The following is a 51,225-nucleotide window of genomic DNA, read 5'->3' as shown; positions in this document are numbered from 1 at the left end:
CTAAATTCGAAACCGGCTAAAAAAACCGTCCCATACCCACGGGGTGGGCGGAAACGGCCTGTTCAACCAATCAAAATAAATTGGTATCAATAAACTTGGCACACTATTGAGTTCTCAAACAACAGACGCAATCCGAAAATACTCGGGAAAACAATGTTTTCCTTTTCTTCTTCGCTGCAATGTTTTACAGGAAAGCGTTTCCGCCGTCCCGGACCCATCAACAACCGGAGTCTTTCCCACCGGCCCCGCGAAGGGCACGCACTGGTTGGACTCTGTTTTTTGTTGGGGTTTGGCCGCCATGCTCGGGCGCTTTTCCAGCGTCCCGGCCGCGGCGACTTCTAAAACTTTACACACATTTACCCGGAGCCGCAAATCGGATTCCAGTGACGCCGGACACCCACCTCGGGCCGGATCTTGATGGTGTTTCCGGGCGGGATTCGGGTGCTTCCCTGGGTGCGTTACAGCGCTTACTGCAGACCGCCGTCGTCGTTCAGTGGATCATTGGGCGGACGCCGTCCGCCGGCCGGCCAGTGTTGCCGCGACGACCCCTTATTCGGTCGGCAGCAGGATTTCTTCCCGGCCCTCCACCCCGGAGGCAGCTGCCTCGTCAGCGATCACGGTGACCCTAGGGTGCAGCTGGAGGATGGAGGCCGGGCAGTCCGTATCCACCGGGCCGGTCAGTGCCCGTTCCAGGATCCCGGCCTTGCCTTCCCCCCGCACAAGCAGCAGCAGATGCCGTGCGCGCCGGATAGTCCCCAGCCCCTGCGTGATGCAGAACCGCGGAACCTCCCCAATAGAGGGGAAGAAGCGGGCATTGGCCCGCCGCGTGGTTTCGGACAGACGCTGCACCCGGGTACGGGAGTCCAAGGGTGAGCCTGGCTCGTTGAAGGCCAGGTGTCCGTTGTGGCCGATTCCCAGCAGCTGAAGGTCGACTCCCCCGGACTGCTCTAGCCGGCGTTCGAATGCTTCGGCCGCTTGGGCCGGATCCTCCGCACCTCCGTCCGGCACCGCGACACGGTCGGGATCCAGCCCGAGCGGGCGGACGACTTCCCGCTCGATGACGGCAGCATAGGACTGTTCACTACCCGCAGGCAGTCCTACATATTCGTCCAGGGCGAATGCCCGGACCCGGGACAGGTCCAGTCCGCGGGTCGCCAGGTACCGGTAGACGGGCAGCGGTGAGGAACCTGTCGCCAACCCGAGCACGGCATCCGGCCGGTCCCGAACCAGCACCTCTATAAAGGAGGCGCCAAGCGCGCCCAGCCCGGCGGCGTCGGGCACCGTATATAGGGCGAGAGTCACCGGGGTGCTCCGACGCCGGGGAACGCCCTGTTGCGGACCCTATATAGGGCGGCATTCTCCGGGGCAGAGAGGGACGGATTCATCGGGCCTCCTTTCGCGATACGAACGGGAGCGGACGGAGCGTCGTGTGCTCCCGTTCCAGCGGGTTTTCCAGTATGCCCCGCACCTCGGGGAATGGCTCCCTATCCCCCAAAGGTGCCCGGAATCCGCTGCGGAACGTGGCCTGAAATTTTCGGGTAGACTGGTTCCCGGCCCCTCATGTGGTGTCATCCTGTGAACTCCCCCAGGACCGGAAGGTAGCAAGGGTAAGCGGGCTCTGGCAGGTGCATGGGGGGTCTTTAATTTTTTTGAGGAAGTGGAGTTTCCGCCGTGCCTGCCGCCGGAGGAAAAACCGTCAGTGCCAACCGATAGGCTTCTATCTGTGAGTACAGCCCTTTACCGCCGCTACCGTCCCGAGAGTTTCGCAGACGTGATCGGCCAGGAGCACGTCACGGAGCCGCTGATGGCGGCCCTGCAAAAGAACCGCGTGAACCACGCGTACCTCTTCTCCGGCCCGCGCGGCTGCGGCAAAACCACCTCTGCGCGCATTCTTGCCCGCTGCTTGAACTGCGCCGAGGGCCCCACCCCGGTCCCCTGCGGCAAGTGCGACAGCTGCGTTGAGTTGGCCCGCAACGGTTCCGGCAGCCTCGACGTCATCGAAATTGACGCAGCCAGCCACGGCGGTGTCGACGACGCCCGCGACCTCCGGGAGCGCGCCACCTTCGCCCCGGTCCGGGACCGCTACAAGATCTTCATCATCGACGAGGCCCACATGGTCACGTCCGCCGGCTTCAACGCCCTGCTGAAGATCGTGGAAGAGCCGCCGGAACACATCAAGTTCATCTTCGCCACCACGGAGCCGGACAAGGTTATTGGAACCATCCGGTCCCGCACGCACCACTACCCCTTCCGCCTGGTTCCGCCGGAGCCGCTGCTGGCTTATCTCGAGAAGCTCAGCGCGCAGGAGAATGTAGCGGTCGCCCCGGGCGTTCTCTCCCTGGTGATCCGAGCCGGCGGCGGGTCCGTGCGTGACACCCTTTCCGTCCTGGACCAGCTCATGGCCGGTGCCGGTCCCGACGGCCTGGACTACGAATTGGCCGTCTCGCTGCTGGGTTACACCCCTGTGTCACTGCTCGACGACGTCGTCGACGCAGTTGCCGCCGCAGACGCAGCTACCGTGTTCCGCGCCGTGGACCGCGTTATTCAGACCGGCCAGGATCCCCGCCGGTTCGTCGAAGACCTGCTGGAACGCTTCCGTGACCTGATTATTGTCAACGCCATGCCGGACAGCGCATCGACGGTGCTCCGCGGTATGCCGGAAGACCAGATCAACCGGATGCAGACCCAGGCCACGCAGCTGGGCAGCAGTGAGCTGTCCCGCGCCGCAGACATCACCAACACTGCCTTGACCGAGATGACCGGGGCCACCTCACCGCGGCTGCACCTCGAACTACTCTGCGCCCGCATCCTGCTTCCGGCCGCAGACCAGGCCGAACGCGGAACGGCCGCCCGGGTGGACCGCCTGGAGCGCCGGCTCAGCTATGCAGGCGATCCCACCGAGGCGATGGGCCGCGCCGCCGCTGCCGCGTCTCCGGTGAACACCATTCCCGCGGCCGCACCCACGGCTTCGCAGGCCGGTGCTTCCGCGCCTGCAGTGGACGAAGCTCCGGCATCTCCCCGCGGAATCGACTTTGCGGCAACACCCGCCCCGGATGTAGCAGCAGCAACCCCTGCCGCGCCGGCAGCCTCCAGCCAGGACAGCAAGCCCGCCGGAAGTTCCCTGGACTGGGGCGGCACGTGGTCCACCCCGGCGCAGGCGGCTTCCGCTGCGGATTCTCCGGCCGCTTCAAGCTCCGCGCCCGCAGCGGGATCCAACGGTTCCCGCCCTGCCGCCAGCGGACCGTCCCAGCCGGCGCAGTCGCAGCCTGCTGCGCAGCAGCCTGCACCGTCCCAACCTGCGCCGTCCCAGCCGGTGTCCCAGCCGACGCCGGCACAGCCGTCGCAGCAGGCGCAGCAGGCACCGACTCAGCCTGCACAGCCTCAGCAGCGGCAGGCTCCGGCCGGCGGCCCCGGTTCGGCTCCCGCCGGCGGAAGCGGCCAGATCGAAATGATCCGCCGAGCCTGGCCGGAAATCATGGATGCCCTGACCAGCATCCGCCGTGCCACCTGGCTGAACGTCAGCAAGAACTCCAGCCCGCGAGCCTTTGACGGCAAGGTACTTGAACTTGCCTTCACCAACCCCGGCGCTGCCACCAACTTCAACCGCCCCGACCATTTGGATAACCTACGCAAGGCGATCCATCAGGTCCTGGCGCTGGACTGCCAGATCAATCCGATCCATGACAGCTCGGCGTCAGCGGGTGAGTCGGGCCCAAAAGCCGATAGCCGGCAAGCGCCGGCATCCGCACCGGCCGCCAAGGCACCGGTAGTTCAGGCGCCTGCAGTCCCGGCACCGGCAGTCCAGGCACAACCGGCTCCGGCAAAGCCAGCTCAAGGACTGCCGGATGGTCGGAGCGCCGAGTCCACCGCGGCTCCAGCCACCGGGACCACCAAGGTGGCCGGACCGGCTTCGAATGCCCCGGATTCGCGCGCAGCCTCGGCGTCAGCCCCGGCGGCTGCTTCCACACCGGAGCCGGCAAAGCCAGCTAACCGGGAAGTTCCGACACCGCAGGCGCAGGCCGTTGCGGCGCCGGTCGCAGCACCCGCATCGGCTGCCCCGGCCGAAACGGCTTCCCCCAACGAAGCGACGGCACCAGACGCACAGGTGCCCGGACCGGCAGTCGGCGCACCGGTCAACGCGGCTGCGGTTGCCCTCCGGCGCCGCTCCGGCAGCTCGAACGCCGCAGGCAACGGAACTCCGTCCACCGGCCCGGGCCATGCCACCCGCGGAACCTCCGGCCGGAACGGCAGCGCCGGCGCCCCCACCGGCGCACGAACCGCAGGGCGGCCCGGCAGGAATAGTCCGTCGGATGAGCCCTGGCCGGACGAGCCCAGCGATCCATTCAACGATGCGCCGGAAAGCAATGCCTGGGAAACCGCAGAGGCACCTGCGGACGTTTATTCCGGCGGACACCTTTCGGACTCCGAGTGGGCAAGCACTGACTGGGCCGGCACCGGGTCCACCACCCGACCGGCAGGCGGAAACTCCGGACCCGGCACCCGGACCGGCAGCGGTCAGGCAGCACCGTCCGTACCCGCAGGCAGCCCACGGGCAGGGGTGCCGGCGTCGGCCGTACCCACCGGCTTGACCTCCCGGCCCGGAACCTCGACGACGCCGGGTCAAGATCGGGGCGCAGCGGCACCAGACGTCCGGACATCCGTTCCGGCGACACCGGCCCCCGCAGCCCCCTCCGCTCCCGCGGGCGGTGCTCCCAACCAGCCGCTGAGCCGCTATCAGAAGCTCCTCAATGAAGCCGCCCAGCGCGGCGGCGGATCCCCCGTCAGGGGGAGCCGCCCAGTAGACTCGACCTACGTCGAAGATGTTCCCAGCGCGGATGACATCACGCTTGAGGATTCCGGTCTGGTGGGGCGTAAGGCGATCGAACGGATTCTGGGCGGACGCCTGATCGAGGAACGCAGCCTGGACGGCCGCTGATCAGCGCCGGCTCCCGCCCCGCACGCCCGATCCGGGCCGCATCATGCGGGAAACCCCGGTAACACCCAGCTATAAACGCAGTTCAACCCAGCAGAGAAGGTTACGTGTACGAAGGTGCCGTTCAGGAACTCATCGATGAACTAGGCCGTCTTCCCGGCGTCGGGCCCAAGTCCGCCCAGCGCATCGCGTTCCACATCCTCGAGTCCGATCCCGATGACATGAAGAAGCTGGCCACCGCCATTGTCACGGTCAAGGACCGGGTGAAGTTCTGCAGTGTCTGCGGCAACGTCACAGAGCAGGAAACCTGCACCATCTGCAGGGACCCGCGGCGGGACCCGACCATGATCTGCGTGGTCGAAGAGTCCAAGGACGTGATTGCGGTGGAGCGGACGCGGTCCTTCCGCGGCCGTTACCACGTGCTGGGCGGCGCCATTAATCCGATTGCCGGCATCGGTCCGGACCAGCTGCGCATCCGGGAGCTGCTCAGCCGGCTGTCGGATGAGCAGATCTCCGAAATCATCATCGCCACCGACCCGAACCTCGAGGGTGAAGCCACTGCCACCTATCTGGTGCGGATGCTCAAGACTCTGGGGATCAAGGTCACGCGCCTGGCCTCCGGCCTGCCCGTGGGCGGAGACCTTGAATATGCGGACGAGATCACCCTCGGCCGTGCCTTTGAGGGCCGTCGGAGCATGTCCTAAGCTCGGGGTTCCCCAAGGCGCGGCGCCGTCCCCGACCCGCCTGTGGCAGCAGGTTACGGGTAGGTATTTCGGGTCTTCCCGACGGCGGCGATAGACTTTCCGGACCGACGAAAGCGGCTGGTACCATCCGCTTTCCGAGGGGAAAGAGTTCGAAGCCGCGTCGAAGATGCCGGGCGCCAGCACCCACAACGAAACTTGAGAAAGTGTACGCATGAGCCTGATAGTGCAGAAATTCGGCGGTTCCTCCGTAGCGGACGCCGAAGGCATCAAGCGCGTGGCCAAACGCGTGGTGGATACCCATGCCGCCGGCAACGAAGTGGTGGTTGTGGTCTCCGCCATGGGCGACAGCACCGACGAGCTGCTGGATCTGGCCGGCCAGATCACCACGCTGAACAACGCCCGGGAAATGGACATGCTGCTCAGCGCCGGGGAGCGCATCTCGATGGCACTGCTGGCCATGGCCATTAACCAGCTCGGCGGCTCCGCGCAGTCCTTCACCGGCAGCCAGGCCGGCATGATCACCGATGCGATCCACGGCAAGGCCCGGATCATCGATGTGTCCCCGCACCGCATCAAGACCGCCATCGAGCGCGGTGACATCGCCATCGTTGCCGGCTTCCAGGGCGTCAGCCAGGACAGCCACGACATCACAACCCTTGGCCGGGGCGGTTCGGACACCACGGCGGTGGCCCTGGCCGCGGCTCTCGAGGCCGATGTCTGCGAGATCTACACCGACGTCGACGGCGTGTACACCGCCGATCCCCGGGTGGTTTCAAGCGCCCAGAAGATCGAGAAGATTTCCAGCGAGGAAATGCTTGAGTTGGCCGCTTCCGGCGCCAAAATTCTGCACCTGCGCTGCGTGGAATACGCCCGGCGCTTCGGCGTTCCCCTGCACGTCCGCTCATCCTTCAGCTCACACGAGGGAACCTGGGTACTGCCCAGCCCCGATGACAAGATCAAGATTCAAGAGGGAGAACCCTTGGAACAGCCCATCATCTCCGGCGTTGCCCACGACCGTTCCGAAGCCAAGGTCACGGTGGTGGGTGTTCCGGACATCCCCGGCAAGGCCGCGGAAATCTTCGGCATCGTGGCGGGCGCGAACTCCAACATCGACATGATCGTGCAGAACGTTTCCACGCAGGGCTCGGGCCGGACGGACATCTCCTTCACGCTGCCCATCATTGACGGCAAGGAAGCCATCGATGCGCTGAACGCCGCGAAGGCCGAAGTCGGCTTCGACTCCATCGACTACGACGAGCAGATCGGCAAGCTCTCCCTCATCGGCGCCGGCATGCGGTCCAACCCGGGTGTCTCGCACCGCTTCTTCGAGGCCCTGCACCATGCCGGGGTGAACATCGACATGATCTCCACCTCCGAGATCCGCATCTCCGTGGTCACCAGCGCCAAGCTGCTGGACACCGCAGTACGCGCGGTGCACGCGGCCTTCGGGCTCGACGGCGACAGCGAGGCCACTGTGTACGGCGGCACCGGGCGCTAGGGCAGCTTAGGCAAAATCGGGCAGCAAAGAGGCCGGCACCCACAAGGGGGGGGCCGGCCTCTTGAGTATCCGGAGCCTATTCGGGCTTGCGCGAGACGATGTAGCTGCTGCCGTCGGCCCGGGTCACGGTTTCCCACATCGCCTTCTCCTGCGCCTGCTGCGCCTTGAGCAGGGCCTGGTTCTCCTCCGTCATCGGATGGTCCAGCGACCCCTGCTGCGCGGGTCCGAAGATCAGCCGCACCTTGCCCGTGGTCCGCATGAACCGGGTTACAAAGCTTTCCTTCTCAACCATGCTGCACCTTTCCGACGGGCATTGCCGCTCCTATCGTACTAATGATCAGTGCACCCACCGTTGGCGGCGTTGGCACAGGACGACGGCGGCACCGCCTAAGCGAACACCTCCCGTGCGGCGGCGATAACGGCGTCGGGCCGGTCGGCAGCCACAAAATGGTTGGCTCCGGACAGGTAGTCGACGTCCAGGAAGTTTCCCGGCTCCGACTCCTGACAACTCCTCCCCGGGGACTGTCATTGCGCGGCACCCGGAAAGATCGGAAAAACAGCTAGGGGACGTAGGCCAGGGCGTCGGCTGTCCGGGATAATGGGACGGTGATTGCTCCCGCCCACCCCACCATCCTCAGCGAGGACCAATGGCTGCCGCGGCAGTCCGCCCACGAAGAACGCGTCCGGCCCTTCACCGAAGGATTCCTCGCACGGCGTTCGGCCAGGTGGAAGCACCCGGTGGAGGACTTCCTCTTCACCTACTATTCCCAGAAACCCGGCCAGCTGCTGCGCTGGCACCCGGGCGCCGGCGTCGTTCTCACCGGTCCGTCCGCGCTCGAACGCACCGGGTGGAAGTTTTACCGGACGCTGACGGAAACGGAACGGGACGCGGCGGGGATCGGCGCCGGAACACCCGCCGTCACTGTGGATACCGAGGGATTCGCCGCGGTGCGCGGTGACGCCCTCGGGTTCACCACCATGCTGCTTTCCCGTACGGCCGCGCGGAAGCCGGTGCTGGGATGCTTCGGCATGCACGAGTGGGCCATGGCCTACAAGTCGGAGGACAACGGCATCCGGCACGATTACCTGCAGCTGCGGCTGGGTGCCAAAGGGACGGATGAGCTGGTGGAGCGCAGCCGGATCCGCTGCACCCACTTCGATGCCTTCCGGTTCTACACCCCGGAAGCGGTACCCCTGAACGAGCTCACACCCACCCGCGAGAACCAGCGGGACCTGGAACAGCCCGGCTGCCTGCACGCCAACATGGACCTGTACAAATGGGCCTACAAACTGGTGCCGCTGCTTCCCAGCGAGGTGGTTATGGACGCCTTCGAGCTGTCCTGGCGCATCCGCGAAATGGACATGTGTGCCTCCCCTTACGACCTGGCCGATTGGGGCTACACCCCGATTGCGGTGGAAACTCCGGCCGGCCGGGCGCAGTACGCAGCCGCACAACGCGGCTTCGCCGAGGAATCGCAGCAGTTGCGGGCGCACATCCTGAGCCTGCTGGAACCCTTTGGAGGACAGCTATGCAACCAGAACCGACCGGCCGGGTTATCCGCACAGGACCCGAGTCCTACGACCTGATTCTTCACCGCAGCTTTCCCGAACCGGCTGCGGCCGTGTGGCCCAGCTTTACCGACCCCGACCTGACAGCCCAGTGGTTCGGCCGCTGGGAAGGAACCCCGGGCAGGGGCGGCACCGTTGACCTGCAGCTGCTCTTCGAAGAGGGCCTGCCGTGGAGCCGGGTCCGGATAGCGGAGTGCGTCTCCCCGGAACTTCTGCGCCTGCTGGTCGAGGATGAATTCGGCAGCTGGGACCTGGAGATCCGCCTCCGGGACGAACCGGCCGGCACCGCACTGGATTTTATCCACCACCTGGAGGATCCGCAGGCCGCCTCAAGCATCGGGCCGGGCTGGGAATATTATCTGGACCACCTGATGGCCGCCCGCAGCGGCGGCCCGGCTCCGGACTTCGAGGACTACTTCCCAAGCCAGGGAGCCTACTTCGCGGCGCAGGCAGAGACTGCCGCGGATTCGCCCGACCGTGCTTGACAGCGTTGGCTAGGCTGGTGGCTCCGCTACCAATGGAGGCCGCACAGTGCGCAACATTCGAGGATCAGCGTTAGTCCCCATACTGCTGTGCACCGCCGTTCTGTTGGCAGCCTGCGGCGGGGACTCCGGCCGTTCCCCGGATTCCCCGGAATCAACCGACTCCCCCAATGAGTCAACGACGGCGCCGACCTCGCCCGTCGTTTCGCCCACACCGATCGGCTCCCCCACCCCGGCCCCCGGGACCACGGCGGAGGCACCGGTCTCGCTGACCGTGGAGTTCAGCGTGGACGGGACGACGCCGAGCAGCACGTGGACGCTGCAGTGCGACGGCGCCGAGCCGCGGGAAGGCTCGACCGTGCCGGATCCGGCCGGGGCCTGTGCCGTGCTTGCGGACCAGGGGGCAGCCGCCCTCGCGGAGCCGGCGGCGGGCTTGATGTGTACTCAGGAGATCCGCGGAATGCAGCGTGCGCACGTCACCGGCATGGTTCGCGGCGAGGCCGTGGACGCAAGCTTCTCACTGACGGACGGCTGCCAGATTTCGCGCTGGGAACGACTTACCGCCCTGCTGGGGCCTGCGGACGGTTCCCTCTAGCTACCGGCGCACGCTTTCCCGCCGGGCCAGGATCACCAATGTGCAGATGGGCCCCAGCACGGGGAATATCAGGCAGAAGAGAAGCAGCCCAAACCGCTCCCCGGCAGTGACTGCGCTCGAGCGGGCCAGGCGGATGACCGCCCACACCAGTAAAAGCAGCAGTGCTGCGGCGATGCCGGAGACCAGGACTGTGTCGACCGCCGGGATGGTCGGGTTGGCACCGTCATTCATGGGCCGCCGCCGTTCCGCTGGGCTCCGGCACGCCGGGCCGTTCCCGTTTGCGCCGCACATGAACCTGCTTCCGTATCCGGGCAACCACCTCGCCGCTGCTGTCGGTCACGTCCACCGAGAACCATTCAAGGACCTTCTCCCCGCCCGCAGCCAGCTTGCGCAGGCGTTCGACGTCGGCCGGATCCAGGACAAACTCGGCCCGCACCTCGCCCTTTCCCGGCTTCAGGAACTCGATCTCCGCTGCACGGTCCCAGACAACGTGGTCACTGCCGAGGTGGTGGAGCAGCATCATCATCCAGAACGGATCAGTCATGGCGAACAGTGAGCCGCCGAAATGAACCCCGGCCACGTTCTTGTTCCACCAGTAGGACCGCAGCCGCACGGAGACACCCAGATATTCAGGGTCCAGTCGGGTAATCCGAATGCCGGTAAAGGCAAAGGGCGGCCACACGTTCATTAGCCGGCGGACGGTGGCGGGGCTTGCTTGTAGGAGTCTCACGGCCCCACTCTAACCGGAAGGTAATCCACGCCACAGGAAGACCTGCGATAGCTAACCGGCACGTGATGGCCTATTATTGAATAAGCATGCTTAGTATTTTTCCGGACAACGGAGTTCCGGACCTGACTGAAAGCGTAAAAATGTCCATAGAAGCAAAGGACCAATACCTCTGGGCACGCGGGCTCCTGGAGTCCGATGACGCGGAATACATGCATTGCGGCGAACCAATGCAGCCCCGGGACAGCCGGCAGCGCTCCATCTTCGAACCGATCACCGTGGAATCCATGCCCGAGGAACCGGTGGATGTACAGCTGGAAACCACTGTGCTCCGCTGCGCCTGCGGCTTCCAGTTGGAGATTCCGGCCTAGGTCCTGCCAGTCACCGTAACGCAGGTAACGCCGCTAGAATGGCAAGTGCAAGCTCGCGGAGCGCTGAATCAGCGTGAGACGGCAAGGTCCGCGGCCACCCATCTCGTCTAGAGGAGCTGCCGGATGCCCCGGATCGTTGTTGATGTTATGCCCAAGCCTGAAATCCTCGATCCGCAGGGCAAGGCCATTGCAGGCGCGCTGCCCCGCCTCGGACTGACCGGCTTCGCCGGAGTCCGCCAGGGCAAGCGCTTCGAGCTCACCGTTGACGGGGACGTCACCCCGGAAATCCTGGAGCAGGCCCGCACCGCCGCCGCGACGCTGCTGTCCAATCCCGTGATCGAAGACGTCACCCGCGTTGAAGTAATCCCGGAGGCCTGATCTTGAGTACTCCCCTGATCGGCGACTTTTCCGTTGCTCCCGAAAACGACGCGCTCCGCGCCGTCCGGGTAGGTGTCATCACCTTCCCCGGCACCCTGGATGACCGCGACGCCGCCCGCGCCGTAACCATCGCCGGCGGCACCGCCGTCGGGCTCTGGCATGCCGAAGCCAATCTGCAGTCGGTGGACGCGGTAATCATCCCAGGCGGGTTCTCCTACGGGGACTACCTGCGCGCCGGCGCCATTGCCCGCTTCGCACCGCTCATGGAAAAGGTAGTGGACGCCGCCGCCGGCGGTATGCCCGTGCTGGGCATCTGCAACGGCTTCCAGATCCTCACCGAGGCACACCTGCTGCCCGGGTCCATGATCAAGAACAACCATTTGAAGTTTTCCTGCGCGGACCAGCTGCTGCGTGTGGAAAACAACGGCACCGCCTGGACCAACGCCTATGAACCCGGTGCGGGGATGGTCGTTCCGCTGAAGAACCAGGACGGGCAGTACGTCGCGGATGAGAAGACGCTGGACGAACTGGAGGGCGAAGGCCGGGTGGTCTTCCGCTACGACGGCGAGAACCCCAACGGGTCCCGCCGCGGCATCGCCGGCATTTCCAACGCCGCAGGAAACGTCGTCGGATTGATGCCGCACCCTGAACACGCCGTCGAACCCGGCTTCGGGCCGGATTCCTCCGCCTACGGCGAGGTCGGCCTGGGCTACGGCACCGACGGGCTGCGCATCTTCAGCTCTGTACTCAACTCGCTCGTTGCCGGAGGCAAGTCATGACCGTTTCGCCCAGTGCTGCCGCTGAGCAGAAGAAGTTCCGCATAGACACCGTTGAGCACGCCGCCGCCACCCCGGACACGGAACTGCCCTGGGCCGAGCTCGGCCTCAAGGAAGACGAGTTCAACCGGGTCGTGGAGATCCTGGGCCGCCGCCCCACCGCGGCGGAACTGGCCATGTACTCGGTGATGTGGTCCGAGCACTGCTCGTACAAGTCCTCCAAGGTGCATTTGAAGCAGTTCGGGGACAAGGTCACCGACAAAATGAAGGAACACCTGCTGGTGGGCATCGGCGAGAACGCCGGCGTGGTGGACATCGGCGAGGGCTGGGCCGTGACCTTCAAGGTCGAATCCCACAACCACCCGTCCTTCGTGGAGCCCTACCAGGGTGCCGCCACCGGCATCGGCGGCATTGTCCGCGACATCATCTCCATGGGCGCCCGCCCGGTGGCCGTGATGGATCCGCTGCGCTTCGGCGCCATCGACCACCCGGACACCGCCCGCCTGGTGCACGGCATCGTCTCCGGCATCGGCGGCTACGGCAACTCCCTCGGGCTGCCCAACATCGGCGGTGAACTGGTCTTCGACTCCGTGTACCAGGGCAACCCGCTGGTCAACGCCCTGGCCGTGGGCGTAATGCGCCACGAGGACATCCGCCTGGCCAACGCCTCCGGCGCCGGCAACAAGGTGGTGCTCTTCGGCGCCCGCACCGGCGGCGACGGCATCGGCGGCGCCTCCGTGCTGGCCTCCGAATCCTTCGACGCGGACAAGCCCTCCAAGCGCCCCGCCGTCCAGGTGGGCGATCCCTTCGCGGAGAAGGTGCTCATCGAGTGCTGCCTGGAACTGTTCAAGTCCTCCGTGGTGGAGGGCATCCAGGACCTGGGCGCGGCCGGCATTTCCTGCGCGACGTCGGAACTCGCCTCCAACGGCGACGGCGGCATGCACGTGGAACTGACCAATGTGCTGCTGCGCGACCCCACCCTTACCCCCGGCGAGATCCTGATGTCCGAGTCACAGGAACGCATGATGGCCGTGGTGACCCCGGAGAACGTGGAAGCGTTCGAGGCGATCATGGACAAGTGGAACGTGGAGTACTCCTGGCTCGGCGAGGTCACCGGCACGGGCCGGCTGATCATCGACTGGGACGGCGAAACCATTGTAGACGTGGATCCGCGCACGGTGGCGCATGAGGGACCGGTGTACCAGCGCCCCATGTCCCGGCCGGCCGCACAGGACAGCATCGAAGCCGACTCCTTCAATGCGGAACGGCCCTTCGGCAGCGCCGCGGTCAAGGACGCCATCCTGGAACTGATGGCCTCGCCGAACATGTGCGACAAGTCCTGGGTCACCAACCAGTACGACCGCTATGTGCAGGGCAACACCGCCCTGGCCATGCCGGACGACGCCGGTGTGGTCCGTGTGGATGAAACCACCGGCCTGGGCGTCGCCATTTCCACCGATGCCAACGGCCGCTACTCCTACCTCAATCCGTACGAGGGCGCGAAGCTGGCCCTGGCCGAGTCCTACCGCAACGTGTCCACCGCCGGGGCAAAGCCGCTGGCGGTCACCGACTGCCTGAACTTCGGTTCGCCGGAGGACCCGGAGGTCATGTGGCAGTTCGCCGAGTCCGTGCGCGGGCTGGCCGACGGCTGCCGCGAACTCGGCGTGCCCGTCACCGGCGGCAACGTCTCGCTCTACAACCAGACCGGCGGCGTCGCCATCCATCCCACCCCCGTGGTGGGCGTGCTGGGCGTGTTCGACGACGTCGCCCGGCGCACACCGTCGGGCTGGCGGCAGGACGGCCAGGCCATTTACCTGATGGGCACCACGCAGGACGAGCTGGACGGCTCCGAGTTCGCGAACCTGCGCGGACATCTGGGCGGGCAGCCGCCGAAGGTCGATCTGAAGGCGGAGAAGCTGCTCGGGGAACTGCTGGTCAATGCCTCCCGCGACGGCATGATCGACGCCGCGCATGACCTCTCCGAGGGCGGCCTTGCCGCCGCGTTGTCCGAGATGGCCCTGCGCTTCGGCGTCGGTGCGCGGATCGGCCTCGGCGAAGTCTGCGAACGCGACGGAGTGGACCTCTTCACCCTGCTGTTCTCCGAGTCCCAGGCCCGCGCCGTCGTCGCGGTGGCCCGCAGCGAGGAGGTCCGGTTCAAGGACATGTGCTCGGCCCGCGGCTTCGCTCATGCCCGGATCGGCGTGGTGGACACCGAGATCGGCGCCCTGGACTTCCAGAGCAACTTCACCCTGCCCTTGGATGAGCTGAAGGCTGCGTACGAAGGCACCCTGCCGAAGCACTTCGGCTAAGCCGGCAGCACCTGCACGGGCCCGCGGATACGGGCCCGTGTAGGCTCCTCAGGCATGGACAAGATCAACCGAACGCAGCAGGTCCGCCAGATTGGCGGAGTACTAAGCCTGGCGGCGGGCGCCGTCCCACTGATTTTGAACCTGCCGTATTTGTTCAGCGGGGATGACCGGCTGACGGCCGGTCTCACCGTCGCGGCCGGGCTGCTGGCAGCAGGCATCGGGGTGTGGTTGCTGGCGGGGGCCCGCAGCCGGGGCAAGGAACAAGTGCTGACTGCGGACCGGGGACGAGTGAAGTTCATGGCGGCGACCGCGGTGCTGTGCGCAGTACTGCTCATCATTTCGCTGCTGCTGCTCCAGCAGCCCACGACGTCCACCGGGCTGTTCGGACTCCTCCTGGCGAACTCGTTTCGGATGCTCTTCGTACCTGTTGGGCGCCAAACCAGGTAGTCCCCCGCGCGTCCGGACCGCCGAATGAAGCAAAACCCGAAAGTACGTGCAAAATTAGCTCGTGAGCATAATCCCCGAGAACCTGGCCGCGGAGGCCAGCATTCCCACGCAGCGCCTCTCGCTGGACCTGATGACCGTGGCCGAAGTGGACGCCCTCATCATCCAGACGCGACGCCCGGACTGGGCGGAGGACTTCCCCCAGCCCACCGACTACGACGCCGCCCGCCAGTTCTTCGAGGCCGGATTGCTCGGTCCCGCTGCGTCGTTCGGCACGCGCCTGATCCGGGAACTTTCCACCACGCTGGTGGTGGGAACCATCGGCTTTGCCGGCGTCCCCGATGAGGGCACCGTGGAAGTCAGCTACAGCGTGGTTCCCTCGAGCCAGGGGCAGGGCTACGCCACTGAAGCGTTGGTGGCCCTGGCACGGTTTGCGCTTACCCACCCGGAGGTGGACACCATCATCGCCTACACGGAACCGGGCAATGACGCGTCCCAATCCCTGCTGTTGAGCGCGGGCTTCATGCCGGTGGAGGAAAGCGAACTCACCCTGCAGTTCGCCCTCCGGCGGGATCAGCTCCCGGAGGCCAGCCGGTAGGCTGCGGCGAAATACCGGTTGGTGTAAAACTGCTGGACGCGGGTGTTGACCATGTTGACGGCACCCACCAGCCGGTTGCCCGGGCGGCTGTAGGCAGCAACCCGGAAGTACAGCCGGCCGTCTTCGTCGAGTTCGGCGTAAAAACCTTCTTCACCGCGCTCCGGGTGTCCGGGCAGGGTGCCGTAGCCAAAACCGCTGCGCTGTCCGCGGACCGGCGCGCCGTCGTCGTCCACCGCCGCTTCAGCAGCCCAGATCACTCGGCAGGGAGCGTAGTAGCGCACCCGCCAGACCCCCACGCCCGATGCCATGTCTACACCCGGGGCAGCGCAGGGCGTGCCTCGTGCCACGTACAGCCCCGCCCGGCGGTGCAGGCCCCAGTCCAGCAGCCCGTTGGTGAGGCGGAGGAACCCGGCCTGCGGATCGGCGACTTCCAGTTCTTCCTTGCGCAGCACCAGCCGGTAACCCGCCGGCCAGCGGTCCGTCATCGGTGCCGGATAGGGCCGCTCGGTTAGCCCCCGCTCAGCGTAGGTGAAGCCGGTGTGGCGCCTCATTCCTCCGCCAGGCCCTTCCAGGCAAGTGATTCCCGGTCCTTTCGGGGCAGCGAGGCCACCACCAGGTCATAGGAATCTTCCACCAAGTCCCGGATCATGTCCCGCGGCAGGCCGGAGGCAACTTCCACCTGGTTCCAGTGCGTTTTGTTCATGTGCCAGGCGCCGGTGATTTCCGGATGGGCGGCGCGCAGCTGGAGTGCCAGCTCCGGTTCGCACTTCAGGCTGATCATCAGGGGTTCACCGGCAAGGTCCGTCAGAGCGAACATCTTCGCTTTGCCAGCGGCGGCCCGCACTTTGAACACCGAGGACTCCGGCCCGAAGGGAAAATCTTCAAACGCTCCGGGCAGGGACAGGCACAACCGTCTAAGCTCACCCGCATCCATGGGAAAAGCCTATCGCTGCCGTCTGCGCAACGGCACTGCCACGGCCCCTGGGTGACAGGATGGGAGGAACAGGTAGATTACTGCGGGTGTGCCGGCAGCAGAGCGAAGGATAAAACGGTTTGAAGCAGAACAACCGCAGTAGCGGCCCCGTCAGCCAGGCTGCGGTGCGCGCGGCCGATTCCAGGACCTTCGAGCGGTTCGCCCGGGCGGGCTATGTGGCAAGCGGGATAGTGCACATTGTCATCGGTGTGATCGCCTTGCAGATCAACGCCGGAGGGTCCGGCAATGCGGACACCAGCGGTGCCGTAGCCGCTGTGGCCGAACAGCCCGCCGGGTACGCGCTGGTCTGGTTCTGCTTCCTCGGCTGCTACGCCCTGGCACTGTTCCAGCTCAGCCGCATCTTCTTTGCCGGACAACAGCTGCAGGACAAGGAGCTGTGGAAGGACCGGGCCAGCAACGCCGGGCAGGTGCTCGTTTACGGGGCCATCGGAACCGTTTTCGCTTCGTTTGCCCTGGGCCGCGGAAGCAATAACGGCAGCTCTTCCTCGGTCAGCTGGACCGCCCGCCTGCTGGCGGTACCCGCGGGCCAGTGGATTCTTGGACTCACCGGACTGGTGGTGGTGGGAATCGGCGGCTACTTCATTTTCAAGGGAGCCACCCGCCGCTTCCGCCGGAACCTCACCGGCGTTCCCGGCGGACTCTGGGCAAAGGCCGTGGACATCACCGGCGTGGCCGGCTTTATCGCCAAGGGAGTGTCGCTTGGCATCCTGGGGGTGCTGCTCACCCTGGCCGCCGTGCAGGCGGACCCGGAGGAGTCCACCGGCCTCGACGGCGCCCTGCGTACGCTGCGGGACCAGCCCTTCGGCGTGGTGGCACTGGCCGCGGTGGGGGTCGGTCTGATGCTCTACGGGCTGTACATGGGGATCATCCGCGCTCGGTTCGCCAAGCTTTAGAGCCCGAAGCGCGGTGCTTCGATGACCGGGCAGGCGTCCATCACGACGTCGAGCCCTGCCGCCGCCGCACGCGCGGCCGCCGCTTCGTCCACCACGCCGAGCTGCATCCAGACCGCCTTGGCGCCCACTTCGATGGCCTGGTCCACGACGTCGCCCACCCGGGTCGAATTCACGAAGCAATCCACCACGTCGATGCTTCCCGGGATTTCACTGAGCCGGCGGTAACCCTTGTTGCCGTGCACGTCATCGCCCTTCAGGCTCACCGGGATGATCTCCATGCCCAGATGGTCCTGGACAAAGCGTGAGACGCCGACGGCGGGGCGGAGCGGGTTATTGGACAAGCCCACGATCGCCCACCGGGCCCCCTTGTTCCGGAGCAGCCGTTCGATTGCCGCTGGGTCGTTAGCGTGTGCCACAGTTTCTTCCTTTGCCCCGGAGCCGGTGATAGGCATCCAGCTTAGGCCAGGAAGGACTCGATGGCGTCGGTCAGGGCCGCATCGGGAATGCCGCGGGTATCCGATTCCACCAGCAGGAACTCCCCGGAGTCCAAGGCCTCGGCGGTCTGCCGCGCCAGGTCCTGGGTATCCTCGCCGCTGCTGCTGCCGGCCATAACGAGAACGGGGATGGTGACGCCGCTGAGGCCCTCGATCTCGGTCTGCAGGACCATCAGTTCGTCCTCCCCGTCAGCGAGGGACAGGGTTGGCTCCAGGGCCACCACCCGGCTGACCACCGTGGATTCCTCCGCGGCCCTCAGGGCCAGGAACGCCCCCTCGTCAAAGCCGTAAAGGTCAGTTGATCCCCCGGCCACCTGAAGGACGGCCAGCAGGTCATCGACGTCCGATTCCGCGGTGTATTCCTCGCCCATGCCGCTTTCCCCGATACCCCGGCGGTCATAGGTGTAGACCGTGTGGTTTTCCGAGAGGGCATCCGCCAGGACCACCGTCGCGGGACTGCTGCGGTGCGCCAGCAGGGGCCCCACGATGGCCAGGGGAGGGCCGCTGCCCCGCCGCGACCACGCAATGGGCGTTCCATCGGCGGACAACACGATTCCGGAGGCACCCGAAGCTGATTCCATGGCCGGCTCCTGCTGGTTGGGGAGGTAGGAAGATGCTGGAGAGCTGAAGGGAACTCGCCGTAACCGCACCGTGTTCCAAAATTAGGAGCCGACGGCGCGCAAGGTCAATGCCCGCAGGCGGCAGGTGCATCGAAGTGCCGCAGACGACGGCCCAGCGACGCGGCGTCGAACATTTCTTTATGTGAACGCGGGCAGCCTGCCGGGACTTGTCGGATCCGCCGATCCGGCGTTTAGTAGTCCTTGACCATCCCGAGCGGCTGAGAGACCTGGATCGATGAAGCCGCAGCAACCCTGGTTGCCGCATTTCCTCCTTGAACTGCGGCAATAACGAGGCTGGTGTCGCAGGAAGCCGTTATCCCGGCTCAGGACACCTTCCGTAGGGTGCTACTGCCAGGAGCGATGGAGTGTTTTCTATGACTGCAGTACTGCCCTCTTCCACGTCCTCCCCCGCGTCACGCACAGGACCGGGTGCGGCCCTGCCGGTGAAGTTCGCCGGGCTCGGCCGCAGCTTCGGCTCCGGACCGAATGAACATGTAGTCCTTCGGGACATCACCTTCGAGGTCCGGCCCGGCGAGGTGCTGGCCATTCTGGGCCCGAGCGGCTGCGGCAAATCCACCCTGCTGCGGGCCGCCGCCGGCCTGGACCTGCCCACCGACGGCAGCATCCTGATCGACGGCAAGTCCGTCAGCGGGATAGACGACCGCTGCGCCGTCGCCTTCCAGGAACCACGGCTGCTGCCGTGGCAGACGCTGCAGGCCAATATTGCGATCGGGCTGCCCAAGTCCGCGAGCGCCAGCCGGGGGAAGGCCAAGGTGGCCGAACTCCTGGACCTGGTGGGACTGTCCGCCTTCGCCAAACACCGGCCCCGGGCGGTATCCGGGGGCATGGCCCAGCGGACCTCCCTGGCCCGGGCCCTGGCCCGGGAACCCGGTGTCCTGCTCCTGGATGAACCCTTTGGTGCCCTCGACGCACTGACCCGCCTGAAGATGCAGGACCTGCTGCTCACCCTGCACCGGGCAGCGCCCGCCACGGTACTGCTGGTGACCCACGACGTGGATGAAGCCCTGCAGCTGGCGGACCGCATCATTGTCCTCGGCAGCCAGGACGGCGTCCCCGGTGCCACCATCACCGAAGTTGTCACCGTTCCCGGCGCCCGGCCCCGTGACCGCGCCTCGGCGGAACTGGCCCGAATGCGCGGCGAGCTCCTCGCTCTTCTCGGCGTCGAGCGCCACTAGACCCCCACCCCCACCCCGGGACCTCTCCCGGCCCGCTCCTGCCCTTTTCCGGGGCGGAGCTATCCCGTGTTACCCGCTTACCGGCCACTGCCGACCGCTTTCGCGTACCCGGCGCAGGCCCCGCCTCCCTAAGGAATCGATTCCCATGAACAGCCGTTCTCCAATCCGATACCGCACGGCCCGCACGCTCGCCGCAGCCACCGCCGTCGCCGGCCTTGCCCTCACCGGGTGCGTTGCCGGAGAAGACTCCACCGGTGCGTCCGCCGTCCAAGACGCCGACGGAGGCACCCTGACCCTCGATTTCGCCACCTATAACCCGCTGAGCCTGATCATCAAGGACCAGGGCTGGCTGGAGGACTCCCTGGCCGACGAGGGAGTCACGGTGGAATGGGTCCAGTCCGCCGGATCCAACAAGGCCAATGAGAACCTCCGCTCCGGTGCCATCGACGTGGGTTCCACCGCAGGCTCCGCGGCTCTGCTCAACCGGGCCAACGGTTCCCCGATCAAGGCCATCGATGTGTTCTCCCAGCCGGAATGGGCCGCCCTGGTGGTCGGCGCCGACTCCGACATCACCTCGGTGGCGGATCTCGCTGGCAGGTCCGTAGCCGCAACAAAGGGTACGGACCCGTACTTCTTCCTGGTTCAGGCGTTGGAGGAAGCGGGCCTGAGCCTCTCGGATGTCACCGTGGAGCAGCTCCAGCACGCCGACGGCCGGACCGCATTGGACAACGGGTCCGTCGATGCCTGGGCCGGGCTGGATCCGATCATGGCCGACGCCGAGCAGAACGGCGCCCGGCTGGCCTACCGCAACCTGGACTTCAATACCTACGGACTCCTGGCCGCCAACGAATCCTTCCTGGAAGAGGACCCCGAGCAGGCGCAGGCCGTGGTCAACGCCTACGAAAAGGCGCGTGCCTGGGCGGCGGAAAACCCCGACGAAACCGCGCAGATCCTGGCCGACGTGGCCGGATTGGACCCCGCGGTCGCCAAAACGGTGATTCTGGAGCGCAGCAACCTGGACGTTGACCCGGCACCCGGCGAGGCCCAGCGCCGCGTCCTGGCGAAGATCGGCCCCACACTGGTGGAGACCGGCGACGTGGCCAGCCAGGAGCAGATCGATGACGCTCTGGACAGCCTCCTGGACGACACCTATGTGCAGAACGCGGATCCGGATGCCCTCGGAGCATCCTCATGAGCACCCCGGCACCTTCCGCCGCTGTAAGCCGGACCGGTGGGACCCCAGCCCGCGGCACCTCGAAGGCACCCGCCGGGAGAGCCGGCGGCCGGCTGGATCGGCGGCTTGCACGGCTCGGCCTGGGACTTCTCGTCCCCGTGCTGCTGCTCGCCGCCTGGCAGCTCACCTCCACTGCGGGGGTCTTCAGCGCAGTGCAGCTGCCCTCCCCCGGAGCGGTGTACAACGCCGCAGCGGATCTGGTGCAGCGCGGCCAGTTCGGCACCCATATCGCAATCTCCACCCAGCGGGTGCTCACCGGTTTCGCCATCGGATCGGCGCTGGGATTGGTTCTGGGCGCACTGCTCGGCCTGTCCCGGTTGGCCGATGCCCTGCTGGGACCGGTGATCGGAGCCCTGCGGGCGGTGCCGTCCCTGGCCTGGGTGCCCCTGCTGATCCTGTGGATGAAGATCGGCGAGGACTCCAAAATCACGCTGATCACCATCGGCGCGTTTTTCCCCGTTTTCACCACGGTTGCCCTGGCCCTGCGGCATGTGGACCGGAACCTGGTGGAGGCGGCCCGGGCCTTCGGGCTGCGCGGAGTGAAGCTGCTGACCACCGTCCAGCTGCCGGCCGTGGTGCCGGCGGTCTGCTCCGGCCTGCGGCTCGCGCTGGCCCAGTCCTGGCTGTTCCTGGTCGCGGCCGAACTGATTGCATCCTCGATGGGGCTGGGGTTCCTGCTGATGGATTCGCAGAACAACGGCCGGACGGACCGGATGTTCCTGGCCATCATCACCCTCGCCGTCTTCGGCAAGGCCACCGATGCCCTGCTGGGCATCGCGGAGAAATGGGCGGTGAAGAAATGGGCCTGACCGCACTCCCCGCCACATTGCCGGAGCCGGCCACGGAAAGCGAACGCATTGCGTTCTGGGAATCCGCTGCCCGCCGCCTCGAGTGGGAAACGCCGTGGTACACGGCGCACACCTTTGAAAAACCGCAGCGGCTCAGCGGGCCGGACATCCCGGAGGCGGACGCCGACTACACCGTTCCCGCCATCGAATGGTTCGCCGGCGGCCGGTTGAACGCGGCGGTGAACTGTGTGGACCGGCATGTGGCGGCCGGCCGCGGGAACCGGGTGGCCCTGCATTTCGAAGGCGAGCCCGGCGACCGGCGCACCCTCACCTACAACGATCTGCTCCGCGAGGTCAGCCGTGCCGCGAACGCCCTGCAGGACCTTGGCGTCGGGGCCGGTGACCGGGTGGTGATCTATCTGCCCGTACTGGTGGAAACCATCGTGATCACCCTGGCCTGCGCCCGGATCGGTGCCGTGCATTCGCTGGTGTTCGGCGGGTTCTCCGCCGAAGCGCTGAAGTTCCGCGTCCGGGACACCGGCGCCAAGCTGCTGGTCACCACGGACGGCCAGTACCGCCGCGGAAAGGCCGTGCCGGTCAAGGACAACGCGGATGCCGCCGTTGCCGGCGCGGACACCGTTGAACACGTGCTGGTGGTCCGCCGCACCGGCTCCCCGGTCACCTGGGTGGACGGCCGTGACGTGTGGTGGCACGAAACGGTGGAGACGGCGTCGGACGTCCATACCCCCGCCGCCTTCGACGCCGAGGCGCCGCTGTTCATCATGTACACCTCCGGCACCACCGGACGGCCGAAGGGCCTGGTCCACACCACCGGCGGGTACCTGACCCAGGCGGCGGAGAGCTACGCGTACCTCTTCGGCCATCCCGACCCCGCGCAGCGGGCCGCGGACGTGCACTGGTGCACCGCCGATCTGGCCTGGGTCACCGCCCACACCTATGAGATCTACGGACCGCTCGCGAACGGCGCCACGCAGGTGATCTTCGAAGGCACCCCGGACACCCCGCATCCGGGCCGGCACCTGGAGATCATCGAACGCTACGGCGTGACCAGCTACTACACCGCCCCCACCCTGGTGCGGTCCCTGATGGGCTGGTTTCCGAACGGCATCCCGGACGCCTATGACCTCTCCTCCATCCGCCTGCTCGGCACCGTGGGCGAGGCCGTCAACCCGGAGGCCTGGCGCTGGCTCCGCCGCGAGCTCGGCCGGGACGAGGTGCCGGTGCTCGATACCTGGTGGCAGTCCGAAACGGGTGCGGCCATCCTCTCCCCGCGGCCTACTGACACCGTGTTCAAGCCCGGCTGCGCCGCCCGGGCCCTGCCCGGCGTCGGCACCCGGATCGTGGACGCGGACGGTAACCCGGTCCCGCCGGACACCCAGGGCTACATAGTGGTGGACCGGCCCGGCCCGGCCATGGCCCGCACGGTCTGGGGCGACCCGCAGCGCTACCTCGACTCCTACTGGCGGCAGTACGCACAGCAGGGCTGGTTCCTGGCCGGTGACGGCGCGCGGTACGACGGCGACGGCGACACCTGGATCCTGGGCCGGGTGGACGACGTGCTGAACGTGTCCGGGCACCGGCTGTCCACCATCGAAATCGAATCGGCCCTGGTCTCGCATCCCTGGGTGGTGGAAGCCGGCGTCTGCGCTGTCGCCGATCCCCGCACCGGACATGCGGTCGTCGCGTTTGTGGTGCTCACCGCCGCCGCGGACGCTTTACGGGCCGGCGAGGACCTCCGGGCGCACGTCGGCCGGGAGATCGGACCAATCGCCCGGCCCGCCGCCGTCGTTGCTGTCCGCGACGTGCCCAAGACCCGGTCCGGGAAGATCCTCCGCCGCCTGCTGGCCCAGCTGTTCGAGGGGACCCCGCTGGGCGATACCAGCAGCCTGCAGAACGAACCCTGCATCGCGCAGATCCAGGCCGAACTGCGGCGCCGGCGGGAGGGCTAGTGTCTGCGCGTCAGCGTGACCCGATCCAGCACCACGGATCCGCCCATGGCCTGGTGGACCTGCAGGAATTCGGTGGGCGAAACCTCAAGGATGTAGCTGTCCGTCCGGGACGGCAGCAGGTCCTCGCGCCGACCCTCGATCAGGTCGAGGAACACCCCGGTGGCCTCCCGCCGGCCCATCGGTTCGGTGAAGGTCACCCGATGCGCGGCCGAGGCCATCTTGTAGCCCGTCTCGACAACAATCACGTATTCGTCCACTCCGGCCTCCTGAGTGCCCGCGGCGCACGCGCCCCTACCTGCAACCTAAGCCCACACCGGCACCAAACCACAACGGGAAGCTCCCCGATCCGCCCTGCATCACCCGAGGAAGGACCACTCTGCCCATGAGTGAACATCAGTTCGGTTTCCGCACGCGTGCCCTGCACGCCGGCGGCACCCCCGACGCCCTGCACGGCGCCCGCGCCGTGCCCATCTACCAGTCGACGTCCTTCGTCTTTAAGGACACCGCCGACGCCGCCAATCTGTTCTCCCTGCAGAAGTACGGCAACATCTACTCACGGATCGGCAACCCCACCGTCGCCGCGTTCGAAGAGCGCATTGCCGCGCTGGAGGGAGGCATCGGAGCGGTGGCGACGGCGTCGGGCATGTCCGCCGAGTTCATCACCTTCGCCGCCCTCTGCTCCGCCGGGGACCACATCGTGGCGTCCGCCCAGCTCTACGGCGGCACGCTCACGCAGCTGGACGTGACCCTGCGCCGGTTCGGGATCGACACCACGTTTGTCCCGGGCACCGATCCGGCGGACTATGCCGCAGCGGTGCAGGAGAACACCAAGGCCGTGTACGCCGAGGTCGTCGCCAATCCCAGCGGTGAAGTCACCGATATCGAGGCGTTGGCACGGGTGGCGCACGACGCCGGTGTGCCGCTGATCCTGGACGCCACCTTGAGCACCCCGTATCTTGTCCAGCCGTTCGCGCACGGCGCGGACATCGTTATCCATTCCGCCACGAAGTTCCTGGGCGGACACGGCACCACCCTCGGCGGCGTCGTGGTCGAAAGCGGCCGGTTCGACTGGGGCAACGGAAAGTTCCCGGCCATGACCGAACCGGTACCCAGCTACGGCAACATCTCCTGGTGGGGGAACTTCGGCGAATACGGGTTCCTGACCAAGCTCCGCTCCGAGCAGCTGCGTGACATCGGCCCCTCGCTGAGTGCGACGTCGGCGTTTGCGCTGCTGCAGGGGGTGGAAACGCTGGCCCAGCGCCTGGACGAACACCTGCGCAACGCCCAGGCGGTGGCCGAATGGCTCGAAACGGATCCGCGGGTGTCCTGGGTCAGCTACGCCGGGCTCCCGTCGCATCCGCATTATGGGCGGGCGCGGAAGTACCTGCCCAAGGGACCCGGCTCGGTCTTCAGCTTCGGGGTCCGGGGCGGCCGGGCGGCGGGGCAGACCTTCATCGAGTCCCTGCAGCTTGCCTCCCACCTGGCCAATGTGGGTGACTCCCGCACGCTGGTGATCCATCCGGGGTCCACCACGCACCAGCAGCTGTCGCCCGACCAGCTCATCAGCGCCGGCGTTCCCGAGGACCTGATCCGCATTTCGGTGGGTCTGGAGGACCTGGACGACATTCTCTGGGACCTGGACTCCGCGCTGACGGCGGCCGCCGGGGCTGCGCCTACCACCGTTCCGTCTGTCGAGGAGGAGATTGCCCATGTCCGCTGACACCACTGACCGGCCACGCACCTGGACCGGCCCGACGGCGCCGGAGCGGCTTGCGCTGCTGCGCTCGGCCGAGTCGATCGCCATTGTCGGGGCATCGGACAAGCCCTCGCGTGCGTCCTACTTCGTCGCCACATACCTGCTCTCGTCCTCGCGGTACCGCGTGTATTTCGTGAACCCGACGGCGAAGGAGATCCTGGGCCGACCGGTTTATGCCTCGCTGGCGGACCTGCCCGAGGCCCCGGACATCGTGGACGTGTTCCGCCGGCACGAGGACCTGCCGGAGGTGCTCGCGGAGACGAAAGCTGCAGGGGCCGGGACCCTCTGGCTCCAACTGGGATCGTGGCATGAAGAGGTTGCCCGGCAGGCCGAAGCGTCAGGACTGAGCGTGGTGATGGACCGCTGCGTGAAGATCGAGCATGCCCGCTTTCACGGGGGCCTGAACCTGGCCGGTTTTAACACCGGTGTGATCTCCTCCAAGCGGCAGCTGACGGCTTAGCAGCCGGGCTGCGGGTCTTGCGTGGCTCGGCCTACCGGTCCCGGTTGGAGTGGCCGTGGCCGTCCTGGCGGGAGTTGTTCCGTTGCGAATCCGAACCGCCGTACGTCGACGCGCCGCCTCCCGGTCCCATTGTGTCCCTGACCCGGCCGTCCGACCGCCGGTTTTCGTGCGGGACATAGCCGGTGTGCGGGCCCGCGTCCTTGCGGGACCCGGCGCCGGGATTGCCCGAAGGCCCTGGATAATCCGGGCTCGGGACCGGCACCGCCGACGGAACTGCCGCCGGATCGGGTGCCGCTGCGGGAGCCTGCACGGGGACAGCCTCAGGTGCGGGGGTGGGTTCAGGAGCGGGCGCCGCCGCCTCGGGCACCGCAGCTGGGGCAGGTGCCGCCGGGGTGGCCTGTTCCAGGGAGGGCGCCTCCGGGGCAGCGGGTTTGGCTCGTTCCAGCGTGGGCGCTTCCGGAGTGAAGGTGACCTCGGGCCTTGGATCCGCTCGGACCAGGAAGTCAGGGTTGGCCGCGACGCCGCCCGCACCGACGCCCATGGCCCCGATCAGGGCAGCGCCGAGGATGATGCCGCGGCCGCGCCGGGCCCTGGGGCGAAGCGGCACGGGGTTGCCGGCGAAAAGGGCAGCCAGCTCTCCGTCCGGTTCCGGCGCAGGTACGCGGGACTGCAGGCGCAGGGCGAACAGTCGCTCAACCAGTTCGGGAGACTCCTCGACGCCGGCTTCCGCCAGGAGGCCGCGGACATAGAGCCTGTCCTGCGCTTCAGGATGCTGGTTCATTGTCCGGTACCTCCTTCCGTTCGAGTTGGTTTTTGAGTACACCCAGTGCCCGGCGCTGGAGCTGCTTGACCGCTCCGGCACTGCGGCCCATGATTTGCGCCGATTCTTCAATGGAAAGATCGGCCACCACGCGCAGAAGCAGGACTTCCTGCTGCTGCGGCGTGAGCCCTTCCAGCAGGGCTGCGGCTCCCGCAACGGAGCCGAGCACGCTTTCCTCGGCGGATTCGGCTTCACGGCGGTCCAGCTCCGGATCAAACACGGCCATCACCGGCTCGCGCTCGCGCCGTCGGAGGTCGTCCACCATACGGGCGTGGGCAACGGAGAAAGCGAAGGTACGGGCCCCTCGGAGCCCTCCCTTAAGCGTGTCCAGTTTGGAGAACAGCGTCAGGAAGACTTCCTGCGTGAGTGCTTCGGGGTCGTCGCACCCCTTGGAGCGGAGGTACCCGAGGATGCCGGGCGCGAAGTCGTCGTAGATTTCCCGCAAAGCCGCCGGTTTTCGGGCACGTGCATCACGGAGCGTTTGCTCAGTAAGCGGTGCAGGCACGGCGGATTCACTTTCCTGGGAAGCGGGAGTGGTCCAAATGCTACCGTGTCCACCGCCGTAGACATGCGTGCAACGGCCGCACCGATGCTCGTTGGGGGGATAAGCCTCGGCGCGGCCGTTACAAACAAGTAATCGCGAACGGGTACGAAAAGGTTACGCAGCTCGCGGAAAATCTTTTCGGCAGGGCCGTCCGGACCTAGTGCGCCTCCACAATCCGCGCATTTCCGGCAAAACGGCGGTTCTTCAACACCGGCAGGAACTGCCGTACGTCGTCGATCCGCTGGCGGGTGACGTCCGCCGTCACTACCGCCTCGCGCTCGTCCTCCAGCGCTGCCTGCGGCACTCCCATGGGATCCAGAATGGCGGAGTGGCCCACGGTATGCCGGCTGGAGGTTCCCGCCGCGGCAACCCACAGCGTGTTTTCGATGGCACGCGCCTTGAGCAGGGTTTCCCAGTGGTCGATCTTGTGCTCGCCCTTGAACCAGGCTGCCGGCACAGCCAGCAAATCCGCGTCGAGGTCGGCGAGCGCCCGGGCCAGTTCCGGGAAGCGCAGGTCGTAGCAGGTCATGACCCCCACCCGGAGGTCCCCTACCTGCATAACCTTCACGCCGCCGTCGCCCGGTTTGATCCGGGTCGATTCGGCATAGGAGAACGCGTCGTAGAGGTGCAGCTTGCGGTACGTGTCCACTATCCGTCCGACCGCATCGATGAGGACCAGTGTGTTGAACGGCCGTTCCTCGCCGCTGGACTCGTAGCCGCCGGCGATCACCGCAATCTCCAGCTCGGCGGCGAGCAGGGACAACTGGGAGACGAACGTGGTCCAGGAGGCGTCGACGGCGGCGGCCAGCGATCCTTCCACCTTGCCGATGCTGAACATGGATTCTTCGGGGAAGATGATCAGCTCGGAGCCCTCGGCGCGGGCCTTGCCGGCCAGGGAACGCATGGTGTCCAGGTTCTCCCGGACGTCACCGGAGGGGCTGAACTGACCGACGCTGACTTTCACAGGAAACCACCTTCACTTCGGGCTGGGTTGCTCCCAGCCTAGAGCAGGTCAGCGTTGTTCTGCAGGATCCTCCGTGAAGCGGCAGATCGGTGACCGGGCCAGTGCCGTAGGCGCACCGGCGCTGGCGGCTATCCGTCGTCCTGAGCGGCCCAGAACTCCAGAATGGTCCGGGTGACCTCATTCGGAGCCACGAGCAGCGGCGCGACATGCCCACCGCCGGTCACCGGTACGAATTGACCGGCAGGCAACGAACGGGCCGCCCGTTCCGCTTCCCCGGCGTCGTTCATGGCATCATCCCGGCCGGCCATCAACAGTGTCGGCACCTGCAGCCGCGGCAGGACCGGGCGGAGGTCCGGACGGCGGAGCATCAAGGAGCGCATGGCCCAGTACTTTCCCCGCCTGTCGCCGCGTTGGAAGGCGGCGGCAACAACGGAGGCAGCTGAAGGTGCGCTCGTGGCGGCTCCTGGGCCAACCAGCGCTTCCACCACCAGGTTGCTCAATGGTCCCGGGCCCAGAATCCGGTACAGCCGGACGAGGAGGGCGGTCTTCCGGCGGTCGGCCGCCGGCAGCGGATAGGCCGGGGTGCCGATGGCCACCAAGGTCCTGATGCGGGCCGGAGAGCTATCCGCCAGGAGTATGCCCACGTGTCCGCCCCAGGCGTTACCCACCCAATCGACCGGAACGGCAACCTGCAGGGCATCCATCACCTGCACCGCCGCTGTGGCGCAGTCCTGCAGGGAATAGAGCCTTCGGGGACCTGGACTGTCTCCATGACCGGGACCGTCCATCAGGAACAGCTCGCGCCCGTCCCCCAGCTCTTGGGTTACGAGGTCAAAAGTCTCCGAATCAACGAACATGCTGTGCCACAGGAACACCGGTGGGCCCACGCCGATCCGGCGGATTTTGATGGGACCAACGGCCGTAGGGACCACGGTTGACGTTGTTTTCGTATCCACGCCCGCCTCCTAAGAACGGATCCTTGGAATGCTTCGGATTCCGAAGCTTGTGACCTAGACTTTCCACCATGTCACTGCCGCCGTCAAGAGGTTCCGCTAACGAAAATCCTTACCGAAGGAGACTCCCTGTCGGCCAGCTCCTGGTCCGCCTCCTGGCCGAATTCCGACGTGAACTGCTGGAAGAGGCAGACCGGCACGGATACGGGGATCTGCGCCCCGCCCACCTACAGATCACCGGCAATATAAGCACGAAGGGAATCCGTCTGACGGCCCTCGCAGCAAGGGCGCAGCTTAGCCTCGCCGCTACATCGGAACTGGTGAATGAACTGCAGGCCCTGGGCTACCTGATGCGCGTTCCCGACCCCGCTGACGCCCGGGCGAAACTCATCCTGCCGACCCCGCGGGGCCTGCAGATGCTCAGCGACGCGTCGGACAAAGTTCGTGAACTGGAGCAACTGTGGGGAACATACGCCGGCGAGCAACGCTTCGAAGCAGCAATGTGGACTCTCCAGGACATTCTGGACGCAACTCGACGCCCAGCCGGCAACGGATAGAACGTGCGTCGGCGGTGTCAGGGCGGACCCCTCGCGCTCCCCTAGACTTGGGCGGCATGGATGAAATCACTGCCCCCGTTGACCTCGGCTCTCCCGCCGGGGTGCTGAATCCGGCAGCCGTGGGCTTTGCCCGCAGCGCCCTGCACCGTCCCGTGGTCCCCTCCGGTGCCAAAGGCGGATGGCGGACCAAGCGCTGGGAGTACTGGGGCATCCTCACACCCGAACTTGCCGTCGGCCTGACCATTGCCCATTTGGATTACGCCTCCACCCTGCAGCTGTACGTGTTCGAACGCAGCACGGGCAAGGAGACGAGCCTGGAGCCGCTGAAGATCCTGCCCTCCTACGCGGACGTCTCCCTGCCGGATGCGCTGCCGCCGCTGACGGCGTTCGGCGCCTTTGGCGGTGCCAGCCTGCGTTTCCACGACGCCGACGGCGGCACGCGCCTGCAGGCCTCGTCTCCCCGGATCACCGCAGACCTGTTCGCCGAAGCGGACGGGGATGTCCTCGGCGTAGTGGTGCCGTGGTCAGCGAGCCGCTACCAGTACACGCTGAAGGACGTGGCCCGCCGGGTGTCGGGCACCGTCACGGTGGACGGGCGGAAGTATCCGGTAGGCGGGGCGGATTCGTTTGCGGTGCTGGACCGCGGCCGCGGGCGCTGGCCGTACTCGCAGCGCTGGAACTGGGGCGTGGGCTCGGGCACGGTGGACGGCACCCGGCTGGGCCTGCAGATCGGCGGGAAATGGACCGCGGGCACGCCGGCCACAGAGAACGCCCTGATAGTGGACGGGAGGCTGCACCATTACGACGGCGAACTGGAGTTTGCGTACGATCTCGCCGATCCGGCGTCGGCCTGGCGGGTGCACGGACCGTGGATCGATGCCACCCTGACCCCCTTCCACCGGCGGGTGGCGGCGACGAACGCCGTCGTCATCAGTGCCCGGACCTGGCAGGCCTTCGGCACCTGGACCGGAACAGCGCGCACCCCGGACGGCACGGAGTATTCCCTGGACGGGCTGGGCGGCTGGATCGAGGAGGCCCGCAACCGCTGGTAGCCCGGGTACGACGGCACCGGTTCCGGCGCGGGAACCCGGCCGTTGACCAGCGTCCCGGCCCCTGTTAGCTTCGGGAATCATTTCCCGCGCCGGACAGGAGAACCCCATGACCCTTGTCATCTCATCCATTGCCCTCGACGCGGCGGATCCGCCGCGGCTGGCGGAATTCTGGACCCGGGCGCTGGGCTACCGGATTGCGGAAACCAACGATGCCGACGTCGTTTCGCTGGTTCGGGCTGACGGCAGGGCCGGTCCGGACATCGACATCATCCCCGTGCCCGAGAGGAAGGCTGTCAAGAACCGGCTGCACTTGGACCTGCGGGCAGCGCAGGGCAGTAGTCAGGACCAGGAAGTGGAACGGCTGCTCGCGCTGGGCGCGGTCCGGGCCGACGTCGGGCAGGGAACCGAGGTGGACTGGGTGGTGCTGGCCGATCCGGAGGGCAACGAGTTCTGCGTGCTGAGCCGCTCCGAAGCGGCCCCGGATCTGCAGGCCGCACGGTAGACGCACGGAAGGCCCCCAGCCTCAAGGACTGCGGGGCCTTCCGTGCGTAGTGGCTCTACTCGTTGATGAGGTCCCGCACCACGATCGTCTGGTCACGGTCCGGACCCACGCCGATGGCAGAGAAACGCGTGCCGGACATCTTTTCCAGCGCCAGCACGTAGTTCCGGGCGTTGTCCGGCAGGTCCTCGAGGCTCTTGGCGCCGGTGATGTCCTCGGTCCAGCCGTCGAAGTACTCGAAGATCGGCTTGGCGTGGTGGAAGTCGGTCTGCGTCATCGGCATCTCGTCGAACCTGACGCCGTCGACGTCGTACGCCACGCACACCGGGATCTTCTCGATGCCGGTCAGCACGTCCAGCTTGGTCACGAAGTAGTCCGTGAAACCGTTGACGCGGGAAGCGTGGCGGGCCAGGACTGCGTCGTACCAGCCGCAGCGGCGCGGACGGCCGGTGTTCACACCGAACTCGCCGCCGGTCTTCTGCAGGTACAGGCCCATGTCATCAAACAGTTCGGTGGGGAACGGGCCGGCACCGACGCGGGTGGTGTAAGCCTTGATGATGCCCACGGATCGGGTGATCCGGGTGGGGCCGATGCCCGAGCCGACGGACGCGCCGCCCGCGGTCGGGTTGGAGGACGTGACGAACGGGTAGGTGCCGTGGTCCACGTCCAGGAACGTGGCCTGGCCGCCCTCCATGAGGATGACCTTCCCTTCGTCCAGGGCGGAGTTCAGCTCATAGGTGGAGTCGATGACCATGGGGCGCAGCCGGTCCGCGTAGGAGAGGAAGTACTGGACAACCTCTTCGGCGTCGATGTCGCGGCGGTTGTAGACCTTCAGCAGCAGCTGGTTCTTCTGCTTCAGGGAGCCTTCGACCTTCTGGCGCAGGATGGACTCGTCGAAGATGTCCTGCACGCGGATACCCAGCCGGGCCACCTTGTCCATGTAGGCCGGGCCGATGCCGCGTCCGGTGGTGCCGATGGCACGCTTGCCCAGGAAGCGCTCGGTGACCTTGTCCATTACCTGGTGGAACGGGGCCACCAGGTGCGCGTTGGCGGAAATCCGGAGCTTGGACGTATCCGCGCCGCGGGATTCGAGGCCGTCGATCTCGGCGAAGAGCGCCTCAAGGTTCACCACGCAGCCGTTGCCGATCACCGGAATCGCGTTGGGGCTGAGGATGCCTGCGGGCAGCAGCTTGAGTTCGTATTTTTCACCGCCGACGACGACGGTGTGGCCGGCATTGTTTCCGCCGTTGGGTTTGACGACGTAATCGACGCGGCCGCCGAGCAGGTCGGTGGCCTTACCTTTACCTTCGTCGCCCCACTGGGCGCCGACGATGACAATAGCTGGCATGGGATCCTCCCCCATTAGATACGGGACGGAGCTGCTTGGTTGCAGATCCGCTACCGTGCATGAGAACGCCCCTGAACTTGGACCGTCATGCCTCACGGCGTACCTCGGCGCAAGTTTGCGGGGCTCTTACCTGCCAAGTTTAGCCGATCATGCTGTTCCTCACTCGAGAATGCGCTGCAGGGGCATCTATCTGCGGTGCTTCGCAGGTAGCGTAGCCAAATGGACCGATTACGCGGCTACATTGCAGGGCTGGGCACTGCCTCCGGCACAAGGCTGGTGGTTGGGCACTGGCTCGATTCCCCGCTGGGCGCTTTCACCGATGTGATGGCCGAGGACGACGCCGGCGTGCGGACGCTGCTGGCCCCGTCCGAGGCGGCGGCCCGGTATATCGGCGAAACCTACAATTTCGACCGGACCGTGGTGGCACCCGTGGACGCAGTCCTTTCCCGGGAGGCGCTCCGGGTGGCCGCAGGACCTCTGCGGCTGGAGGTCGTGCTGGGGCCGGTGACCTTCCTGGGCCGGGTATTGGAGCACGTGCCGGGTCCGCTGGCCGTGGCTCCGTGGTGGCTGCGGCTGATCAATCCCGTCGCCAAGCTGCTGGCTCCGGGCGTGCTGACCGCAGGATCGGCGGGCGGCGGGCGGCGGGAGTTCTACGGCGTCCGGTCCATCCGTTCGCTGGTGTCCGCTACCGCCGCGTGGGACGGCGCCGATCTGGGCGGGCTGCGTCCAGTCGAACCGCCCGTAAACTTCGGCTTCAGTTCCGTTCCGGCTGCCCCGCGGATTGTCGCCGTCACCACCACCATCCTGCCCTGAGCAGGAGGGTCGGGCCTCTCCCCGCCCGGATCCCTGCCGTTTGTCCCGATCGCCTGCGCTTTGTCCGGATCCCTGCAGTTTGTCCGGATCCCTGCGCCGCGCAGCGCAGGAACTGTTCCAAACTGCAGGGATTGAGACAAACCGGAGGGTTTCCCAACCCATCGGCGACCGCGCGCCCGGGCCGGTAGGGGTTCTCCTTCCGAAGCTGTTGCATGGGGGCAACCTTTGCCCCAGCGAACTATTTCGGGTTCGCCGGACCCAATTTCACACTCGGGGGAAGCGCGCCGATTACCCGGATCCCTACGCTTTCAGAGTCATCCAACACCTGGATGCCCTTCTTTACTCAGGAAGCAGGGAATCACATGAAAAAGACGACAGCCGGCCTCGCTCTGACGGCCATCACCGGACTCGGGCTCCTTTCGGCAACACCGGTGCTGGCCGCCGAACCAGCTCGCACCTCTACGGCCCCGTATCCCAACTGTCCGGCGGCAGCAGCCGCCGGAGCGTACAACATTCCTTCCACCGATCCCGGCTACGGCGCCTGGCTGGACAACGACATGGACGGCATCGGCTGCGAGGATTCCTCCCGGCCCATGCCCCAGCCGCAGGGACATATGGACAGCAACGGCCAATGGACCCCGACTCCCGTGGAAACGATGCCGCCCCAGGTAGGCCGGGTGCCGGCGGGCGGCGCCAACACGGGCATCACGCAGGAGCCGGAGGAGTCCAGCGCCGGAGTCCTGGCCCTTGGCGGCGGATTGGTGCTCGCGGCGGCGGCAGGCGGCACCTTCATGGTGCGGCGGCGTCTCGCCGGCCAGGAATAAACGGAAACAGGCAAGCAGATAAACATGGGGAACACTCAGGGCGGCCGCCGCAGAAGCCTTGGTGCGGCTGCGGCGGCCGCGCTTCTCCTCCTCACGGGGGTCAGCAGCGCCGGACCCGTAAGCGTTCTCGGCACCTCAGCAACAACAGCCCTTGCACCGGCACCAACCGCCTCTGCAGCAACCGCCCCGGAAACGGCCGTACCGGTACCCGCACCGCCGTCGCCGTCGCTACCTGCCGCGTCGCCCTCGGCACCGAACGCCCAGCCCGCGGGAATGCCGGAATCCGCACCGGCGGCGTTGCGCATTCCCTCTATCGGGGCGGCGTCGAGAATTATCCGGCTGGGCTTGGACGACGACGGCGCGCTCCAGGTCCCTCCGGGCAAACCGGGTTCGCCTGCCGGGTGGTACGAGCACTCCCCGACTCCGGGCGAAACGGGTCCGGCCGTGCTACTGGGGCATGTGAATGCCGAGGGAGGAGGGCCCGGGATTTTCGCCGACCTCCGCCGGCTCTCCCCCGGTGACCGGATCGAGGTGGTCCGGGAGGACGGGAGTACAGCAGTTTTTGCGGTGCTGCGCGGCGAGCAGTACCCCAAGGACAACTTCCCCACGTCGCAGGTGTACGGCAACACTGCCGGACCGGAGCTGCGCCTGATTACCTGTGACGGCTACGACCCGAAAACCGGGCGCTTTGATGACAACTACGTGGTGTACGCCGCGATGGTTCCCTGAAGCTGCACTGCCGTCCTGCTGCACTAGGGTCTTGGAGTAACAGCGGCTCCGTTCTCCGAACCGGCACGGTGGCGCAGAGTTTCAGGGGGAAACAATGGGTAAACCAACTATTCGTTCCGGCGGCACCCAAACAAGGCCAAAGAATAAGGGGAAAAGTGCCCGGCATGAGGCATCGACTTTTTTGGCCGCGCTGATCTGCCTGGTGCTGGGTGGCATTTGCCTCCAATCGGACATCACTGACGTCAGGGATGACAAGCGCCTTCTTGCAGAGGGCGTGCAGGCTCAGGGCGTTGTTATCCACACTTACGAGGAACGCCACGGAACAGCACGGTACGGGTCCACCGAGACAGTCGCTTCGATCATTTATTCACCCTCCGATGGGAACGAAGTCAAAATCACCCATACGGTGCGGAATACATCCGCCGAGGGGCTTGAGGACCAAGAGGTAACGCTGTTCTACAACCCGGCTGACCCTTCCGAAGCTGTTGTCGAAGAATGGCGTGACGAGTACGACTGGATGACCGTGGCGGCAGTCCTGTTTTTGGCCGGGGGTGCCTTCACCTTGGTGGTAGGTACGCGCTCGTATATTAGGAGGCGACGGAAGCCGGCGGGAAAACCGCTCTAGATTAGGTTTCGGTGCTGCGGACCGGCTGACGCAGCACCGTCCGCAGCTTCTCCGGAGCCGCCCGCCGGGGGTCGCTGAGGTACACCTCGTGGTGGTCGCCGTTGAAGGTCAGGTGACGTTCGGGCATCCAGGAGTCGTGCAGCCGGGACAAGACCGGGCCCTCGGCGTCGTAGGGCCCGACGAAGAGGATCTGAGCCGCAAGACCCTCCGTGAGTGTCTGCAGCCGCACCTGTTCCAGGCCGGGAAGTTTCTTTTTAGCCTCCACGGAGGCAACAGCTGCGTCCACCATTTCCGGGGTGATCCACTCCGGCTGGGCAATCAGCATGGTCCATTCCCAGGCGCTTTTGTCGCGGCGGACAAAGGCCTCCGGATCCTCCGCGCGCCACAGACCTTCCAGCGGGCCGACCGTGAAGTCCGCCTCCAATTCATCCTTGGAGGCGAACTTCAGCGAATACGCCACCGGATACAGGCACTCGAGCGCCCGGGTGTATTCGGGGGAAGTGTTGGGGTCACCGTGCCCGTCCACGGCTAGGTAGTGCATGATCGGCACATCCACCAGCGTGAAGTCGCCGCCGCGGGGCGCATACAGTTCCGGATAGGACCGTTTCAGGTCGAACTTTTCCATGCGTTGTCCACCTTTCGAGCGGCTTTCCAGCGTAGGCGGATGTGCCCGCATACCGGGAGGCCCGGCCGGTGAAGGGCAACCCGGCATAACCAAAAAGCAACCGGCAGCAAAACGGCGGCCCCCGCAAAGCCGGGGACCGCCGTCGTTGTGATGAAGCCGAGGAGCCTACAGCCCTTCGATGGCCGCCTTGGCCTGCGGATCGGAATCGTCGAGGAACTTGCGGATCCGGTCCACTTCCTCGGTCTCGCCGATGGCCGCAGCCGCGCGGCCGAGCGCGTACAGCGAGCGCAGGAAACCGCGGTTGGGCACGTGCGACCACGGGATGGGGCCGATGCCGCGCCAGCCGGCACGGCGCAGGGAATCCAGTCCGCGGTGGTAACCCACCCGGGCGTACGCGTAGGACTCGACGTTGCGGCCCTCTTCGAACGCCTCGTCCGCGAGCGCGGCCCACACCTGCGAGGAGGTGGGGAACTTCGCTGCGAGATCCACCGGTTCGTCGCCTGCCTCCAGGCGGGCGACGACGTCGGTCTCCTCCGGCAGGTAAGTGGCGTCGGGGCCGAGGAGGTTCTTGCGGAATTCGTCTGACATTAGAGTGCCTTACCTGCCGATCCAAGGTTCTGTGCTGCTTCCACCACGCGGGCGGCCATGCCCTTTTCAGCGGCTGCACCCCAGACGCGCGGATCGTACTGCTTCTTGTTACCCACTTCGCCGTCCACCTTCAGCACGCCGTCGTAATTGCGCAGCATGTGGTCCGCCACCGGACGCGTGTAGGCGTACTGGGTGTCGGTGTCGATGTTCATCTTCACGACGCCGTAGGAGACGGCGTCGGCGATCTCCTGGGCGGAGGAACCCGAGCCGCCGTGGAAGACCAGGTCGAACGGCCGGTCCTTGCCGATGGAACCGCCCACCGCGTCCTGGATTTCCTTAAGGATTTCCGGGCGCAGCTTCACGCCGCCGGGCTTGTACACGCCGTGCACGTTGCCGAAGGTCAGGGCGGTGATGTAGCGGCCCTTGCTGCCGTCGCCGAGGGCTTCGATGGTGGCCATGCCGTCCTGGACCGTGGTGTAGAGCTTGTCATTGATGGCGTTTTCCACGCCGTCCTCTTCACCGCCGACGGTGCCGATCTCGACCTCGAGGATGATCTTGGCGGCCGCCGTGCGGGCCAGCAGTTCCTGCGCGATGCGCAGGTTATCTTCGAGGGTCTCGGCCGAGCCGTCCCACATGTGCGAGTTGAAGATCGGGTCCTCGCCGCGCTTGACGGCGGCTTCGGAGGCGGCCAGCAGCGGCAGGACAAAGTCGTCCAACTTGTCCTTGGGGCAGTGGTCGGTGTGCAGCGCAATGTTCACGTTGTAGCTCTTGGCCACTTCCTTGGCGTAAGCCGCAAACGCGAGGGAACCGGCGACCATGTTCTTCACGGAGGAGCCGGACCAGTAGGCCGCACCGCCGGTGGACACCTGCACAATGCCGTCCGAACCTGCTTCGGCGAAACCTGCGAGCGCAGCGTTGAGCGTCTGCGAGGAGGTGACGTTGACTGCCGGATATGCGAAGCCCCCTGCCTTGGCTCGGTCGATCATCTCGGCATAAATCTCCGGGGTTGCAATAGGCATGCTGACTCCAAGGTCGATACGGCAGGGCCTTCAGCCCTCGTTGGCTCCTTACATCCTAGCCACAAGTGTCCCTGAGACATCAGGTACCGCCGCCGATTACGACGGCGGTTTTCGGCACGGAAGCTTAGTTCACCTTCTGGCCGAATACGTACCGGCGGATCCAGCCGTGCATGGCGATGGCCGCAGCGGAACCTGCGTTGATGGAACGGGTGGAGCCGAACTGGGCAATGGACAGGGTGGCGTCCGCTGCGGCGTGGACTTCCGGGCTTAGGCCGGGGCCCTCCTGTCCGAAGACCAGCACGCAGTTCTCCGGGAGTTCATAGGTTTCCAGCGGCACGGAGTCCGGAAAGTTGTCGATCCCGATGATGTGCAGCCCTTCGCTGCGGGCCCATTGCACAAAGTCCTCGACGGTGGGGTGGTTGCGGATGTGCTGGTAGCGGTCGGTGACCATGGCGCCGCGGCGGTTCCACCGGCGTCGTCCGATGATGTGCACTTCCTTCGCCATGAAGGCGTTGGCGGTGCGCACCACGGTGCCGATGTTGAAGTCGTGCTGCCAGTTCTCGATGGCGACGTGGAACGGATGCCGCCGGGTGTCCAGGTCCGCCACAATCGCGTCATGCTTCCAGTAACGGTATTCGTCCACCACGTTGCGGGCGTCCCCGTTGGCAAGCAGTTCAGGGTCCCAGTGATCCCCTTCCGGCAACGGCCCTTCCCAGGGGCCCACACCCACCTGGTGCAACGGTGCGGCGGCTTCATCTACGGTGTCATTGCTGACTTCTTCGGGGCTGTCTATCACCCTTCCAGCCTAAGGTGAAAGACTGGCAACGCCCGCTTCCGGCGCCTCCGGGACAGGTTCCAAGGCCGTGCGGCGCGCTTGTGAGTCGAGGCAGTAAATGCAGTATGCGAGAAATGGGAGACCGTGGGCGAAAACGAGAACATTGAATGCTGGCTGACGGACATGGACGGGGTCCTGGTTCACGAAAACCACCCGATTCCGGGTGCCGCTGAGCTGATCGACCGCTGGGTTGCCACATCCAAGCGGTTCCTGGTACTGACCAACAACTCCATCTACACCCCGCGGGACCTCGCCGCACGCCTGCGTGCCTCGGGACTGGAAGTCCCGGAAGAAAACCTCTGGACGTCCGCGCTGGCCACGGCCGAGTTCCTCAAGGACCAGGTGAAGAACTCCGGCACTCCGGGACGCTGCTTCGTGGTAGGCGAGGCCGGACTGACGACGGCGCTGCACGAGGCAGGCATGATCCTCACCGACACCGCTCCGGACTACGTGGTGCTGGGCGAGACCCGAACCTATTCCTTTGGCACCATCACCAAGGCGATCCGGCTCATCCTGGACGGCGCGCGTTTCATCGCCACCAACCCGGACGTCACGGGCCCTTCGCAGGAGGGACCGCTCCCTGCGACGGGCGCCATTGCCGCACTGATCACGGCGGCAACCAAGATGGAGCCCTACATTGTCGGCAAGCCGAACCCGATGATGTTCCGGTCCGCGATGCGCAAGATCGACGCCCACTCCGAAACCACGGCCATGATCGGCGACCGGATGGACACCGACATCGTGGCAGGCATCGAGGCGGGACTGCACACTGTGCTGGTGCTCAGCGGCATCACACAGCGCGAGGACATCAACCGGTATCCGTTCCGGCCCACGCAGATCATGAACTCGGTGGCGGACCTGATCAACACCATCTAGGGAAGCACGGTCTCGGGAAGCACGGTCCAACGAAGTCCGGATGGCCTATATTCGGAATCTGTACATGTTCATGGGGGGAACTGCAGCATGAAGTGGAAGCAAGTGTCCGCCCTGATTCCTGCATTGATCTTGGGGGTCGCGCTGCTTCTCCTCGGCGTTGCAGGAGTTGGCGTGGGTTTCTACACCGCATATTCGGATCATCGGCTAGTGGCGAACGGCACTGCGACGGCCGGCACGGTCACTGAGGTTGACTTCGGAAAATGCGGCCGGAGGTATTCACGGTGCGCTTTCCCGACGCTGACCTATGTCGATCACCTTGGAATGAAACACTCCAAGGTCGGCCCAAAATCGAATTACAACACCAAAAGGGACGGCGCCGAAGAGACTTTTGCCGAGAGTCTCCACGGAGAGGAATTCACCGTATTTTATGATCCCTCCAATCCCGGCAAAGCAGTGGTGGAGGGTGAGGAGAGTTCCTACTTGGCCCCATTGGTGGGGTTGGTCCCCGGAGCGGTTGGCGGCGTTATTACCTACGGGATCACGGTTGTGATGGTCCATATTCGCAAAAAATCCCTGGCAACCGGGACGGCCGGTGGGAAAGCTTAGACATAGTCCGGGGCCCTGTCACTCCAGAGGTTTCAGGCCGGTGACCGGGCCCGGCGCCGGTTATTCCAGCGGATCCGGACCTTCCGCGGGCTCGGGCGGGTCGAAGAGCCGCAGAACCTCCAGCACTATGTCCTCATAAACCGCGGGGTTCCACTGCGGGCTCGCGTGGGCCGGGAGGGCTCCTTCGGGTGACCAGCGAGCTGGTCAGCAGGTTCTCCGGGAACGCAGCCTCCCAGCCGGCCCGGGCCACGGCATAGTCCACCGTTTTGTCCTCCGGGTTTCCGATGAACGCCAGCTTCGTCCCGCCCAGTGATGCCGAAAACCGGGGAGCCGTGAAGTGGTAGATGTAGGACGCCTGGGACTGGATGAGCCGGCTGGACGGGGCCAACGGCGAAAGCTGTTCCAGGGTTTGTTCCGCAACCGTCCGCCAGGACCGTTCGTTCCGGTGCAGTACGCGCTCCCCCAGTTCGTAGCCCCCGCGCAGCCCGGTGGTGATCCGGTAGCCGTTGTCGTGCAGAAACACCGCTCCCTTGAACATGGTCCGGTCGCGGACTGCAGTCCGGCCGGAGGGGCTGGAGTCCAGGACAATCAGGTCGACGGCGATCCCGCGGTCGGCCAGGCCGGCGGCCACCTGCACCGCCAGCATCCCGCCGAAGCTGTGCCCGTAAAAGTAGACGCGCGTCAGCGAGTATTCCCGGATGGCTGCCTGCACCGCCTCGAGGATTGCCGGGACTTTCAGACCTAGATTGGAATACCCGATCCCGGCCAGCTGTCCCCGCGTGGCCAAAGCCGGGCGCAGGGAGCGCAGGAGCCAGCCGGTTTCCTCCCAACTGGTTTTGTAGCCGGGGAACAGGAACCACATGGCATGGGGGAACCGCCGTTCGGCGTCCTCGTCGGGCACCCGCAGGATTTCCAGCTCTTCCCGGTAGTGCTGGACGCGGTCGGTGACAACGAGATCGGTGGTGAGCACGATCCCCGCAAGCGAACCGGCCAGGAAGCGGCGCCTGGATACCCGGTGCAGGTCTGCCGTGGTCCGAAGGAGATCCCCCGGAGCGGGAGGTTCCGGTTCCATCGAACCGGTGCCGCGGCGGTTGCTGCCGCTATCCGAGGCCGAGTTCATCCTTGCCGAACGCAAACAGATAGGGAACGCCGGCCTCGGCCTCGATGCGCTCCTTGGCTCCGGTGTCCCGGTCCACGATCACGGCCACGGCAACCACGTTGCCTCCGGCGTTGCGCACACCCTCGACGGCGGCCAGCGCCGACCCGCCGGTAGTGGAGGTGTCCTCCAGGACCACTACGTTGCGGCCGGCGACGTCGGGGCCTTCCACCTGGCGGCCCATCCCGTAGGACTTCTGTGCCTTGCGGACAACAAAGGCGTCCACACCCCGGCCGGCGCGGGTGGCCGCGTGCATAACGGCGGTGCCCACCGGATCAGCTCCCATGGTCAGTCCGCCCGCATTGGTGAACTCAATGCCTGCACTGTCCAGCAGTTCCAGCATCACGTCGCCGACCAGCACCGAGGCTTCGTGCTGCAGCGTGACGCGGCGCAGGTCAATGTAGTAGTCCGCCTCGGCGCCGGAGGACAGCACCACTTTGCCGCGCACCACGGCCAACTCCATGATCAGTTCGAGCAGCCGGGCGCGGGACGGGGCAATCGCGGGCGAAGTCATGGCTCAATCCTAGCTACCCCCGGTGCTTCCAGCGCAGGACCCGCAGGTTGCGGGCCGCACGCGGATGGCCTGCGTCGGCGGCCCGTGTGAACCAGGACCGGGCTGCAGCCACGTCCGGCGGATCCAACCGATCCGACAACAGGACTCCGAGGCGCACCATGGCCTCCGCGTCCCCCGCGTCGGCAGCCCGTGTGAACCAGGACCGGGCTGCAGCCACGTCCGGCGGATCCAATCGATTCAGAAGCAGGCTTCCGAGGCTGGTCATCGCGTTGATGTGTCTAAGGTTTGCGGCCTTGGTGTACCAGGTACGGGCTGCGTCTACGTCCGGCGGATCCAGCTGGTTCAACAGCAGGTGGGCGAGGTTGAACTGCGAGTGGGGGTCGCCGACCTGCGCGGCACGGGTGTACCAAAAACGGGCGTCGCCCAGCTCCGGTGGATCCAGCCTGGAGGCCAGTAAGTAGCCGAGGCTGAACTGCGCCTCGGCGTTGCCGGCGTTGGCAGCTTCCGTTAACCAAAAGCGCGCGCCGGCCAGGCTCGGGGGATCCACCCTGTCCGTCAGCAGGGCGGCAAGGCTGGTCATCGCCTCGGGATCCCCTGCCTTCGCGGCCTGGGTCAACCAGAAGCGGGCACCCTCCAGGTCCGGCGGGTCGCGGGTCAGGAGGACCCCGAGGACGTACATCGCGTCGACATCCCCGGCCCTGGCATCCTCCCTCATGCTGGCGAGGACCGCCTCCGGCGGATTCCAGAAAACTACGTTATTCATTCGTCCCCCAGGTACGTCCGCATCAACCGTCATCAGGGAACCATGCCAACCAGCCTGGAACAAGTTCCCGTCAGAAGCTGCGCGATCCTTACTCGGACTGCCCTTCCCGGGCACGGCGCGCCCGTCGGATATAGGCTGTGATCCATGCGGAAACTACAAGCGGAAATCATTGCCGAACTGGGAGTTCAGCCCACCATTGATGCGGCCGCGGAAATCCGCCGCCGGGTGGACTTCCTCAAGGACTACCTGCACGCCTCGCACACCTCGGGGTACGTTCTGGGCATCAGCGGCGGCGTGGATTCCACGCTTGCGGGCAAGCTCGCCCAGCTCGCCGTGGACGAGCTGAAAGCCGAGGGCACCGACGCGCAGTTCATTGCCCTCCGACTGCCGTATAAGGTCCAGCATGACGAAGCGGACGCCCAGGCATCCCTCGAGTTCATCGCGCCGTCCAAGTCCCTGGTCTACAACGTCGGACCTGCGGTGGACGGCTTCGAAGACGAATACGTGAAGATGACCGGCGAGAAGATCACCGACTTCAACAAGGGCAACATCAAGGCCCGGGTACGCATGACCGCGCAGTATGCAGTGGCCGGCCAGCACAACCTCCTGGTAATCGGCACCGACCACGGCGCCGAATCCGTCACCGGATTCTTCACGAAGTTCGGGGACGGCGGCGCGGACCTCCTGCCCCTCTCCGGCCTGGACAAGCGCCAGAACCGGGCTCTGCTGGCGGAGCTGGGCGCCCCGGAAAAGCTCATCGGCAAGGCACCCACCGCCGACCTGCTGGACGACAAGCCCGGCCAGACCGACGAAACCGAACTGGGCCTGAGCTACGACACCATTGACGGCTACCTGGAAGGCGGGGACACCCCCGCCGAAGACGCCGAAAAGATCGAGGCACGCTTTGTGATGACCCGGCACAAGCGCACCGTACCCGTCACTGTTTCCGACACCTGGTGGAAATAGCTCCCTTTCCCTGACCCGGGCCCTCCTGAGCGGGCGGTCCATCCCTGCCGCCCGCTCACGTCGTGTGGCGCGGGGCGCAGTGTGGAGCCGGACGGGATTCGGTAACGTAGCAGTGTGAAGATAGCTACCTGGAACGTGAACTCCATCCGCGCCCGAGCCGACCGTATTGAGGCCTGGCTGCAGCGCTCCGACGTCGACGTCCTTGCCATTCAGGAAACCAAGGCGAAGGACGACAATTTCCCCTGGGAACTGTTCGAAAAGAACGGTTACGAGGTGGCCCACTTCGGGCTGAGCCAGTGGAACGGTGTGGCGATCGCGTCCCGCGTGGGGCTCGACGACGTCGAACGCACCTTCCCAGACCAGCCGATGTTCGGCAAGACCGAAGAAACCACGGTGGCCGAGGCCCGCGCCATCGGCGCCACCTGCGGCGGCGTGCGGGTGTGGAGCCTGTACGTCCCCAACGGCCGGGCCGTGGATGATCCGCACATGCCCTACAAGCTGCAGTGGCTCAAGACGCTCAAGGACCACGCAGCGGAGTGGATTACCAAGGATCCGTCCCTGGAACTGGCCCTGATGGGCGACTGGAACATTGCCCCGCAGGATGACGACGTGTGGGACATCGACTGGTTCCGCGCCCAGAACGCCACGCACATCACCGAACCGGAGCGGCAGGCCTTCAACGAGTTCCTGAACGCCGGGTTCACCGACGTCGTCCGGCCCTTCCATCCCGGCCCCGGCGTCTACACCTACTGGGACTACACCCAGCTGCGGTTCCCCAAGCGCCAGGGCATGCGCATCGACTTCGTCCTGGGCTCCCCGGCCCTGGCCAAGCGCGTGACCGGAGCCGTGATCGACCGGGAAGAACGCAAGGGCAAGGGCGCTTCGGACCACGCACCCGTGATTGTGGAACTGGACTAGCCGTGACGCGGCATCCGCAGCAGTCGCTGTACCGCACCTTCCCGTTTGTCTCCTACCTCCGTGTCTACGAGCCGCTGGACGCCTTTGATGACAGCCAGCAGCTGGCAATCATGGAACAGCGCTCCCGCGGACGCCACGAAACCGAGGTCCTGGAACGCACCGATGCCGTCCGCCGGCTGGTCCGGGTGGTCTCGGACCCCTTCCCGCACAACGCCACGGACTTGGTCCGGGTGCTGCATTATCCGGCGCAGGAAGGGGTCACCAACCGGTTGTACTGCCCCAACCAGCTGGCCGTGCGAACCTCCCTGGCGGCGGAATCCCTGGGCGAGTCCATCCGCGGCCCCCTGGTGGACGTGCTGGTTCCGGAAGTAGCCCGCGAGGCCCACGCCGCGCGGCTGGATCCGGACTCCTTTGCCGACTCGCTGGCGAAGCTCCACACCCGCTCCGCCACCTGGGGCGTGCCCTTCGGCTGGTTTGTCCTGCTGCACGAGGAGGACCACACCGAGGTGGTGGAGGATGACGGCCATGTCCAGACCGTCCGCCTCTCCGCGCCGGTGCTGCAGTGCATTGACCGGGCGCGTGCAGCCTCGGCTGCCCTGGCCATGGCCGCACCGGAACTGGACCTGCTGGACGAACTGGCCGAGCTGACCGCCTGGCTGGAGGTCTTTGACCCGGACGCCGTGCTGGAACTGGACTACGGCCCGGTGGCGGACCTCGTCTTCCCGGACGATTCCCCCTCCGACGTGCGGCTGGGGATCGAGTCCCTGGCCGACGGCGACATGACCGGCGCTGCCGCCGCGTACCGCCGGCTGGCGTCGCGGTGGATTCCCATCCGGCAGCTGGCCCGGGCCTCCTAGGCAGTCCTAGCGGACCCGGTCCTCCCGGTTGAAGCGCAGCCGGCGTCCGGCCTCCAGGCTCAGGAGCACCGGTGTCTGGTGTCCGAGGACGGTGTCCAGGGTTTCCACCAGGGCGGTGGCGTCGGCAGCAATCAGGTGCGGGGCGGCGCCCTGCCGCGGGGTGATCCGCACGCGCAGGGCGCTGCGCCCCTTCACGGAGTAGGTGCTGACGGCGGAGGCTGCGACGTCGGGGTTGTCCTGCAGGGCGGCGCGCAGGGCCTGCTCGGCCACGGTTCCGCTGATCGCGACCCGGCCGGGGGCGCCGTCGTCGTCGTACTCGGAGACAAGGGTTCCCGTCCGGCCGCCGCCCTGGCCGGCCATCCACACCGCCATCAGCACGATGCCCAGGAAGCTAAGCACGGCAAGTGCGACCCAGATCCAGCTGCCGCCGCCCCCGGGCAGTGCCGTGGCGGAGAGCGTTGAGTCGATGGCCTGCCCGGCATCGGCTGCGAACCCATGCCAGGCCCGTGCGGCAGCAGGCCACGCGGAAATGAGCACCAGCCCGGCGCCGATGCACATCAGTACGAGGCCAAGAAGGCCAAGCAGGAAACGGTTCAGTGCCCGCGGTGTGGCATTCACTGTCCAATCACCCCGGCTTCGGCGACGCGTACACGGACCGCCGGCTGCGGATCCAGTTTGGTCAGCAGCAACTCGTCCTCCACAGCGCTCCGCACCGCCTCGGCATCCACGGGAGTGCCCGACGTCGGGCGGATCTGCACCTCCACCAGGGTCCTTCCCACCGTAACGAGCACCTGCTGCGGCGTGACGTCAGCGCGCATCCGGGCGCACCGGGCCAACGACGCGGCCAGGACTTCGCCGTCCACAACGACGGCGGCACGCGGGTTGGGCAGCGCATAACGGGCGCGGCGTCCGGGCAGCACGGCCGGCAGGAAGAACAGCAGGCCGGCAAGGAAGATCAGCGCGCCGGACAACCCGAGGATCACCGGGTCCGTCCCTGCGGGAAGGTCCGCCAGCCACCGCCCGAAGGTAGGCGGATCGATCAGCCACGCCTCCTGGCCCAGCGCCTGGAGCACGGATTCCAGCAGCACGTACGCGAAAAAGAGGATGCCAAGGACGGCCGCAAAGGCCGACGCGGCAGTGCGGGCCGAATGGGTTTCCCGTCGGAGGATTCTGTTGGTTACGTCCAGATCTGCCTGCTTCACTGCACCCGCCTTCCTTCAACCGGCAGCGCGCCGGTGATGCGGATGTCGACGCGGGAAAGACTGGACCCGGTAAGGTCTGCCACCCGTCGGAGCAGGACCGGCTTGGCAGCGTGTGCCCGCTCCCAGACTGTCCCGCCGGCGTGCTGCAGCATGGCCGGAGTAAGGGCCTGCAGCGGTGGCAGGGCGATGGGCAGGGATACCGAGAGCGCCAGCAGCCCCCGGTCATCGGTCCACTGCACGCGCACCTGCTGTGCCGGCACGCCGAAGTATTCGGACGCGGCCGCCTTGGCGGTGCTGGTCAGCGCCTGGGTACTGATCCGGTTATGCCCGGCCAGCCCCGCCCCGGTCTGAATCGCCGGAGGCGCGGTCATCCCGGCGGCGCTCACGAAGAGGAGCGGCGGCCGGTCAGCGCATCGGAAACGCTGCGGAAGTCAATCTTGCCTTCTGCAGCGCGGCCCAGCAGCGCTCCGACTGCAATGAACAGGGCGGTCAGCAGAAAGCCCCAAAAATCGAATATCAGTGCGGCGAAAGCCAATACGGCCCCGACTGCCATTCCCACCACTGTTGGTTTCATTTCCCCTGCCTTAATACCTGCTCCACATAACCCGGTGCGTCCTGCGAGGAACGTGCTTTGAAGCCTATACCGCTTTCGCGCCGCCAACCGGTGCGGTACCGGGTGGATCGGTGGGAAGGTGTACGTCCGAAATTTCAATGTTAACTTCCACCACGCGAAGGCCCACGAGTTTCTCCACGGCACCGTAGACCGCGGCACGGACATTGTTCGCGACGACCATCAGCGCATTGCCGTAGACGGCGATCAAGCTGATATCGACGGCAACTTCCCGTTCGCCGACTTCCACGTGCACACCGGAGGTGGCGCTTGTACCGCCGACGGCGTCGCGGACGGCACCGAGCGCCCGTCCCGAACTGTTGCCGAGGTTGAAGACGCCGGGAACTGCCCGAGCAGCAATCGCGGCAACTTTGGCCACCGCCTGCTCGCTGATGGAATTGCGGCCGCCGATCGCGGCGGCATCACCGGCACCGGCTACGGCGTGCGCCGGGGTTGACGGCGCGGGGGCGAGTGGTGCCGCAGTGACGGGAGCGTTCGCTGATGTGTTCCGGGGCTCATCCATGGGTTCAGCGTATCCCGGGAGCGGAACGTTTTGCAGGGCGCAGCAGCCGGGCTGTCATCGCTGCGCACGCGCCGGGCCGGCCGGTAGCTTCCGGCGGGCAAATTCCGGCGGGCCGCCTCGGCCGGCAACTTCCACCGGCAAAAAGAAAAACCCCGTCCTGTCTCCTGCGAGACAGCTACGGGGTTTTAGCTGGTGGCTCCGACCGGCGTCGATCCGGTGACCTTTCGATTTTCAGTCGAACGCTCTACCAACTGAGCTACAGAGCCTGGCATCATCAACCGATGATCACCGAGATCTTCCAAATCGCTTCAGAAAATCTGAGCGACCCTGACGGGACTTGAACCCGCGACCTCCGCCGTGACAGGGCGGCGCGCTAACCAGCTGCGCTACAGGGCCTTGCATTTCACGAGTGTAAACTCTACCAGATTCTCACCGGCTCATTTACCACTCCTGAGTACCCCCAACGGGATTCGAACCCGTGCCGCCGCCGTGAAAGGGCGGTGTCCTAGGCCGCTAGACGATGGGGGCCAACAGAACACACATGGATTGAAGCGGCTGGTGAACCAGTCGTTTCGCTCCGTTGTGGACTCTAAAACTATAGGGCTTATTTCCGGAATATCCAAAACGCTTCCGGTGAGGCCTGCGCCACTACAGTGGAGGGGTGCCAATCGAGATGAATCCGGATGAGTTCGACGCCTGCGTGGAAGCCGCCCTCGACTCCATTCCTGCCGACCTGTCCCGCGCCATGAACAACGTGGCGGTCTTCATTGAGGACGAGTACGTGCCGGGCCCGCACGAAGATCCGGACACGGAACTGCTAGGGGTCTACGAAGGGACCCCGCTGACCGAGCGGGATTCCTGGTGGGATGCGGGTTCCCTGCCGGACCGGATTGTGGTGTTCCGCGGGCCTTTGCTGCGGATGTGCGACAGCCGGGAGGAAGTAGTGGACGAGGTCCGCATCACCGTCATCCATGAGGTGGCCCATCATTTCGGCATCGACGACGAGCGGCTGCACGAACTGGGCTGGGGCTAGCCTTTAAGCATGGGTGAACATCAAGGGCACAGCCACGGACTGGGCGCAGTCACCGCTACCGGTAAGCACCGGCGGCGCCTCCTGATCGTTTTCCTGATCACCATCTCGGTGGTCCTGATCCAGGTTGCCGGTGCCCTGCTTTCGGGGTCGCTGGCGCTGCTTGCCGACGCCGGCCACATGCTCTCCGACGCAGCAGGCGTTTCCATTGCGCTGTTCGCGGCCTGGATTGCCGCCCGCCCGGCCACAACCCGGCGGACCTACGGCTACCAGCGGGCCGAAGTCCTGGCGGCCTTGGCCAACGCCGTGCTGCTGATCGTGATTGCCGTAGTGATCTTTGTCGAGGCGGTCCGCCGCCTGGGCAGCGAGCCCGACGTCGACACCGGGCTGATGCTGCCGTTCGCCGTCGTCGGCGGCCTGGCCAACCTCATTTCCCTGCTGGTCCTGCATGCCGGACGCAAGGAATCCCTGAATGTGCGCGGCGCCTATCTGGAGGTGCTGGGGGATCTCCTGGGCTCGGCTGCCGTGGTGGTTTCCGCCGTCGTCATCATGACCACCGGCTATCAGCAGGCGGATACCTGGGCCTCGATCCTGATTGCCCTGATGATTGCCCCGCGGGCCTGGTCGCTGCTGCGGGAAGTGATCGACGTGCTGCTGGAGGCCACCCCGCAGGGCGTGGACGTGGGCATGATCCGCGACCACATTGTGTCTGTGGACGGGGTGTCCGACGCGCACGACATCCACATCTGGACCATCACCTCCGGTGTTCCGGTGTTCTCCGCACACGTGGTGGTGGAAGAGGAGCACCTCACTCCGGACGGCCTGGACACGGTACTGGACCGGCTGACCAGATGCCTGAGCAGCCACTTCGACACCGAGCACTGCACCTTCCAGCTGGAGCCGGCCAGCCATGCAGTGCACGAGGGCCAGCAGCACGCCTGAGCGCGACGCCGCCTACTCCGCGATCATGGGGCCGAAGTTAGGCCGGTCCAGCAGCCTCGGATCCTCATGGTCCGGCACCACCATCAGCGGGCCCTTGGCGTGGTGCAGCACGCTCTGGCTGGTGGACCCCATCAGCATGCCGGCGAAGCCGCCGCGGCCGCGGGTGCCCAGCACCAGGAGTTCAACCTTTGCGGTGCGTTCAATCAGGATCTCGCCCGGGGACCCGTCCACCAGCTCAACGGTCATCTCCAGTCCCGGGAAGTGGCTCTGCAGCCAGTCCCGGCCGGCGTCGAGCTGTTCATGCAGTTCCGCATGCAGCGCCTCGATGTCGAGCGGGGCAGGCACCCAGGCCAACGAGCCGGTGAACGGCGGCAGCGCGCACAGAATACGCAGCGGCAGGCCCATGCCCTGCGCCTGTTCGGCCGCAACCAGCGATGCGGCGCGACCCTGTTCCGAGCCGTCCACTCCGACGACGACGGCGCGGTGCACGGCATCCGGGTCCGGCGAGTTTGCCGGTGGCCGCACTCCCGAGTCGGGAAGCCGTCCGGCGGTCCGCAGCGGCACCACGACGGTAGGGCACTTCGCGTGCGCCGGGAGGGCACTGGAGACTGAACCCAGCAGGCGCCCGACAAAACCGCCGCGGCCGCGCGATCCCACCACCATCAGGTCCGCGTCTTCGGAGAGCTCCAGCAGGACTGCGGCCGCATCTCCGCTCTCCACCCGGGGAATTACTTCAACCCCGTAGTGGCTGATCCGCTCCACGGCTTCATCCAGCACCTGCTGGGCGCCGTCCCGGATCATTGCGTCATCAACCGTGGTGTAGCCGGCGTCCATCGAGGAAGCAGCGAAAATGGGCACCGTGTACGCCGTGACCACGTGCAGCGGGCACTGCCGCCGCCGTGCTTCCCGGGCAGCCCAAAACAGGGCGCAGATGCTCTGGTCGGATCCGTCCACGCCGACGACGATGCCCGCGGGCCCGTCAGCGCCGGGCCCTGTACCCCAGGTCGAATCAGTCATATGCCGCTCCTTCGGGTCCCCAACCGGCAATTACCCTTCCGGCTGTCGTTGGCAGTAGCGTACCGCGCCGGGTGCCCGGCCACGCTACCGCTGCAGGGCAAGTGCCTATAGGGTGCCGCTTTGAAGCCTGTGGGGAGGGTTACCAAGACCGTCGGAAGGAACGACTGCGTGGATTCTTTCCCGAACGCGCAAACCGGTTCCACTGGGCATGAGGAAACAAAGCACGAGGAAACGGCAACGGAGCTGACCGGGGCCGTGGTGATTGGCTGCGGCCTCAGCGGGTTGGCGGTGGCCACCGAGCTATGCCGCCAGGGCGTGGACTCGATAGTGGTCCACGGACCGGCACCGGCCGCAGCCACCATCAGGGAAGCCGCGTCAGAGCCGGAGGTGTTCCCGGACCGGTTGGAGGTGCTGCGCGTGCTGCACGCCTATGCTGCCAGCCACCGGCTGGACGTCCGGGAGGATTCCGAAGCGCAGGAAATGACCTTGGCGGCTCCCGCCGGCCTGCTTCCCTCGCCGGCGGCTGCCAGCGGCAAATGGGCCATCCGCACCGGCAGGGAACTGCTCCTGGCCGACTATGTGGTGCTCACCAGCTGCTCCAGATCGGATCTGCGGAAGCTGGCCCGAGGGCTGGGCGTGGGCGCCGGACCGGAAGCAGTGG

At 66.2% G+C, this 51,225-nt stretch carries 61 protein-coding genes, 3 tRNA genes and 1 other RNA gene (1 of these 65 running past the window's edge); 35 read left to right on the top strand and 30 right to left on the bottom strand.

Annotation, left to right across the window (positions count from 1 at the left end; translation table 11 throughout):
• Positions 1-549: 549 nt before the first annotated feature.
• Entirely contained in the window at positions 550-1,302 is a 753-nt protein-coding gene (locus tag LOC56_RS06720; RefSeq protein ID WP_229951492.1) for a glucosamine-6-phosphate deaminase, read from the bottom strand.
• Between the two features lie 247 nt (positions 1,303-1,549).
• Here LOC56_RS06720 and ffs point away from each other — a divergent pair.
• The 4 genes from ffs (at position 1,550) to LOC56_RS06700 (ending at position 7,135) form a co-directional block, all read left to right on the top strand.
• An RNA gene (ffs, locus tag LOC56_RS06715) (signal recognition particle sRNA small type) lies at positions 1,550-1,645 on the top strand.
• Positions 1,646-1,723: 78 nt separating this feature from the next.
• Positions 1,724-4,936, top strand: a complete 3,213-nt coding sequence (locus LOC56_RS06710; RefSeq protein WP_229951491.1) for a DNA polymerase III subunit gamma and tau — start codon at positions 1,724-1,726, stop codon at positions 4,934-4,936.
• 104 nt (positions 4,937-5,040) lie between these two features.
• Positions 5,041-5,637 (top strand): recombination mediator RecR, encoded by a 597-nt coding sequence (gene recR / locus LOC56_RS06705; protein ID WP_227920863.1) that lies wholly within the window; start codon positions 5,041-5,043, stop codon positions 5,635-5,637.
• Between the two features lie 211 nt (positions 5,638-5,848).
• Positions 5,849-7,135 (top strand): aspartate kinase, encoded by a 1,287-nt coding sequence (locus tag LOC56_RS06700; protein WP_229951490.1) that lies wholly within the window; start codon positions 5,849-5,851, stop codon positions 7,133-7,135.
• Between the two features lie 76 nt (positions 7,136-7,211).
• Here LOC56_RS06700 and LOC56_RS06695 read toward each other — a convergent pair whose 3' ends face one another.
• A complete protein-coding gene (locus tag LOC56_RS06695) occupies positions 7,212-7,427 on the bottom strand; it encodes a hypothetical protein (RefSeq protein ID WP_229951489.1) in 216 nt (71 codons plus the stop codon).
• A 317-nt stretch (positions 7,428-7,744) separates the two neighbouring features.
• On the opposite strand from LOC56_RS06695, the gene LOC56_RS06690 reads away from it, so the two are divergent.
• Genes LOC56_RS06690 through LOC56_RS06680 form a run of 3 tightly spaced genes read left to right on the top strand, consistent with a single transcriptional unit; the run spans position 7,745 to position 9,781 of the window.
• Positions 7,745-8,722 (top strand): 3-methyladenine DNA glycosylase, encoded by a 978-nt coding sequence (locus LOC56_RS06690; RefSeq protein WP_442860077.1) that lies wholly within the window; start codon positions 7,745-7,747, stop codon positions 8,720-8,722.
• Positions 8,665-9,189 (top strand): SRPBCC domain-containing protein, encoded by a 525-nt coding sequence (locus tag LOC56_RS06685; protein WP_229951487.1) that lies wholly within the window; start codon positions 8,665-8,667, stop codon positions 9,187-9,189. The genes LOC56_RS06690 and LOC56_RS06685 overlap by 58 nt, the downstream gene beginning before the upstream one ends.
• A 46-nt stretch (positions 9,190-9,235) precedes the next feature.
• Positions 9,236-9,781: a serine protease inhibitor gene (locus LOC56_RS06680; RefSeq protein WP_229951486.1), complete on the top strand. Its 546-nt coding sequence runs from the start codon at positions 9,236-9,238 to the stop codon at positions 9,779-9,781.
• Here the strand turns inward: LOC56_RS06680 and LOC56_RS06675 are convergent, their stop codons facing one another.
• Complete coding sequence (locus LOC56_RS06675; RefSeq protein WP_229951485.1) at positions 9,782-10,012, bottom strand: hypothetical protein; 231 nt, start codon at positions 10,010-10,012, stop codon at positions 9,782-9,784.
• The gene (locus tag LOC56_RS06670) at positions 10,005-10,511 is read right to left on the bottom strand and encodes a DUF4442 domain-containing protein (RefSeq protein WP_229951484.1); all 507 of its coding nucleotides are present in this window, start codon (positions 10,509-10,511) and stop codon (positions 10,005-10,007) included. The genes LOC56_RS06675 and LOC56_RS06670 overlap by 8 nt, the downstream gene beginning before the upstream one ends.
• Positions 10,512-10,651: 140 nt before the next feature.
• Here LOC56_RS06670 and LOC56_RS06665 point away from each other — a divergent pair, with 140 nt between their 5' ends.
• The 6 genes from LOC56_RS06665 to LOC56_RS06640 all read left to right on the top strand — a co-directional run bounded on the left by LOC56_RS06665 (position 10,652) and on the right by LOC56_RS06640 (position 15,384).
• Positions 10,652-10,879: a hypothetical protein gene (locus tag LOC56_RS06665; protein WP_229951483.1), complete on the top strand. Its 228-nt coding sequence runs from the start codon at positions 10,652-10,654 to the stop codon at positions 10,877-10,879.
• Between the two features lie 123 nt (positions 10,880-11,002).
• Positions 11,003-11,257 (top strand): phosphoribosylformylglycinamidine synthase subunit PurS, encoded by a 255-nt coding sequence (gene purS / locus LOC56_RS06660; protein WP_227920839.1) that lies wholly within the window; start codon positions 11,003-11,005, stop codon positions 11,255-11,257.
• Entirely contained in the window at positions 11,257-12,036 is a 780-nt protein-coding gene (purQ, locus tag LOC56_RS06655; RefSeq protein ID WP_442860076.1) for a phosphoribosylformylglycinamidine synthase subunit PurQ, read from the top strand. Before purS ends, purQ begins: the two co-directional genes overlap by 1 nt.
• Complete coding sequence (gene purL / locus LOC56_RS06650) at positions 12,033-14,342, top strand: phosphoribosylformylglycinamidine synthase subunit PurL (protein ID WP_229951482.1); 2,310 nt, start codon at positions 12,033-12,035, stop codon at positions 14,340-14,342. Before purQ ends, purL begins: the two co-directional genes overlap by 4 nt.
• A gap of 54 nt (positions 14,343-14,396) precedes the next feature.
• Positions 14,397-14,789, top strand: a complete 393-nt coding sequence (locus LOC56_RS06645) for a hypothetical protein (RefSeq protein ID WP_229951481.1) — start codon at positions 14,397-14,399, stop codon at positions 14,787-14,789.
• 61 nt (positions 14,790-14,850) lie between these two features.
• Entirely contained in the window at positions 14,851-15,384 is a 534-nt protein-coding gene (locus LOC56_RS06640; protein ID WP_229951480.1) for a GNAT family N-acetyltransferase, read from the top strand.
• Here LOC56_RS06640 and LOC56_RS06635 read toward each other — a convergent pair.
• Positions 15,360-15,935 carry a DUF1990 family protein gene (locus tag LOC56_RS06635; protein WP_229951479.1) on the bottom strand — a complete coding sequence of 192 codons (576 nt, stop codon included), beginning with the start codon at positions 15,933-15,935 and terminating at the stop codon, positions 15,360-15,362. The two genes, LOC56_RS06640 and LOC56_RS06635, sit on opposite strands and share 25 nt — an antisense overlap.
• Positions 15,932-16,318: an MmcQ/YjbR family DNA-binding protein gene (locus LOC56_RS06630; RefSeq protein WP_229951478.1), complete on the bottom strand. Its 387-nt coding sequence runs from the start codon at positions 16,316-16,318 to the stop codon at positions 15,932-15,934. The genes LOC56_RS06635 and LOC56_RS06630 overlap by 4 nt, the downstream gene beginning before the upstream one ends.
• A 119-nt stretch (positions 16,319-16,437) precedes the next feature.
• On the opposite strand from LOC56_RS06630, the gene LOC56_RS06625 reads away from it, so the two are divergent.
• On the top strand, positions 16,438-17,271 hold the full coding sequence (locus LOC56_RS06625) for a DUF1206 domain-containing protein (RefSeq protein WP_229951477.1): 834 nt from the start codon (positions 16,438-16,440) through the stop codon (positions 17,269-17,271).
• Here LOC56_RS06625 and LOC56_RS06620 read toward each other — a convergent pair.
• Positions 17,268-17,687, bottom strand: coding sequence for a CoA-binding protein (locus LOC56_RS06620; RefSeq protein ID WP_229951476.1), 420 nt, complete (start codon positions 17,685-17,687; stop codon positions 17,268-17,270). The two genes, LOC56_RS06625 and LOC56_RS06620, sit on opposite strands and share 4 nt — an antisense overlap.
• 41 nt (positions 17,688-17,728) lie before the next feature.
• Positions 17,729-18,346, bottom strand: a complete 618-nt coding sequence (locus LOC56_RS06615) for an alpha/beta fold hydrolase (protein ID WP_229951475.1) — start codon at positions 18,344-18,346, stop codon at positions 17,729-17,731.
• Between the two features lie 413 nt (positions 18,347-18,759).
• Here LOC56_RS06615 and LOC56_RS06610 point away from each other — a divergent pair, with 413 nt between their 5' ends.
• The 4 genes from LOC56_RS06610 to acs all read left to right on the top strand — a co-directional run bounded on the left by LOC56_RS06610 (position 18,760) and on the right by acs (position 23,573).
• A complete protein-coding gene (locus tag LOC56_RS06610) occupies positions 18,760-19,581 on the top strand; it encodes an ABC transporter ATP-binding protein (protein WP_229951474.1) in 822 nt (273 codons plus the stop codon).
• 145 nt (positions 19,582-19,726) lie between these two features.
• Positions 19,727-20,776 carry an aliphatic sulfonate ABC transporter substrate-binding protein gene (locus LOC56_RS06605; protein ID WP_229951473.1) on the top strand — a complete coding sequence of 350 codons (1,050 nt, stop codon included), beginning with the start codon at positions 19,727-19,729 and terminating at the stop codon, positions 20,774-20,776.
• The gene (locus LOC56_RS06600; RefSeq protein WP_229951472.1) at positions 20,773-21,624 is read left to right on the top strand and encodes an ABC transporter permease; all 852 of its coding nucleotides are present in this window, start codon (positions 20,773-20,775) and stop codon (positions 21,622-21,624) included. The genes LOC56_RS06605 and LOC56_RS06600 overlap by 4 nt, the downstream gene beginning before the upstream one ends.
• Positions 21,600-23,573 (top strand): acetate--CoA ligase, encoded by a 1,974-nt coding sequence (gene acs / locus LOC56_RS06595; RefSeq protein WP_229951471.1) that lies wholly within the window; start codon positions 21,600-21,602, stop codon positions 23,571-23,573. Before LOC56_RS06600 ends, acs begins: the two co-directional genes overlap by 25 nt.
• Here acs and LOC56_RS06590 read toward each other — a convergent pair.
• Positions 23,570-23,830, bottom strand: a complete 261-nt coding sequence (locus LOC56_RS06590) for a hypothetical protein (protein ID WP_229951470.1) — start codon at positions 23,828-23,830, stop codon at positions 23,570-23,572. The genes acs and LOC56_RS06590 overlap by 4 nt on opposite strands.
• A gap of 125 nt (positions 23,831-23,955) precedes the next feature.
• On the opposite strand from LOC56_RS06590, the gene LOC56_RS06585 reads away from it, so the two are divergent.
• Entirely contained in the window at positions 23,956-25,293 is a 1,338-nt protein-coding gene (locus LOC56_RS06585) for an O-acetylhomoserine aminocarboxypropyltransferase/cysteine synthase family protein (RefSeq protein ID WP_229951469.1), read from the top strand.
• A complete protein-coding gene (locus tag LOC56_RS06580; protein WP_229951468.1) occupies positions 25,283-25,789 on the top strand; it encodes a CoA-binding protein in 507 nt (168 codons plus the stop codon). Before LOC56_RS06585 ends, LOC56_RS06580 begins: the two co-directional genes overlap by 11 nt.
• 31 nt (positions 25,790-25,820) lie before the next feature.
• Here LOC56_RS06580 and LOC56_RS06575 read toward each other — a convergent pair whose 3' ends face one another.
• The 4 genes from LOC56_RS06575 to LOC56_RS06560 form a co-directional block, all read right to left on the bottom strand.
• Positions 25,821-26,570 (bottom strand): hypothetical protein, encoded by a 750-nt coding sequence (locus LOC56_RS06575; RefSeq protein ID WP_229951467.1) that lies wholly within the window; start codon positions 26,568-26,570, stop codon positions 25,821-25,823.
• Entirely contained in the window at positions 26,554-27,054 is a 501-nt protein-coding gene (locus LOC56_RS06570) for an RNA polymerase sigma factor (RefSeq protein ID WP_229951466.1), read from the bottom strand. Before LOC56_RS06570 ends, LOC56_RS06575 begins: the two co-directional genes overlap by 17 nt.
• 256 nt (positions 27,055-27,310) lie before the next feature.
• Positions 27,311-28,117 carry a carbon-nitrogen hydrolase family protein gene (locus tag LOC56_RS06565; RefSeq protein WP_229951465.1) on the bottom strand — a complete coding sequence of 269 codons (807 nt, stop codon included), beginning with the start codon at positions 28,115-28,117 and terminating at the stop codon, positions 27,311-27,313.
• Between the two features lie 128 nt (positions 28,118-28,245).
• The gene (locus tag LOC56_RS06560) at positions 28,246-29,073 is read right to left on the bottom strand and encodes an alpha/beta fold hydrolase (RefSeq protein WP_229951464.1); all 828 of its coding nucleotides are present in this window, start codon (positions 29,071-29,073) and stop codon (positions 28,246-28,248) included.
• A 68-nt stretch (positions 29,074-29,141) separates the two neighbouring features.
• On the opposite strand from LOC56_RS06560, the gene LOC56_RS06555 reads away from it, so the two are divergent.
• The 3 genes from LOC56_RS06555 to LOC56_RS06545 all read left to right on the top strand — a co-directional run bounded on the left by LOC56_RS06555 (position 29,142) and on the right by LOC56_RS06545 (position 31,181).
• On the top strand, positions 29,142-29,627 hold the full coding sequence (locus LOC56_RS06555; RefSeq protein WP_229951463.1) for a MarR family winged helix-turn-helix transcriptional regulator: 486 nt from the start codon (positions 29,142-29,144) through the stop codon (positions 29,625-29,627).
• Positions 29,628-29,683: 56 nt separating this feature from the next.
• Positions 29,684-30,679 (top strand): DUF2804 domain-containing protein, encoded by a 996-nt coding sequence (locus LOC56_RS06550; RefSeq protein WP_229951462.1) that lies wholly within the window; start codon positions 29,684-29,686, stop codon positions 30,677-30,679.
• Positions 30,680-30,785: 106 nt separating this feature from the next.
• Positions 30,786-31,181 carry a VOC family protein gene (locus LOC56_RS06545; protein WP_229951461.1) on the top strand — a complete coding sequence of 132 codons (396 nt, stop codon included), beginning with the start codon at positions 30,786-30,788 and terminating at the stop codon, positions 31,179-31,181.
• 55 nt (positions 31,182-31,236) lie between these two features.
• Here the strand turns inward: LOC56_RS06545 and LOC56_RS06540 are convergent, their stop codons facing one another.
• Positions 31,237-32,526 (bottom strand): adenylosuccinate synthase, encoded by a 1,290-nt coding sequence (locus LOC56_RS06540; protein ID WP_229951460.1) that lies wholly within the window; start codon positions 32,524-32,526, stop codon positions 31,237-31,239.
• 219 nt (positions 32,527-32,745) lie between these two features.
• Here LOC56_RS06540 and LOC56_RS06535 point away from each other — a divergent pair, with 219 nt between their 5' ends.
• The 4 genes from LOC56_RS06535 (at position 32,746) to LOC56_RS06520 (ending at position 35,517) form a co-directional block, all read left to right on the top strand.
• Complete coding sequence (locus LOC56_RS06535; RefSeq protein WP_229951459.1) at positions 32,746-33,339, top strand: hypothetical protein; 594 nt, start codon at positions 32,746-32,748, stop codon at positions 33,337-33,339.
• A gap of 362 nt (positions 33,340-33,701) precedes the next feature.
• On the top strand, positions 33,702-34,163 hold the full coding sequence (locus LOC56_RS06530) for an excalibur calcium-binding domain-containing protein (RefSeq protein ID WP_229951458.1): 462 nt from the start codon (positions 33,702-33,704) through the stop codon (positions 34,161-34,163).
• Between the two features lie 24 nt (positions 34,164-34,187).
• Complete coding sequence (locus LOC56_RS06525; protein WP_229951457.1) at positions 34,188-34,892, top strand: class F sortase; 705 nt, start codon at positions 34,188-34,190, stop codon at positions 34,890-34,892.
• A 94-nt stretch (positions 34,893-34,986) separates the two neighbouring features.
• Positions 34,987-35,517 carry a DUF3592 domain-containing protein gene (locus LOC56_RS06520; RefSeq protein WP_229951456.1) on the top strand — a complete coding sequence of 177 codons (531 nt, stop codon included), beginning with the start codon at positions 34,987-34,989 and terminating at the stop codon, positions 35,515-35,517.
• A gap of 1 nt (position 35,518) precedes the next feature.
• On the opposite strand, the gene LOC56_RS06515 is transcribed toward LOC56_RS06520, so the two are convergent.
• The 4 genes from LOC56_RS06515 to LOC56_RS06500 form a co-directional block, all read right to left on the bottom strand.
• Positions 35,519-36,142 carry a GyrI-like domain-containing protein gene (locus tag LOC56_RS06515; RefSeq protein WP_229951455.1) on the bottom strand — a complete coding sequence of 208 codons (624 nt, stop codon included), beginning with the start codon at positions 36,140-36,142 and terminating at the stop codon, positions 35,519-35,521.
• A 165-nt stretch (positions 36,143-36,307) separates the two neighbouring features.
• Entirely contained in the window at positions 36,308-36,730 is a 423-nt protein-coding gene (locus tag LOC56_RS06510) for a DUF3151 domain-containing protein (RefSeq protein WP_229951454.1), read from the bottom strand.
• Positions 36,730-37,749, bottom strand: coding sequence for a class II fructose-bisphosphate aldolase (gene fbaA / locus LOC56_RS06505; protein WP_229951453.1), 1,020 nt, complete (start codon positions 37,747-37,749; stop codon positions 36,730-36,732). Before fbaA ends, LOC56_RS06510 begins: the two co-directional genes overlap by 1 nt.
• 124 nt (positions 37,750-37,873) lie before the next feature.
• Positions 37,874-38,542 (bottom strand): TrmH family RNA methyltransferase, encoded by a 669-nt coding sequence (locus LOC56_RS06500; protein ID WP_229951538.1) that lies wholly within the window; start codon positions 38,540-38,542, stop codon positions 37,874-37,876.
• A gap of 165 nt (positions 38,543-38,707) precedes the next feature.
• Here LOC56_RS06500 and LOC56_RS06495 point away from each other — a divergent pair, with 165 nt between their 5' ends.
• Positions 38,708-39,460, top strand: a complete 753-nt coding sequence (locus LOC56_RS06495) for an HAD-IIA family hydrolase (protein WP_229951537.1) — start codon at positions 38,708-38,710, stop codon at positions 39,458-39,460.
• A gap of 87 nt (positions 39,461-39,547) precedes the next feature.
• A complete protein-coding gene (locus LOC56_RS06490; protein WP_229951452.1) occupies positions 39,548-40,066 on the top strand; it encodes a DUF3592 domain-containing protein in 519 nt (172 codons plus the stop codon).
• A gap of 133 nt (positions 40,067-40,199) precedes the next feature.
• Here LOC56_RS06490 and LOC56_RS06485 read toward each other — a convergent pair whose 3' ends face one another.
• From LOC56_RS06485 to LOC56_RS06475, 3 genes are read right to left on the bottom strand one after another with little or no spacing between them, the layout of a single operon-like run.
• Positions 40,200-41,138 (bottom strand): alpha/beta fold hydrolase, encoded by a 939-nt coding sequence (locus LOC56_RS06485; RefSeq protein WP_229951451.1) that lies wholly within the window; start codon positions 41,136-41,138, stop codon positions 40,200-40,202.
• 28 nt (positions 41,139-41,166) lie between these two features.
• A complete protein-coding gene (pyrE, locus tag LOC56_RS06480) occupies positions 41,167-41,736 on the bottom strand; it encodes an orotate phosphoribosyltransferase (RefSeq protein ID WP_229951450.1) in 570 nt (189 codons plus the stop codon).
• A gap of 13 nt (positions 41,737-41,749) precedes the next feature.
• A complete protein-coding gene (locus LOC56_RS06475; protein ID WP_229951449.1) occupies positions 41,750-42,499 on the bottom strand; it encodes a tetratricopeptide repeat protein in 750 nt (249 codons plus the stop codon).
• A gap of 144 nt (positions 42,500-42,643) precedes the next feature.
• Here LOC56_RS06475 and nadE point away from each other — a divergent pair, with 144 nt between their 5' ends.
• The 3 genes from nadE (at position 42,644) to LOC56_RS06460 (ending at position 45,240) form a co-directional block, all read left to right on the top strand.
• Positions 42,644-43,465 carry an ammonia-dependent NAD(+) synthetase gene (gene nadE, locus LOC56_RS06470; protein WP_229951448.1) on the top strand — a complete coding sequence of 274 codons (822 nt, stop codon included), beginning with the start codon at positions 42,644-42,646 and terminating at the stop codon, positions 43,463-43,465.
• A gap of 114 nt (positions 43,466-43,579) precedes the next feature.
• Positions 43,580-44,383, top strand: coding sequence for an exodeoxyribonuclease III (locus LOC56_RS06465; protein WP_229951447.1), 804 nt, complete (start codon positions 43,580-43,582; stop codon positions 44,381-44,383).
• A gap of 2 nt (positions 44,384-44,385) precedes the next feature.
• Complete coding sequence (locus LOC56_RS06460) at positions 44,386-45,240, top strand: hypothetical protein (protein WP_229951446.1); 855 nt, start codon at positions 44,386-44,388, stop codon at positions 45,238-45,240.
• A gap of 6 nt (positions 45,241-45,246) precedes the next feature.
• On the opposite strand, the gene LOC56_RS06455 is transcribed toward LOC56_RS06460, so the two are convergent.
• From LOC56_RS06455 to LOC56_RS06420, 8 genes are all read right to left on the bottom strand, one after another.
• A complete protein-coding gene (locus LOC56_RS06455) occupies positions 45,247-45,858 on the bottom strand; it encodes a hypothetical protein (protein WP_229951445.1) in 612 nt (203 codons plus the stop codon).
• A complete protein-coding gene (locus LOC56_RS06450) occupies positions 45,855-46,442 on the bottom strand; it encodes a DUF6286 domain-containing protein (protein WP_229951444.1) in 588 nt (195 codons plus the stop codon). The genes LOC56_RS06455 and LOC56_RS06450 overlap by 4 nt, the downstream gene beginning before the upstream one ends.
• Positions 46,439-46,813: a hypothetical protein gene (locus tag LOC56_RS06445; RefSeq protein WP_229951536.1), complete on the bottom strand. Its 375-nt coding sequence runs from the start codon at positions 46,811-46,813 to the stop codon at positions 46,439-46,441. The genes LOC56_RS06450 and LOC56_RS06445 overlap by 4 nt, the downstream gene beginning before the upstream one ends.
• A gap of 11 nt (positions 46,814-46,824) precedes the next feature.
• Positions 46,825-47,016: a DUF2273 domain-containing protein gene (locus LOC56_RS06440; RefSeq protein WP_229951443.1), complete on the bottom strand. Its 192-nt coding sequence runs from the start codon at positions 47,014-47,016 to the stop codon at positions 46,825-46,827.
• Positions 47,017-47,080: 64 nt separating this feature from the next.
• Positions 47,081-47,575 carry an Asp23/Gls24 family envelope stress response protein gene (locus tag LOC56_RS06435; RefSeq protein ID WP_229951442.1) on the bottom strand — a complete coding sequence of 165 codons (495 nt, stop codon included), beginning with the start codon at positions 47,573-47,575 and terminating at the stop codon, positions 47,081-47,083.
• A 190-nt stretch (positions 47,576-47,765) separates the two neighbouring features.
• Positions 47,766-47,841, bottom strand: a tRNA-Phe gene (locus LOC56_RS06430).
• A gap of 56 nt (positions 47,842-47,897) precedes the next feature.
• Positions 47,898-47,971, bottom strand: a tRNA-Asp gene (locus LOC56_RS06425).
• Between the two features lie 59 nt (positions 47,972-48,030).
• Positions 48,031-48,103, bottom strand: a tRNA-Glu gene (locus tag LOC56_RS06420).
• Positions 48,104-48,248: 145 nt separating this feature from the next.
• Here LOC56_RS06420 and LOC56_RS06415 point away from each other — a divergent pair.
• Together LOC56_RS06415 and LOC56_RS06410 are read left to right on the top strand one after the other, a co-directional pair.
• Positions 48,249-48,608, top strand: coding sequence for a metallopeptidase family protein (locus LOC56_RS06415; RefSeq protein WP_229951535.1), 360 nt, complete (start codon positions 48,249-48,251; stop codon positions 48,606-48,608).
• Between the two features lie 9 nt (positions 48,609-48,617).
• Entirely contained in the window at positions 48,618-49,547 is a 930-nt protein-coding gene (locus LOC56_RS06410) for a cation diffusion facilitator family transporter (protein ID WP_229951441.1), read from the top strand.
• A 12-nt stretch (positions 49,548-49,559) separates the two neighbouring features.
• On the opposite strand, the gene LOC56_RS06405 is transcribed toward LOC56_RS06410, so the two are convergent.
• Complete coding sequence (locus LOC56_RS06405; protein ID WP_229951440.1) at positions 49,560-50,564, bottom strand: universal stress protein; 1,005 nt, start codon at positions 50,562-50,564, stop codon at positions 49,560-49,562.
• Positions 50,565-50,732: 168 nt separating this feature from the next.
• Between LOC56_RS06405 and LOC56_RS06400 the strand changes: the two genes are divergently transcribed.
• Positions 50,733-51,225, top strand: partial view of an FAD-binding protein gene (locus tag LOC56_RS06400; protein ID WP_229951439.1) — the 5' portion only. 149 nt of this gene lie beyond the right edge of the window; the window shows 493 of its 642 coding nt (coding positions 1-493); its start codon is at positions 50,733-50,735; the stop codon falls past the right edge of the window.

Origin of the sequence: Arthrobacter sp. zg-Y179 (genome assembly GCF_020907345.1) — a bacterium.
Lineage (GTDB): Bacteria > Actinomycetota > Actinomycetes > Actinomycetales > Micrococcaceae > Arthrobacter_B > Arthrobacter_B jinronghuae.
Note: the sequence above shows the minus strand (reverse complement) of the source record. Positions and strands in the feature narration are given on the sequence as shown.

Bases quoted from the DNA above. Each gene is read 5' to 3' on its own strand.
- LOC56_RS06475 (WP_229951449.1), bottom strand. From the start codon at position 42,499: ATGAATAACGTAGTTTTCTGGAATCCGCCGGAGGCGGTCCTCGCCAGC.
- LOC56_RS06685 (WP_229951487.1), top strand. From the start codon at position 8,665: ATGCAACCAGAACCGACCGGCCGGGTTATCCGCACAGGACCCGAGTCC.
- LOC56_RS06545 (WP_229951461.1), top strand. From the start codon at position 30,786: ATGACCCTTGTCATCTCATCCATTGCCCTCGACGCGGCGGATCCGCCG.
- purS (WP_227920839.1), top strand. From the start codon at position 11,003: ATGCCCCGGATCGTTGTTGATGTTATGCCCAAGCCTGAAATCCTCGAT.
- LOC56_RS06605 (WP_229951473.1), top strand. From the start codon at position 19,727: ATGAACAGCCGTTCTCCAATCCGATACCGCACGGCCCGCACGCTCGCC.
- LOC56_RS06600 (WP_229951472.1), top strand. From the start codon at position 20,773: ATGAGCACCCCGGCACCTTCCGCCGCTGTAAGCCGGACCGGTGGGACC.
- nadE (WP_229951448.1), top strand. From the start codon at position 42,644: ATGCGGAAACTACAAGCGGAAATCATTGCCGAACTGGGAGTTCAGCCC.
- LOC56_RS06530 (WP_229951458.1), top strand. From the start codon at position 33,702: ATGAAAAAGACGACAGCCGGCCTCGCTCTGACGGCCATCACCGGACTC.
- LOC56_RS06540 (WP_229951460.1), bottom strand. From the start codon at position 32,526: ATGCCAGCTATTGTCATCGTCGGCGCCCAGTGGGGCGACGAAGGTAAA.
- LOC56_RS06585 (WP_229951469.1), top strand. From the start codon at position 23,956: ATGAGTGAACATCAGTTCGGTTTCCGCACGCGTGCCCTGCACGCCGGC.
- LOC56_RS06700 (WP_229951490.1), top strand. From the start codon at position 5,849: ATGAGCCTGATAGTGCAGAAATTCGGCGGTTCCTCCGTAGCGGACGCC.
- LOC56_RS06435 (WP_229951442.1), bottom strand. From the start codon at position 47,575: ATGGATGAGCCCCGGAACACATCAGCGAACGCTCCCGTCACTGCGGCA.
- LOC56_RS06495 (WP_229951537.1), top strand. From the start codon at position 38,708: ATGGACGGGGTCCTGGTTCACGAAAACCACCCGATTCCGGGTGCCGCT.
- LOC56_RS06645 (WP_229951481.1), top strand. From the start codon at position 14,397: ATGGACAAGATCAACCGAACGCAGCAGGTCCGCCAGATTGGCGGAGTA.
- LOC56_RS06610 (WP_229951474.1), top strand. From the start codon at position 18,760: ATGACTGCAGTACTGCCCTCTTCCACGTCCTCCCCCGCGTCACGCACA.
- LOC56_RS06535 (WP_229951459.1), top strand. From the start codon at position 32,746: ATGGACCGATTACGCGGCTACATTGCAGGGCTGGGCACTGCCTCCGGC.
- LOC56_RS06410 (WP_229951441.1), top strand. From the start codon at position 48,618: ATGGGTGAACATCAAGGGCACAGCCACGGACTGGGCGCAGTCACCGCT.
- LOC56_RS06445 (WP_229951536.1), bottom strand. From the start codon at position 46,813: ATGACCGCGCCTCCGGCGATTCAGACCGGGGCGGGGCTGGCCGGGCAT.
- LOC56_RS06405 (WP_229951440.1), bottom strand. From the start codon at position 50,564: ATGACTGATTCGACCTGGGGTACAGGGCCCGGCGCTGACGGGCCCGCG.
- purL (WP_229951482.1), top strand. From the start codon at position 12,033: ATGACCGTTTCGCCCAGTGCTGCCGCTGAGCAGAAGAAGTTCCGCATA.
- LOC56_RS06615 (WP_229951475.1), bottom strand. From the start codon at position 18,346: ATGGAATCAGCTTCGGGTGCCTCCGGAATCGTGTTGTCCGCCGATGGA.
- acs (WP_229951471.1), top strand. From the start codon at position 21,600: ATGGGCGGTGAAGAAATGGGCCTGACCGCACTCCCCGCCACATTGCCG.
- pyrE (WP_229951450.1), bottom strand. From the start codon at position 41,736: ATGACTTCGCCCGCGATTGCCCCGTCCCGCGCCCGGCTGCTCGAACTG.
- LOC56_RS06520 (WP_229951456.1), top strand. From the start codon at position 34,987: ATGGGTAAACCAACTATTCGTTCCGGCGGCACCCAAACAAGGCCAAAG.
- LOC56_RS06550 (WP_229951462.1), top strand. From the start codon at position 29,684: ATGGATGAAATCACTGCCCCCGTTGACCTCGGCTCTCCCGCCGGGGTG.
- LOC56_RS06515 (WP_229951455.1), bottom strand. From the start codon at position 36,142: ATGGAAAAGTTCGACCTGAAACGGTCCTATCCGGAACTGTATGCGCCC.
- LOC56_RS06555 (WP_229951463.1), top strand. From the start codon at position 29,142: ATGTCACTGCCGCCGTCAAGAGGTTCCGCTAACGAAAATCCTTACCGA.
- LOC56_RS06415 (WP_229951535.1), top strand. From the start codon at position 48,249: ATGAATCCGGATGAGTTCGACGCCTGCGTGGAAGCCGCCCTCGACTCC.
- fbaA (WP_229951453.1), bottom strand. From the start codon at position 37,749: ATGCCTATTGCAACCCCGGAGATTTATGCCGAGATGATCGACCGAGCC.
- LOC56_RS06490 (WP_229951452.1), top strand. From the start codon at position 39,548: ATGAAGTGGAAGCAAGTGTCCGCCCTGATTCCTGCATTGATCTTGGGG.
- LOC56_RS06635 (WP_229951479.1), bottom strand. From the start codon at position 15,935: ATGAGGCGCCACACCGGCTTCACCTACGCTGAGCGGGGGCTAACCGAG.
- LOC56_RS06485 (WP_229951451.1), bottom strand. From the start codon at position 41,138: ATGGAACCGGAACCTCCCGCTCCGGGGGATCTCCTTCGGACCACGGCA.
- LOC56_RS06575 (WP_229951467.1), bottom strand. From the start codon at position 26,570: ATGAACCAGCATCCTGAAGCGCAGGACAGGCTCTATGTCCGCGGCCTC.
- LOC56_RS06510 (WP_229951454.1), bottom strand. From the start codon at position 36,730: ATGTCAGACGAATTCCGCAAGAACCTCCTCGGCCCCGACGCCACTTAC.
- LOC56_RS06675 (WP_229951485.1), bottom strand. From the start codon at position 10,012: ATGAATGACGGTGCCAACCCGACCATCCCGGCGGTCGACACAGTCCTG.
- LOC56_RS06580 (WP_229951468.1), top strand. From the start codon at position 25,283: ATGTCCGCTGACACCACTGACCGGCCACGCACCTGGACCGGCCCGACG.
- LOC56_RS06440 (WP_229951443.1), bottom strand. From the start codon at position 47,016: ATGAAACCAACAGTGGTGGGAATGGCAGTCGGGGCCGTATTGGCTTTC.
- LOC56_RS06695 (WP_229951489.1), bottom strand. From the start codon at position 7,427: ATGGTTGAGAAGGAAAGCTTTGTAACCCGGTTCATGCGGACCACGGGC.
- LOC56_RS06630 (WP_229951478.1), bottom strand. From the start codon at position 16,318: ATGGATGCGGGTGAGCTTAGACGGTTGTGCCTGTCCCTGCCCGGAGCG.
- LOC56_RS06665 (WP_229951483.1), top strand. From the start codon at position 10,652: ATGTCCATAGAAGCAAAGGACCAATACCTCTGGGCACGCGGGCTCCTG.
- LOC56_RS06525 (WP_229951457.1), top strand. From the start codon at position 34,188: ATGGGGAACACTCAGGGCGGCCGCCGCAGAAGCCTTGGTGCGGCTGCG.